The sequence below is a fragment of the Niallia sp. WK069_GA_01 genome, assembly GCF_983173855.1.
On record NZ_OZ470138.1, the window covers coordinates 173,015 to 230,685 of the forward strand.

44 protein-coding genes, 3 tRNA genes, 3 rRNA genes and 1 other annotated feature (1 of these 51 cut by a window edge) are annotated in these 57,671 nt (G+C 36.0%); of the genes, 27 read left to right on the forward strand and 23 right to left on the reverse strand.

Features of this window, described 5'->3' with window-relative positions:
- The 3 genes from AC5LWL_RS00955 to AC5LWL_RS00965 all read left to right on the forward strand — a co-directional run.
- Nucleotides 1-72 carry the 3' portion of a glycosyl hydrolase family 18 protein gene (locus tag AC5LWL_RS00955; RefSeq protein WP_493432607.1) on the forward strand. It extends 1,215 nt beyond the left edge of the window, so 72 of the gene's 1,287 nt are visible here — the last part of the coding sequence; its start codon lies off the left edge, out of view; its stop codon occupies nucleotides 70-72.
- A 364-nt stretch (nucleotides 73-436) separates the two neighbouring features.
- Nucleotides 437-1,072, forward strand: a complete 636-nt coding sequence (locus AC5LWL_RS00960) for a deoxynucleoside kinase (RefSeq protein ID WP_493432608.1) — start codon at nucleotides 437-439, stop codon at nucleotides 1,070-1,072.
- 1 nt (nucleotide 1,073) lies between these two features.
- A complete protein-coding gene (locus tag AC5LWL_RS00965; RefSeq protein ID WP_493432609.1) occupies nucleotides 1,074-1,745 on the forward strand; it encodes a deoxynucleoside kinase in 672 nt (223 codons plus the stop codon).
- Nucleotides 1,746-2,070: 325 nt separating this feature from the next.
- Here the strand turns inward: AC5LWL_RS00965 and AC5LWL_RS00970 are convergent.
- From AC5LWL_RS00970 to guaB, 7 genes are all read right to left on the reverse strand, one after another.
- Nucleotides 2,071-2,163 (reverse strand) — tRNA-Ser (locus AC5LWL_RS00970).
- A 115-nt stretch (nucleotides 2,164-2,278) separates the two neighbouring features.
- Nucleotides 2,279-3,559, reverse strand: a complete 1,281-nt coding sequence (gene serS / locus AC5LWL_RS00975; RefSeq protein WP_493432610.1) for a serine--tRNA ligase — start codon at nucleotides 3,557-3,559, stop codon at nucleotides 2,279-2,281.
- A gap of 99 nt (nucleotides 3,560-3,658) precedes the next feature.
- Nucleotides 3,659-3,884, reverse strand: a binding site (T-box leader).
- Between the two features lie 59 nt (nucleotides 3,885-3,943).
- The gene (gene pdxT, locus AC5LWL_RS00980; protein ID WP_493432611.1) at nucleotides 3,944-4,528 is read right to left on the reverse strand and encodes a pyridoxal 5'-phosphate synthase glutaminase subunit PdxT; all 585 of its coding nucleotides are present in this window, start codon (nucleotides 4,526-4,528) and stop codon (nucleotides 3,944-3,946) included.
- Between the two features lie 6 nt (nucleotides 4,529-4,534).
- Nucleotides 4,535-5,416 (reverse strand): pyridoxal 5'-phosphate synthase lyase subunit PdxS, encoded by an 882-nt coding sequence (gene pdxS / locus AC5LWL_RS00985; protein WP_493432612.1) that lies wholly within the window; start codon nucleotides 5,414-5,416, stop codon nucleotides 4,535-4,537.
- Between the two features lie 340 nt (nucleotides 5,417-5,756).
- Nucleotides 5,757-7,097: a transposase family protein gene (locus AC5LWL_RS00990; protein ID WP_493432582.1), complete on the reverse strand. Its 1,341-nt coding sequence runs from the start codon at nucleotides 7,095-7,097 to the stop codon at nucleotides 5,757-5,759.
- 127 nt (nucleotides 7,098-7,224) lie between these two features.
- A complete protein-coding gene (locus AC5LWL_RS00995; RefSeq protein ID WP_493436505.1) occupies nucleotides 7,225-8,547 on the reverse strand; it encodes a D-alanyl-D-alanine carboxypeptidase family protein in 1,323 nt (440 codons plus the stop codon).
- Nucleotides 8,548-8,727: 180 nt separating this feature from the next.
- Nucleotides 8,728-10,194 carry an IMP dehydrogenase gene (gene guaB, locus AC5LWL_RS01000; protein WP_493432613.1) on the reverse strand — a complete coding sequence of 489 codons (1,467 nt, stop codon included), beginning with the start codon at nucleotides 10,192-10,194 and terminating at the stop codon, nucleotides 8,728-8,730.
- Nucleotides 10,195-10,308: 114 nt separating this feature from the next.
- Between guaB and AC5LWL_RS01005 the strand changes: the two genes are divergently transcribed.
- A complete protein-coding gene (locus AC5LWL_RS01005) occupies nucleotides 10,309-11,265 on the forward strand; it encodes a YaaC family protein (RefSeq protein ID WP_493432614.1) in 957 nt (318 codons plus the stop codon).
- A 249-nt stretch (nucleotides 11,266-11,514) separates the two neighbouring features.
- Here the strand turns inward: AC5LWL_RS01005 and rrf are convergent.
- The 13 genes from rrf to dnaA form a co-directional block, all read right to left on the reverse strand.
- Nucleotides 11,515-11,631, reverse strand: a 5S ribosomal RNA gene (gene rrf, locus AC5LWL_RS01010).
- Nucleotides 11,632-11,752: 121 nt separating this feature from the next.
- Nucleotides 11,753-14,689, reverse strand: a 23S ribosomal RNA gene (locus tag AC5LWL_RS01015).
- A gap of 395 nt (nucleotides 14,690-15,084) precedes the next feature.
- Nucleotides 15,085-15,160 (reverse strand) — tRNA-Ala (locus tag AC5LWL_RS01020).
- A gap of 24 nt (nucleotides 15,161-15,184) precedes the next feature.
- A tRNA-Ile gene (locus tag AC5LWL_RS01025) sits at nucleotides 15,185-15,261 on the reverse strand.
- Between the two features lie 127 nt (nucleotides 15,262-15,388).
- Nucleotides 15,389-16,939: ribosomal RNA gene (locus AC5LWL_RS01030) — 16S ribosomal RNA — on the reverse strand.
- The 16S, 23S and 5S rRNA genes sit together here with 2 tRNA genes alongside, the layout of an rRNA operon.
- A gap of 320 nt (nucleotides 16,940-17,259) precedes the next feature.
- Entirely contained in the window at nucleotides 17,260-18,348 is a 1,089-nt protein-coding gene (locus AC5LWL_RS01035) for an HD-GYP domain-containing protein (RefSeq protein WP_493432615.1), read from the reverse strand.
- Between the two features lie 243 nt (nucleotides 18,349-18,591).
- Nucleotides 18,592-21,108, reverse strand: a complete 2,517-nt coding sequence (gene gyrA / locus AC5LWL_RS01040) for a DNA gyrase subunit A (RefSeq protein ID WP_493432616.1) — start codon at nucleotides 21,106-21,108, stop codon at nucleotides 18,592-18,594.
- Between the two features lie 143 nt (nucleotides 21,109-21,251).
- Nucleotides 21,252-23,183, reverse strand: coding sequence for a DNA topoisomerase (ATP-hydrolyzing) subunit B (gene gyrB, locus AC5LWL_RS01045; protein WP_493432617.1), 1,932 nt, complete (start codon nucleotides 23,181-23,183; stop codon nucleotides 21,252-21,254).
- Nucleotides 23,184-23,241: 58 nt separating this feature from the next.
- Nucleotides 23,242-23,490, reverse strand: coding sequence for an extracellular matrix regulator RemB (remB, locus tag AC5LWL_RS01050; RefSeq protein WP_493432618.1), 249 nt, complete (start codon nucleotides 23,488-23,490; stop codon nucleotides 23,242-23,244).
- 17 nt (nucleotides 23,491-23,507) lie between these two features.
- On the reverse strand, nucleotides 23,508-24,626 hold the full coding sequence (recF, locus tag AC5LWL_RS01055; protein ID WP_493432619.1) for a DNA replication/repair protein RecF: 1,119 nt from the start codon (nucleotides 24,624-24,626) through the stop codon (nucleotides 23,508-23,510).
- Nucleotides 24,627-24,641: 15 nt separating this feature from the next.
- Complete coding sequence (gene yaaA / locus AC5LWL_RS01060; protein WP_493432620.1) at nucleotides 24,642-24,854, reverse strand: S4 domain-containing protein YaaA; 213 nt, start codon at nucleotides 24,852-24,854, stop codon at nucleotides 24,642-24,644.
- 331 nt (nucleotides 24,855-25,185) lie between these two features.
- Complete coding sequence (dnaN, locus tag AC5LWL_RS01065) at nucleotides 25,186-26,319, reverse strand: DNA polymerase III subunit beta (protein ID WP_493432621.1); 1,134 nt, start codon at nucleotides 26,317-26,319, stop codon at nucleotides 25,186-25,188.
- A gap of 186 nt (nucleotides 26,320-26,505) precedes the next feature.
- Nucleotides 26,506-27,852, reverse strand: coding sequence for a chromosomal replication initiator protein DnaA (dnaA, locus tag AC5LWL_RS01070; protein ID WP_493432622.1), 1,347 nt, complete (start codon nucleotides 27,850-27,852; stop codon nucleotides 26,506-26,508).
- Between the two features lie 801 nt (nucleotides 27,853-28,653).
- Here dnaA and rpmH point away from each other — a divergent pair.
- The 4 genes from rpmH (at nucleotide 28,654) to jag (ending at nucleotide 30,984) form a co-directional block, all read left to right on the forward strand.
- A complete protein-coding gene (rpmH, locus tag AC5LWL_RS01075) occupies nucleotides 28,654-28,788 on the forward strand; it encodes a 50S ribosomal protein L34 (protein ID WP_152116169.1) in 135 nt (44 codons plus the stop codon).
- A gap of 320 nt (nucleotides 28,789-29,108) precedes the next feature.
- Entirely contained in the window at nucleotides 29,109-29,459 is a 351-nt protein-coding gene (gene rnpA / locus AC5LWL_RS01080) for a ribonuclease P protein component (protein ID WP_493432623.1), read from the forward strand.
- Between the two features lie 119 nt (nucleotides 29,460-29,578).
- Nucleotides 29,579-30,340, forward strand: coding sequence for a YidC family membrane integrase SpoIIIJ (gene spoIIIJ, locus AC5LWL_RS01085; protein ID WP_493436506.1), 762 nt, complete (start codon nucleotides 29,579-29,581; stop codon nucleotides 30,338-30,340).
- Entirely contained in the window at nucleotides 30,337-30,984 is a 648-nt protein-coding gene (gene jag, locus AC5LWL_RS01090; RefSeq protein ID WP_493432624.1) for an RNA-binding cell elongation regulator Jag/EloR, read from the forward strand. The genes spoIIIJ and jag overlap by 4 nt, the downstream gene beginning before the upstream one ends.
- 405 nt (nucleotides 30,985-31,389) lie before the next feature.
- Here jag and AC5LWL_RS01095 read toward each other — a convergent pair whose 3' ends face one another.
- Entirely contained in the window at nucleotides 31,390-32,532 is a 1,143-nt protein-coding gene (locus tag AC5LWL_RS01095) for an IS110 family RNA-guided transposase (protein WP_493432573.1), read from the reverse strand.
- 618 nt (nucleotides 32,533-33,150) lie between these two features.
- On the opposite strand from AC5LWL_RS01095, the gene mnmE reads away from it, so the two are divergent.
- The 6 genes from mnmE to AC5LWL_RS01125 all read left to right on the forward strand — a co-directional run bounded on the left by mnmE (nucleotide 33,151) and on the right by AC5LWL_RS01125 (nucleotide 40,584).
- Complete coding sequence (mnmE, locus tag AC5LWL_RS01100; RefSeq protein WP_493432625.1) at nucleotides 33,151-34,536, forward strand: tRNA uridine-5-carboxymethylaminomethyl(34) synthesis GTPase MnmE; 1,386 nt, start codon at nucleotides 33,151-33,153, stop codon at nucleotides 34,534-34,536.
- Nucleotides 34,537-34,600: 64 nt separating this feature from the next.
- Nucleotides 34,601-36,481 (forward strand): tRNA uridine-5-carboxymethylaminomethyl(34) synthesis enzyme MnmG, encoded by a 1,881-nt coding sequence (gene mnmG, locus AC5LWL_RS01105; protein ID WP_493436507.1) that lies wholly within the window; start codon nucleotides 34,601-34,603, stop codon nucleotides 36,479-36,481.
- Nucleotides 36,482-36,513: 32 nt separating this feature from the next.
- The gene (gene rsmG, locus AC5LWL_RS01110; protein WP_493432626.1) at nucleotides 36,514-37,233 is read left to right on the forward strand and encodes a 16S rRNA (guanine(527)-N(7))-methyltransferase RsmG; all 720 of its coding nucleotides are present in this window, start codon (nucleotides 36,514-36,516) and stop codon (nucleotides 37,231-37,233) included.
- A gap of 317 nt (nucleotides 37,234-37,550) precedes the next feature.
- Entirely contained in the window at nucleotides 37,551-38,438 is an 888-nt protein-coding gene (noc, locus tag AC5LWL_RS01115) for a nucleoid occlusion protein (RefSeq protein ID WP_493436508.1), read from the forward strand.
- 537 nt (nucleotides 38,439-38,975) lie between these two features.
- Nucleotides 38,976-39,737 carry a ParA family protein gene (locus AC5LWL_RS01120; protein ID WP_493432627.1) on the forward strand — a complete coding sequence of 254 codons (762 nt, stop codon included), beginning with the start codon at nucleotides 38,976-38,978 and terminating at the stop codon, nucleotides 39,735-39,737.
- Nucleotides 39,730-40,584: a ParB/RepB/Spo0J family partition protein gene (locus AC5LWL_RS01125; RefSeq protein WP_493432628.1), complete on the forward strand. Its 855-nt coding sequence runs from the start codon at nucleotides 39,730-39,732 to the stop codon at nucleotides 40,582-40,584. Before AC5LWL_RS01120 ends, AC5LWL_RS01125 begins: the two co-directional genes overlap by 8 nt.
- A 622-nt stretch (nucleotides 40,585-41,206) precedes the next feature.
- Here the strand turns inward: AC5LWL_RS01125 and yyaC are convergent.
- Nucleotides 41,207-41,824 carry a spore protease YyaC gene (yyaC, locus tag AC5LWL_RS01130; protein ID WP_493432629.1) on the reverse strand — a complete coding sequence of 206 codons (618 nt, stop codon included), beginning with the start codon at nucleotides 41,822-41,824 and terminating at the stop codon, nucleotides 41,207-41,209.
- A gap of 383 nt (nucleotides 41,825-42,207) precedes the next feature.
- Between yyaC and AC5LWL_RS01135 the strand changes: the two genes are divergently transcribed.
- The 3 genes from AC5LWL_RS01135 (at nucleotide 42,208) to ychF (ending at nucleotide 45,005) form a co-directional block, all read left to right on the forward strand.
- Nucleotides 42,208-43,077: a mechanosensitive ion channel family protein gene (locus tag AC5LWL_RS01135; protein WP_493432630.1), complete on the forward strand. Its 870-nt coding sequence runs from the start codon at nucleotides 42,208-42,210 to the stop codon at nucleotides 43,075-43,077.
- An 8-nt stretch (nucleotides 43,078-43,085) separates the two neighbouring features.
- Nucleotides 43,086-43,283, forward strand: coding sequence for a DUF951 domain-containing protein (locus tag AC5LWL_RS01140; protein ID WP_493432631.1), 198 nt, complete (start codon nucleotides 43,086-43,088; stop codon nucleotides 43,281-43,283).
- 621 nt (nucleotides 43,284-43,904) lie between these two features.
- Nucleotides 43,905-45,005, forward strand: coding sequence for a redox-regulated ATPase YchF (ychF, locus tag AC5LWL_RS01145; RefSeq protein WP_493432632.1), 1,101 nt, complete (start codon nucleotides 43,905-43,907; stop codon nucleotides 45,003-45,005).
- A 165-nt stretch (nucleotides 45,006-45,170) separates the two neighbouring features.
- Here the strand turns inward: ychF and AC5LWL_RS01150 are convergent, their stop codons facing one another.
- Nucleotides 45,171-45,557 (reverse strand): hypothetical protein, encoded by a 387-nt coding sequence (locus AC5LWL_RS01150; RefSeq protein ID WP_493432633.1) that lies wholly within the window; start codon nucleotides 45,555-45,557, stop codon nucleotides 45,171-45,173.
- Between the two features lie 277 nt (nucleotides 45,558-45,834).
- On the opposite strand from AC5LWL_RS01150, the gene rpsF reads away from it, so the two are divergent.
- The 10 genes from rpsF to AC5LWL_RS01200 all read left to right on the forward strand — a co-directional run bounded on the left by rpsF (nucleotide 45,835) and on the right by AC5LWL_RS01200 (nucleotide 57,483).
- Nucleotides 45,835-46,125: a 30S ribosomal protein S6 gene (rpsF, locus tag AC5LWL_RS01155; protein WP_493432634.1), complete on the forward strand. Its 291-nt coding sequence runs from the start codon at nucleotides 45,835-45,837 to the stop codon at nucleotides 46,123-46,125.
- A 64-nt stretch (nucleotides 46,126-46,189) separates the two neighbouring features.
- On the forward strand, nucleotides 46,190-46,714 hold the full coding sequence (gene ssb, locus AC5LWL_RS01160) for a single-stranded DNA-binding protein (RefSeq protein ID WP_493432635.1): 525 nt from the start codon (nucleotides 46,190-46,192) through the stop codon (nucleotides 46,712-46,714).
- 324 nt (nucleotides 46,715-47,038) lie between these two features.
- Nucleotides 47,039-47,275 (forward strand): 30S ribosomal protein S18, encoded by a 237-nt coding sequence (gene rpsR / locus AC5LWL_RS01165; RefSeq protein WP_150442543.1) that lies wholly within the window; start codon nucleotides 47,039-47,041, stop codon nucleotides 47,273-47,275.
- A 271-nt stretch (nucleotides 47,276-47,546) separates the two neighbouring features.
- Entirely contained in the window at nucleotides 47,547-48,698 is a 1,152-nt protein-coding gene (locus AC5LWL_RS01170) for a tyrosine-type recombinase/integrase (RefSeq protein WP_493432636.1), read from the forward strand.
- Nucleotides 48,699-48,761: 63 nt separating this feature from the next.
- The gene (locus AC5LWL_RS01175) at nucleotides 48,762-50,117 is read left to right on the forward strand and encodes a tyrosine-type recombinase/integrase (RefSeq protein ID WP_493432637.1); all 1,356 of its coding nucleotides are present in this window, start codon (nucleotides 48,762-48,764) and stop codon (nucleotides 50,115-50,117) included.
- The gene (locus AC5LWL_RS01180) at nucleotides 50,117-51,727 is read left to right on the forward strand and encodes a tyrosine-type recombinase/integrase (RefSeq protein WP_493432638.1); all 1,611 of its coding nucleotides are present in this window, start codon (nucleotides 50,117-50,119) and stop codon (nucleotides 51,725-51,727) included. The genes AC5LWL_RS01175 and AC5LWL_RS01180 overlap by 1 nt, the downstream gene beginning before the upstream one ends.
- Nucleotides 51,720-52,187, forward strand: a complete 468-nt coding sequence (locus AC5LWL_RS01185) for a DUF6262 family protein (protein WP_493432639.1) — start codon at nucleotides 51,720-51,722, stop codon at nucleotides 52,185-52,187. Before AC5LWL_RS01180 ends, AC5LWL_RS01185 begins: the two co-directional genes overlap by 8 nt.
- Before the next feature lie 646 nt (nucleotides 52,188-52,833).
- Nucleotides 52,834-54,228 carry a radical SAM protein gene (locus AC5LWL_RS01190; RefSeq protein WP_493432640.1) on the forward strand — a complete coding sequence of 465 codons (1,395 nt, stop codon included), beginning with the start codon at nucleotides 52,834-52,836 and terminating at the stop codon, nucleotides 54,226-54,228.
- A gap of 208 nt (nucleotides 54,229-54,436) precedes the next feature.
- Nucleotides 54,437-55,714: an IS110 family RNA-guided transposase gene (locus tag AC5LWL_RS01195; protein WP_493432641.1), complete on the forward strand. Its 1,278-nt coding sequence runs from the start codon at nucleotides 54,437-54,439 to the stop codon at nucleotides 55,712-55,714.
- A gap of 584 nt (nucleotides 55,715-56,298) precedes the next feature.
- Nucleotides 56,299-57,483 (forward strand): MFS transporter, encoded by a 1,185-nt coding sequence (locus AC5LWL_RS01200; RefSeq protein WP_493432642.1) that lies wholly within the window; start codon nucleotides 56,299-56,301, stop codon nucleotides 57,481-57,483.
- Nucleotides 57,484-57,671: the final 188 nt, after the last annotated feature.

Consider the following 57,671-nt stretch of genomic DNA (forward strand, 5'->3'; position numbering starts at 1 on the left):
AAATTAGGATTATCATTCCCACAAAACTGGCTATTAATTGTTGATAACTTCCAAGTAACAAAAAGGCCCTAAAGTCACACGATTTCACACCAATCCCCTATTCAAAGAAACACTCATTCCAACAACTATCTTACATATAAATTTAAAGTAAACAAAAGAAGCAGCTTTCTAAGTTTATAAGCAGAAAGCAGCCGGAACACACGAAGACTCCCGCGGGAATGCGAGAAAGACGAGACCCCGCAGCGTATGCGAGGAGGCTCGTCGCTCGCCCGCAGGAAAGCGAAGTGTATTCCGGCTGCGAACTTTTTGAGAGAACCACAACCTCAGGGTAGCCTTCACTTATTACCAATCAAAAAAAAACAGATTATATCCTAAAAAACATCCATATGGTAAAATGTCTCTTGTGCATTTTTTTAAAAAGAAGGAGGGACAAGCAATGAAAACTATCCCTTTTATTACAGTAGAAGGACCTATCGGTGTGGGCAAAACATCTTTAGCAAAATTACTTTCCGAACACTTCCACTACTATTTACTAAAAGAAATAGTCGAAGAGAATCCATTTTTAGGGAAGTTTTATGAGAACATTGATGAGTGGAGCTTCCAAACAGAAATGTTTTTTTTATGCAATCGCTATAAACAATTAAATGATATAAATACAAACTACCTCAGTGCACAAAAACCAGTTGTGGCAGATTATCATATTTTCAAAAATTTAATATTCGCGAAACGATCTCTACAAGAAAGAGAGCTTACAAAGTATATACGCATTTATGAAATTTTAACAGAAGATCTCCCAAAACCAAATATTATTATTTACTTACACGCCAGCCTGGATACAATAATGGAACGCATAAAAAGAAGGGATCGAGATATGGAAAAAAATATCAGCCCACTATATTTAGAACAACTTTCCTCCGATTATGATCTTGTTATAGAGAATTTCCGAAAACAAAACCCAAACATTCCAGTGCTAACATTCAACGGAGATACCCTTGATTTTGTTCAAAACAAACAAGATTTCAAAATAATCATTCAAACTATCTTACAAACTTTACATTTAGGAGCATATTAACATGAATCTACTCAGTAAATATAATATTCCAAGCAACGCTGTCATCACCATTGCCGGAACTGTAGGTGTTGGTAAATCTACCTTAACAAATGCACTCTCTGAAGCCCTTCAATTTCGTACATCTTTTGAAAAAGTTGATACAAATCCATATTTAGATAAATTTTATCATGATTTTAGCAGATGGAGCTTTCATCTTCAAATATATTTTCTCGCTGAACGTTTTAAAGAACAAAAAAGGATTTTTGAGTATGGAGGGGGATTTATTCAAGATCGTTCCATTTATGAAGATACAGGGATATTCGCAAAAATGCATTATGAAAAGGGCACCATGTCAGCAATCGATTATGAAACCTATACAAGCCTATTTGATGCTATGGTAATGACCCCTTACTTCCCTCATCCTGACTTATTAATTTATTTAGAAGGCTCTTTAGAGGACATACTGCAGCGTATTGAGAAACGTGGAAGAACAATGGAAAAAGATACGCCAATTGAGTATTGGCAAGAAATGCATACCCGTTATGAAAAATGGATTAATTCCTTTTCCTCCTGCCCGGTCCTCCGCCTTAATATAAACGATTATGACGCGATGGCGGGCAGCAATGCTATTGAACCAATTCTGAAAAAGGTCGGACATATTATCAATCAAAAAAATTATATAAAGAAGGCATAAACATCAACTAACTAAGAAAACTTATACTTTCTTACCTTATAAAAAGGAAGGCGGACAACCACCTTCCTTTTTTAGTGAATCTTTTTCCTATACGAACACAAGCGTAAGATCTTCTAGGCACTGGCCGATTAAAGGCAGCGCCCTTACCTTATTTATGCCTTCAACAGCACTAGTACGTCCTCCGATGAAGCCTGGATGCAGACAAACCCCCAAGTTCCCCACCAGTCTATTTCGTTTATCATTCTGTAAACAACAAAAAAGCTTACTGCAAATGCAGCAAGCTTATATCTCCAATATTTATGCGCGATATTAATTTTAAAAATTATGGAGGAGGAAGGGGGATTCGAACCCCCGCGCGGTTTGACCCGCCTGTCGGTTTTCAAGACCGATCCCTTCAGCCGGACTTGGGTATTCCTCCATCAGACAAGATATAATATATCATTTTCAAAAATAGAAGTCAATATTTTATTTTATTTTTTTCACGATAAAAAGGGAAAGAAAATCCCTTTTTATCGGAAAATATGCTACTTTGCTTATTTGGAAGAAATAACCTCTTTATTGCCCATATATGGACGGAGAACTTCTGGGATAATAACACTACCATCTTCTTGCTGATAATTTTCTAAAATTGCTGCAACTGTACGACCAATCGCAAGACCAGATCCGTTTAATGTATGAACATGTTCTGGTTTCCCTTTTGGATCTCTACGAAAGCGAATATTAGCACGTCTCGCTTGGAATGCCTCAAAGTTACTGCAAGAAGAAATCTCCCGGTACATATTATAGCTAGGGATCCAAACCTCTACATCATATTTTTTTGCAGCTGTAAAACCTAGATCTCCTGTACACATACTTAATACACGATATGGCAATTTTAACAGCTGCAACACCTTTTCAGCATTTCCAGTCAATGTTTCCAGCTCTGCATAGGAGTCTTCCGGTTTTACAAATTTAACTAATTCAACTTTATTAAATTGATGCTGTCTTATTAATCCCCTTGTATCTCTCCCTGCCGAACCTGCTTCAGAACGGAAATTGGCACTGAATGCCGCATATTTAAGCGGAAGCTGCTCTCCATCTAAAATTTCATCACGATATAAGTTTGTAACAGGCACCTCAGATGTAGGGATTAAAAAGTAATCTTCTTTTTCAATTAAAAAGGCATCTTCTTCAAATTTAGGAAGCTGTCCTGTCCCAGTCAAACTTGCTCTATTCACCAAAAATGGAGGAATAATTTCTTGGTATCCATGTTCCTCTGTATGAAGATCGAGCATAAAATTGAAAAGAGCTCTTTCCAATCTTGCTCCCAAGCCTTTATAGAACACAAATCTACTGCCAGTAACTTTAGCAGCACGCTCGAAATCGAGCAAATCTAAAGTTGTAGCAACATCCCAGTGTGGTTTAGGTTCAAATGCAAAAGAACGGATTTCTCCCCATTTTCTAATTTCAACATTATCATCTTCTGTATCTCCAACAGGCACACTTTCATGCGGAAGATTTGGAATTCCTAACATAATCGCTTGCAATTTCTCTTCTACCACACGCAGTTCATCATCAAAACCCTTAATTTTTTCGCCTACTTCTCTCATCTCTACAATAAGAGCCTCTGCATCTTTCTTTTCTCTTTTTAAAACTGCAACTTGTTGAGAAACTTCATTTCTTCTACTTTTCAGTTGTTCCGTTTCAACAATTAATTCTCTTCTTCTCTTATCTAATTCTTCAAAGTTATCCAACTCAGATAAATCTTCGCCCCTGTGTTGTAATTGTTGCTTTACCATTTCAAAATTTGCTCGGACAAATTTAATATCTAACATCTTTTAGCCTCCTATTTACCTTTAATCTAATAAACATTCAAATTTTATCTACATCGGAAATAGTATTTTTAGAAAAAAATGCAAAAAGCTCCCATCCCTAAAAGGGACGAGAGCTACCCGCGTTGCCACCCTAGTTAAAAGTATTATTATACTTTTCACCTTAAAGAAAATAACGGTTTTTAGCCGAAAGCAATTACTAACCAACAAATGGTATTCCTTGCTTTTACTCTAGGATGGATTCACAGGCATTACCCACCGATTCACACCAATCATCGGCTCTCTTTAGAATAATGGATCTATTACTATTTCCTATCAATGTAGATATATTATATATTTTTTTCATCGTACTATAATTATTAACATACATCAACCATAATATGCAAGTTAACTTTTTGCTTCCTTCGCCATGTTAATAAAATAACCAGTTAATCGATGATCATCGGTTAACTCTGGGTGGAAGGAGCATCCAAGAAACTGTCCTTCTCTTGCTGCTACGATTCTTTCCTCATGCTTTGCAAGAATCTCGACATTCTCTCCAGCGGAAATAATATGGGGAGCTCGAATAAATACTGCTGTAAAATCCTCTGCTACACCAGCTATGTCTAAATCAGCTTCAAAGCTATCTTTTTGTCTTCCAAATGAATTACGCGCCACTTTTACATCCATAACTCCTATATGCGGTTCATCCGACCCATCAATAGACTTCGCTAATAATATAAGACCAGCACAAGTTCCAAACATTGGTTTTCCAGATTTCGCAAATCCCTTTAATGAATCCATAAAATCATATTTATCAATTAAGCGACGCATTGTCGTGCTCTCTCCACCAGGAATAATTAAACCATCCAAGTCCGCTAATTGTTCCTTATGTTTCACTACTACTGCGTTTACGCCATTTGCTTCAATTGCTTGAACATGCTCTCTTACGGCTCCCTGCAATCCTAGAACACCTATTGTCACTTCTGACATATTAACTTACCATCCACGTTCTTGCATACGAGATTCAGGGGCAAGACTTGCTATTTCAATACCTTTCATAGCAGTTCCTAAGTTTTTCGAAATCTCTGCAATTAATTTATAGTCTTGGTAATGAGTTGTTGCTTCTACAATTGCTTTTGCAAATTTTGCTGGGTTGTCCGATTTAAAAATACCAGAGCCTACAAATACACCATCTGCTCCTAATTGCATCATAAGCGCTGCATCAGCAGGAGTTGCTACTCCACCAGCTGCAAAGTTTACCACAGGAAGACGACCTAATTTTTTAATTTCTAGCAATAATTCATACGGCGCACCAAGAAGTTTTGCTTCTGTCATTAATTCATCTTCATTCATATAAGCAACTTTACGCACTTGTGCGTTTACTTTACGAATATGACGAACCGCTTCCACGATATTTCCAGTTCCAGGTTCACCTTTCGTGCGAAGCATAGATGCTCCTTCACCAATACGTCTTGCAGCTTCTCCCAAGTCACGGCATCCACATACAAAAGGAACAGTATAATCATTTTTGTTCAAATGATATTCTTCATCAGCAGGAGTTAATACTTCACTTTCATCAATATAATCAACACCCATTGCTTCTAAAACTTTCGCTTCTACAATGTGGCCAATACGCGCTTTTGCCATAACAGGAATCGTAACAGCATTCATTACTTCTTCAACGATAGTAGGATCTGCCATTCTAGCAACTCCACCAGCTGCACGAATATCTGATGGTACTCTTTCTAGAGCCATAACAGCAACTGCTCCTGCTTCTTCTGCAATCTTGGCTTGCTCTGCATTGATAACGTCCATAATGACGCCGCCTTTTTGCATTTCAGCCATTCCACGTTTTACTCGGTCAGTACCTGTTTTCAACTTATTTGCCCCCTATAATAGCCTACATTGTTGTAGATCTTAGTATGTTCCAAACTTAAGGAATTTTTCATGGTATGAATATTAATATCCCTAATGAAAATAAACAATAAAAAAAGGTTCCTGTCAAGACAGGAAACCTTCTTTTCAGCTCCGAGGAGTAAACTTTGATAAAAAAATGTGAAAGATGTTAAAGTAACTTATTCACATGTAAAAATTTACCATTGTCATTTTCGTCCTTTTTACCAAAAAAGACAAGCCAATTTCGTCATTTCCATTGTGAAATTGTGGATAACTACTTTTCTCTTTCCCAACACCACATCCTTTTGTTATAATTATGGCACTAGGTAAATCTAATTTGCATTGGTTTTCCCAGTTGTACTATATCCTCGTTTGTTAGTGTTTGCCCGCGCAAGGCTTCTAACAGTCGCGAGGATATTTCTTTTACCGTTTTTTTGACGCGCTTCAATGCTTTCGACCCTTGCTCATGAAGCACCATTATGATTTCTGTAATCTGGGCCAATAAATAATGATTTTTCATGGCATTGTAATTTTTACTGCTTGCGTGTTGAATGTGATAGCGTAGGTTTTTTTGTCTGTTAAATCCCTCGTTTTCTATTTTCCAACGGCTTCGTCCAGTGTTAACGAGCCTTTTGGCATTCTTTTTTGTGATTTTTATGTTGGTAAGGAAAAGAAACTTTTGTTTTCCCTTTTTCGTCTCCATTTCGTATTCCAGCACACTTTGTTGATGTTCCCTATAAACAATTCCGTTCACCCAAGTAATTCTTCCTTGTTGGCTATCTTCATTTATATTCAAGACATTGTCTTCCATATTTTTTAATACCTGAAACTCACTGGCAATACTTTTGATGCGATCTTCCTTGAATCGAAATAAATAGTTCCACTTATATTTCTTGCATTGGTTAAAGACCTTTTCACACGCATAAAGACTATCGGCAATGATACAGATGGGCAGCCGTTTGAATGTGTCTTTAAGTCTTGTAGCCAATCGATAAAAAGCATTTAGTTCACAATCTTGTTTCTCCACGTCTTCCGATTCATTTTCAATAAATTCTGAGTCAACACTCAGCACCATATCTCCAACAACCAATTTAGCTTCTAGGACGTGATGCATATAGATGGTCTTTGTTTTTTCTTCACCCGTTTCCTTATCCTTTTCCTTGTAATTTCGTCTCAAGCAGTGGTCACAATGCTTTTCATTAAACGTGAAAATGCCTGTACCATCAATGATAACGCCCCAATATTTCCCCTCAATCCGATAAGAATCAAAGCACCTCTTTTTCAATAATTCTTTGATCATGTACGTTCGGATATGTTCAAGTTCTGCTGGTTTCAACCGAGAAAGAAAATTATTGATTGTGTCATAGTGGGGTAATTCTTCCAAATGTTCAATCCCTAAAATTTTTCCTATATTTTCAATGCACTCGTCCTTGTTGAATTCATTCGTCATTTCACGCATGCTTTTTAGATTACAGGTGTTTTTTAAAATAACCATCATCAAAAGGACTTCTGGGTCATAAATGGTATAGCCCTGGTGTCTTGGATCCTTTACTTTTTTAAGCAACTTATTAAAATCTTTAAAAAAGTGTTTCTGCGTTTTCAGAAACTCGAATAAAAAGTTTATCCCTTTTTCTTTATCACGTTTGTCTTTTCTAGTTATCATAAAAAAAATCCTCCCAAATATCAATATAATAGGGTTTTGTATATCCTAATTATCCTATATTTGGCGAGTGTTAGGTGGAATTATCTCGAAAAACTTTTACTCTTCAGAGCTGACCTTCTTTTTATTTTCAAAACCAACCTTTTACCGTGCTTGATACACTTTTCCAAACATCAGAAAAAAATCCTCCAACTCCACGCATAGCGAGTACAAACCAATTTGCCTTTTCCACATTTTCAGTAGCAATAACATCAACAGATACTGATTTTTCTCCATCGCTAGTTAAGAACGGGACATTTTTCCCATCTTTCGTTTGTAAAGTGATAGAACCTACTTTTTCTCCCTTTTTAACCGGTGCAGTAAGTTCTCCTTTACTATTTAATTTTTTTTCATCAATTATTAGTTTTGTTTTATAATTTTCTTTTTCACCATTTTTTATAACAAGGTTAATCGCTTTATTTGTGCTGATTTTCACCTTATCTTCTTTCCCTTTAACTACTTTAAGTGTTTCTTTATTTTTCACTGTGTAGTTACTTGGAAGAATTTCCTCTTTTGCAAAATTGCCAAATGCATAATCTAAAATTTTTATCGTTTCAGAAAAACGGGAATTTTTCGTTTTGCCCTTCATAACAACCGTGATAAAACGTTGATTTCCTTTTTTGGCAGTTGATGTAACATTATAGCCAGCATAATCAGTTGAACCAGTTTTCAGCCCATCAACACCATCGTATCCAAAAATCAAGGATGGCAATAACCAGTTGAAGTTTTTATACTCTCTTCCATCTCTGAATTTCAGACTTGGCATACTAGAAGTTTCCAACACTTCTGGATAATCATTCACTAAGTGTGAGGCTAGTTTAGCAACAGCTCTTGCTGACATTTCATTTTCACTTGTTTCGTTGCCTGCAGGATATTTCCCTAATAAATCAACATTATTTAAACCAGATGAATTAACAAATTTATAATCTTTTAAATCTAACTCTTTTGCTTTTTTATTCATTACATTAATATAATTTTTTTCCGTTCCAGCAATTAATTCAGCTAAAGCAGCAGTTGCTGCATTTCCAGAATGGATAGCCATCGCCTGGTATAATTCCTTTACTGTATACTCTTCTCCCTCAGTTAATCCAACATTTGAAAGTTCAGGAGCACCAGATAATCGATGAATATAATTGTTTATCTTCACTTTTTGTTCCCAAGTGATTTTACCATTTTTTATCGATTCAAGAACTATGTATTCCGTCATCATTTTAGACATAGAAGCAACGCCTAATAACTCATCGGCATTTTTTTCATATAATATTTCACCTGTATCTGCATCCACTAATATTGCCGCTTCTGACTCAAGACCTAATTCATCTTTTTCTGCTGCTTTTGCTTGTTGTGGTAGACCTGTCGATAATGTAGCTAACATAAGTAGCATGATCGCAACATACAGCATCCACTTTCTAATATAATTCAATGATATAACCTCCAAAACTATTCTATTATCTATTAAACTTGTCTAATTTTTTATGTTAAAGTTTCCCTTGTTCAGTTTAACATAAAAATATCAAAAAAAATAGACAGTGATAGCGTTCACTGTCTATTGAAAATTAAGGGAATAAAGATATATATTTTATTAAAATGATCATTAAGAAATAGAATAATTTGGTGCTTCTTTCGTAATTTGTACATCATGTGGATGACTTTCTCTTAAACCTGCTCCCGTCATTCGAACAAATTGAGCATTTTCTCTTAACTCAGACAAGTCTTTTGTACCACAGTATCCCATACCAGAACGAATACCACCTATAAGTTGGTAAATCGTGTCAGAAAGCGGTCCTTTATATGGCAGTCTTCCTTCAATACCTTCTGGAACAAACTTTTTATTATCTTCTTGGAAGTAGCGATCCTTTGAACCTTTTTCCATTGCTGAAACAGAACCCATTCCTCTGTAGACTTTAAATCTACGACCTTGGAATATTTCTGTTTCTCCTGGGCTTTCAGAAACACCTGCAAGCAAGCTTCCAAGCATAACCGCATGTCCTCCTGCTGCTAGCGCCTTAACTATGTCTCCAGAGTATTTAATACCCCCATCAGCTATAATTGATTTACCATGCTTTCTGGCCTCTGTAGCGCAGTCATATACTGCAGTTATTTGTGGGACACCTACGCCAGCTACTACCCTTGTTGTACAAATGGATCCAGGCCCAATACCAACTTTAACAACATCAGCTCCGGCATCAATCAAAGCTTTCGTTGCTTCAGGAGTAGCTACATTTCCTGCAATAATAGTTAACTCAGGGAAAGCATTGCGTATTTCTCTTACACCATCTAGTACACCTTGAGAATGGCCATGAGCAGTATCTAGCACTACTACATCTACATTTGATTTCACTAATACTTCTACCCTTTTAATTGCATCGTTCGTAACCCCCACTGCAGCACCTACAAGAAGTCTTCCATGCGCATCTTTCGCTGAATGAGGAAATTCAATAACCTTTTCGATATCTTTAATCGTTATTAATCCCTTTAATACTCCATCTTTATCAATTAAAGGTAATTTTTCAATTTTATATTTCTGTAAAATACTTTCTGCTTCTTCAAGTGTCGTTCCTACTGGAGCCGTTACTAAATTATCTTTTGTCATTACATCTGAAATTTTAATGGAAAAGTCTTCAATAAAACGAAGGTCGCGATTTGTTAAAATACCTACTAATTTTTGTTCATCCTTGTTATTAACAATTGGGACACCAGAAATACGATATTTCCCCATTAAATGTTCTGCATCAAACACTTGATGATCTGGGCTAAGGAAAAATGGATCTGTAATTACTCCACTTTCAGAGCGTTTAACTTTATCAACTTGTTCAGCCTGTTGTTCAATGGACATATTTTTATGAATAATTCCTAGTCCACCTTGTCTTGCAATTGCAATAGCCATGTCAGCCTCTGTAACAGTATCCATTCCCGCACTGATCAGCGGAATATTCAAGTTAAGATTTGAAGCTAATTGAACCTTTAAACTAACATCACGTGGTAATACTTCCGATTTAGCCGGTATTAATAAAACATCATCAAATGTTAATCCTTCTTTAACAAATTTACTTTCCCACATTTTAACGCCTCCATAAAGTAAAAAAATATTATTAGTAGGTTATCAATTGGACAAAATACTGTCAAGGTCAGTTTAATAAGTTTCATTTTTCTAAAAATTCGGGAGGTACATAAAATGGTAAATCACTATAAAGGATGGGAGTCATATAGCTGCTTTTTTTCCGCAGAATACACTCAAACCTTTCTAAAAAAATGTTATAAATTACTAAAAGTAGACGATGTAGAAAAAAAGAGCTATCAAAATTGTTATCCATTTATTTATTTTTTAGAACAAGGAAAATTATACTATCAACAAGGGCTAAATTCACCTTTATCCATTCAGCCGCTTTTAATTTTTTATGGTTTTGTTCATTTGATTAAAGCCTGCCTATTGACGTTAGATCCATCCTATCCTAGTTCTACATCTGTTCTAGCACATGGTGTTTCCACAAGAAAAAGGAAGAAACAACAGTATCGTTTTTTTCAAGATGAAGTAAAAATTCAAAAAAATGGGTTATTTACTCATATGGCTGAAAAGATGTTTTCAATAAAATCTTTAGAAGGGGAAAAAGTTAAAATGGAAAACCTTTTGAAACAAATTCCTGAATTGACGGAGCTTTTTCATATTATGAATGGACAAGATTTATTTTTACCTATTGTTCTAAATAATACTACAATTTCTATTCCTGTCCAAATTTTAGATACTTATTTTATGAATATAAATCGTTTCAAAAATTACTTAGAGAATAAGAATCATACGCCTATTAAAAACGTTGATCAAGATAAACACTTTATCACGATTGAATTTTTGGAATCTCTCCAAACTTTTGAACCTTTAAAGTATAACTTAAATGATCGGCATTACTATATTTCCATAGCAAAAGAAGATCAATCTCATCTTCCAGAAGTACTCAATCATTATTTAATTTTATACAATTTAAGTATGATATCTCGCTATGAAACAGAATGGTGGAGTGAACTATTAAAAACTACTCCAAATCAGGATTATCCTTTCATCGAGAATTTTTTATCTGTTTCTATTCAGAAGGGGCCTTATTTGATTTATAAATTTTTAGAAAATCGTATGTCGTAATATATCAAGAACAATGGAAATTTATTTTAAAAGAGTTTGTTTTTCCATAAATAAACAACTTATACCATTCATTTCTCATGCTCTTAAATAGTCATAATTTATTATATGAGTCGTAATAGCTAGTAATAAATTAACAGAGATTAGGCGCTGGAGCTGAATACAGACTGCCGTAAAACATTTAAGTCTTCTAGTTGTTTACAATTTTCTAAACAACAAAAAAGGCACTCAACAAATGAGTACCTTTTTAGTGCCTGGCGACGTCCTACTCTCACAGGGGGAGAGCCCCCAACTACCATCGGCGCTGAGAAGCTTAACTTCCGTGTTCGGTATGGGAACGGGTGTGACCTTCTCGCTATCGCCACCAGACTATTCTATTTTTAAGAGTTTTGTTCTCTCAAAACTAAATCATTTATGAAGAAATAAGAAATCGAATAATCATGTATGTCCAGTTACAACGCTGATATACAGACGTTTTCACTTTTCATTTTTAGTTAAGTCCTCGATCTATTAGTATTTGTCAGCTCCACATGTCGCCATGCTTCCACCTCAAACCTATCAACCTGATCATCTTTCAGGGATCTTACTAGCTTACGCTATGGGAAATCTCATCTCGAGGGGGGCTTCATGCTTAGATGCTTTCAGCACTTATCCCTTCCGCACATAGCTACCCAGCTATGCCTTTGGCAAGACAACTGGTACACCAGCGGTGCGTCCATCCCGGTCCTCTCGTACTAAGGACAGCTCCTCTCAAATTTCCTACGCCCACGACGGATAGGGACCGAACTGTCTCACGACGTTCTGAACCCAGCTCGCGTACCGCTTTAATGGGCGAACAGCCCAACCCTTGGGACCGACTACAGCCCCAGGATGCGATGAGCCGACATCGAGGTGCCAAACCTCCCCGTCGATGTGGACTCTTGGGGGAGATAAGCCTGTTATCCCCGGGGTAGCTTTTATCCGTTGAGCGATGGCCCTTCCATGCGGAACCACCGGATCACTAAGCCCGACTTTCGTCCCTGCTCGACTTGTAGGTCTCGCAGTCAAGCTCCCTTGTGCCTTTACACTCTACGAATGATTTCCAACCATTCTGAGGGAACCTTTGGGCGCCTCCGTTACTTTTTAGGAGGCGACCGCCCCAGTCAAACTGCCCACCTGACACTGTCTCCCACCCCGATAAGGGGTGCGGGTTAGAATGTCAATACAGCCAGGGTAGTATCCCACCAATGCCTCCACCGAAGCTAGCGCTCCGGCTTCCAAGGCTCCTACCTATCCTGTACAAGCTGTACCAAAATTCAATATCAGGCTACAGTAAAGCTCCACGGGGTCTTTCCGTCCTGTCGCGGGTAACCTGCATCTTCACAGGTACTATAATTTCACCGAGTCTCTCGTTGAGACAGTGCCCAGATCGTTACACCTTTCGTGCGGGTCGGAACTTACCCGACAAGGAATTTCGCTACCTTAGGACCGTTATAGTTACGGCCGCCGTTTACTGGGGCTTCAATTCAGAGCTTCGCATTGCTGCTAACCCCTCCTCTTAACCTTCCAGCACCGGGCAGGTGTCAGCCCCTATACTTCGCCTTACGGCTTCGCAGAGACCTGTGTTTTTGCTAAACAGTCGCCTGGGCCTATTCACTGCGGCTCTCTCGGGCTTTAACACCCAAAAGAGCACCCCTTCTCCCGAAGTTACGGGGTCATTTTGCCGAGTTCCTTAACGAGAGTTCTCTCGCTCACCTTAGGATTCTCTCCTCGCCTACCTGTGTCGGTTTGCGGTACGGGCACCTTGAACCTCGCTAGAGGCTTTTCTTGGCAGTGTGGAATCAGGAACTTCGGTACTATATTTCCCTCGCCGTCACAGCTCAGCCTTTATGGTAACGGGATTTTCCTCATTACCAGCCTAACTGCTTGGACGTGCTAATCCAACAGCACGCTTACCCTATCCTCCTGCGTCCCCCCATTACTCAAACGGTTCATAAGGTGGTACAGGAATATCAACCTGTTGTCCATCGCCTACGCTCTTCAGCCTCGGCTTAGGTCCCGACTAACCCTGAGTGGACGAGCCTTCCTCAGGAAACCTTAGGCATTCGGTGGATGAGATTCTCACTCATCTTTCGCTACTCATACCGGCATTCTCACTTCTAAGCGCTCCACCAGTCCTTACGGTCTAGCTTCAACGCCCTTAGAACGCTCTCCTACCACTGACATCTATTGATGTCAATCCACAGCTTCGGTGATACGTTTAGCCCCGGTACATTTTCGGCGCAGAGTCACTCGACCAGTGAGCTATTACGCACTCTTTAAATGGTGGCTGCTTCTAAGCCAACATCCTGGTTGTCTAAGCAACTCCACATCCTTTTCCACTTAACGTATACTTTGGGACCTTAGCTGGTGGTCTGGGCTGTTTCCCTCTTGACTACGGATCTTATCACTCGCAGTCTGACTCCCAAGGATAAGTATTTGGCATTCGGAGTTTGTCTGAATTCGGTAACCCGATGGGGGCCCCTAGTCCAAACAGTGCTCTACCTCCAATACTCTTACCTTGAGGCTAGCCCTAAAGCTATTTCGGAGAGAACCAGCTATCTCCAAGTTCGATTGGAATTTCTCCGCTACCCACACCTCATCCCCGCACTTTTCAACGTGCGTGGGTTCGGGCCTCCATCCAGTGTTACCTGGACTTCACCCTGGACATGGGTAGATCACCTGGTTTCGGGTCTACGACCACATACTTATTCGCCCTATTCAGACTCGCTTTCGCTGCGGCTCCGTCTTCTCAACTTAACCTCGCATGTAATCGTAACTCGCCGGTTCATTCTACAAAAGGCACGCTATCACCCATTAATGGGCTCTAACTACTTGTAGGCACACGGTTTCAGGATCTATTTCACTCCCCTTCCGGGGTGCTTTTCACCTTTCCCTCACGGTACTGGTTCACTATCGGTCACTAGGGAGTATTTAGCCTTGGGAGATGGTCCTCCCTGCTTCCGACGGGATTTCTCGTGTCCCGCCGTACTCAGGATCCACTCAGGAGGGAACGAAGTTTCAACTACAGGGTTTTTACCTTCTATGACTGGCCTTTCCAGACCTATTCATCTACCCCGTTCCTTTGTAACTCCATGTTGAGTGTCCTACAACCCCAAGAGGCAAGCCTCTTGGTTTGGGCTAATCCCGTTTCGCTCGCCGCTACTCAGGGAATCGCGTTTGCTTTCTCTTCCTCCGGGTACTTAGATGTTTCAGTTCCCCGGGTCTGCCTTCAGTACCCTATGTATTCAGGTAAAGATTCTATCCCATTACGGATAGAGGGTTTCCCCATTCGGAAATCTCCGGATCAAAGCTTACTTACAGCTCCCCGAAGCATATCGGTGTTAGTCCCGTCCTTCATCGGCTCCTAGTGCCAAGGCATTCACCGTGCGCCCTTTCTAACTTAACTTTGGTTTCGGCTAAAGATAAACTTCACATCTCTTCGTCAGCTTCTTCGCTCTGCTCCTCACGTACAAAGTACGTTCTGGTGCTCACTCTGGCGCTTCCTTGACCTGTTCGTTTCTCTTTACCCTCAAGTTTCGGCCAAAAATCAGCTTCGCATCTCTTCATCAGCTCTCTCACTCTGCTCCTCACGTACTGTTGTATGCTCCGGTGCTCGTTCGGTCGCTTCCTTGACCTGCTTGCTGCTTTTTGCCCTCATGTTTTCTGCTATTTGGTAGATGGTATTTGACTACTATCTACTATAAATAGAGAATCTAAGATGGCGATTACTCGGTTTTTCTTGGTTTCTTCATAAATATGATTTAGTTTTCAAAGAACAAAAAAATAAACGATAAATTCGTTTGGTGGAGCCTAGCGGGATCGAACCGCTGACCTCCTGCGTGCAAGGCAGGCGCTCTCCCAGCTGAGCTAAGGCCCCTCAAAAGAGTTGATTATTAAAGTATGGTGGGCCTAAATGGACTCGAACCATCGACCTCACGCTTATCAGGCGTGCGCTCTAACCAGCTGAGCTATAGGCCCATCAATTTCAGGTTACCCTATTATTTTAAACAAAGAGAAATCTTTGTTTTTGAGGAATTGCTCCCTCAAAACTGAACAACAAACTCGTCAACAATCTGTGATGGAATGTAAATTCCATTTTCCTTAGAAAGGAGGTGATCCAGCCGCACCTTCCGATACGGCTACCTTGTTACGACTTCACCCCAATCATCTATCCCACCTTAGGCGGCTGGCTCACATAAAGTGTTACCCCACCGACTTCGGGTGTTACAAACTCTCGTGGTGTGACGGGCGGTGTGTACAAGGCCCGGGAACGTATTCACCGCGGCATGCTGATCCGCGATTACTAGCGATTCCAGCTTCATGTAGGCGAGTTGCAGCCTACAATCCGAACTGAGAATGGTTTTATGGGATTGGCTTGACCTCGCGATTTTGCTGCCCTTTGTACCATCCATTGTAGCACGTGTGTAGCCCAGGTCATAAGGGGCATGATGATTTGACGTCATCCCCACCTTCCTCCGGTTTGTCACCGGCAGTCACCTTAGAGTGCCCAACCAAATGCTGGCAACTAAGATCAAGGGTTGCGCTCGTTGCGGGACTTAACCCAACATCTCACGACACGAGCTGACGACAACCATGCACCACCTGTCACTCTGTCCCCCGAAGGGGAACGTCCTATCTCTAGGAGTGTCAGAGGATGTCAAGACCTGGTAAGGTTCTTCGCGTTGCTTCGAATTAAACCACATGCTCCACCGCTTGTGCGGGCCCCCGTCAATTCCTTTGAGTTTCAGCCTTGCGGCCGTACTCCCCAGGCGGAGTGCTTAATGCGTTTGCTGCAGCACTAAAGGGCGGAAACCCTCTAACACTTAGCACTCATCGTTTACGGCGTGGACTACCAGGGTATCTAATCCTGTTTGCTCCCCACGCTTTCGCGCCTCAGCGTCAGTTACAGACCAAAGAGTCGCCTTCGCCACTGGTGTTCCTCCACATCTCTACGCATTTCACCGCTACACGTGGAATTCCACTCTTCTCTTCTGCACTCAAGTCCCCCAGTTTCCAATGACCCTCCACGGTTGAGCCGTGGGCTTTCACATCAGACTTAAAGGACCGCCTGCGCGCGCTTTACGCCCAATAATTCCGGACAACGCTTGCCACCTACGTATTACCGCGGCTGCTGGCACGTAGTTAGCCGTGGCTTTCTGGTTAGGTACCGTCAAGGTACGAGCAGTTACTCTCGTACTTGTTCTTCCCTAACAACAGAGTTTTACGATCCGAAAACCTTCATCACTCACGCGGCGTTGCTCCGTCAGACTTTCGTCCATTGCGGAAGATTCCCTACTGCTGCCTCCCGTAGGAGTCTGGGCCGTGTCTCAGTCCCAGTGTGGCCGATCACCCTCTCAGGTCGGCTACGCATCGTTGCCTTGGTGAGCCGTTACCTCACCAACTAGCTAATGCGCCGCGGGCCCATCTGTAAGTGACAGCGTAAACCGTCTTTCAGCTTTCCTACATGAGTAGAAAAGGATTATCCGGTATTAGCTCCGGTTTCCCGAAGTTATCCCAGTCTTACAGGCAGGTTGCCCACGTGTTACTCACCCGTCCGCCGCTAACTTAAAAAGCAAGCTTTTTAAGTCCGCTCGACTTGCATGTATTAGGCACGCCGCCAGCGTTCGTCCTGAGCCAGGATCAAACTCTCCATATAAGAGTAAGATTAGCTCCGAAGCTAAACTCTAGCTTTTTTGTTACTTGTTTTAGTTTATAACTTAGTTATAAACGTTTATTGTTGACGTTTTGTTTGTTCAGTTTTCAAAGAGCAATTTCATTACTTCTGTCAGAAGCAACTTTTATATAGTAACATTTATTCTTTAAAAAGTCAACAACTTTTTTATTTCTTATTTAGAAACATTTAGTTAACTTGCTGACTTGTATGATTATAGCAACATTTTTAAACTAACGCAACATTTTTTTTAAAAAAATATAAAAAATATTTTTTTATTTTTTAATCAAATAAAAATAATTTAATTAAGACCCACACGGCAAAATTTCTTCTATAAAGAGATGCCTGTTTTTCGTTAAATCTACAATTTCTTTTGTTTTTGCCATTATTAATAATGGGCGTGTCGGTGATTTCTCTTCAATAAATATAATTTCTCCTTTTTCTCCATTGGATAATCTGACTTTGCTGCCTACTGTATATTGTATTATGCCAGCACTTAATGCATTTAGTATGGTTAAATCAAACTTACCAAAGTAATCTTGTTGTAATTGTTCTAATACTTTAAAAGGAGATCTTTTTGTTCTGTATAATCTTTCAGAAGTCATTGCATGGAAAGTATCTGCAACAGCAATTATTTTAGCAAATGGATGTATTTTTTTAGCATCATTACCTAATGGATAACCACTTCCATCTAATCGCTCATGATGCTGATAAATAGATAATCTTGCTTCATTTCTTAATAGTGCATGTTCAGGAATCATTTTAAAGCTATATCTTGTATGCTCTTTTACTTCCTTAAATTCTTCTTCCGTTAACGGTTCTGTTTTTTTTAATAATAAAGGATTTACTTTGGCCATCCCCGCATCACTTAAACAACCCGCAAGCGCAATTTGAATTCTTTCTTTTTTTGGGTAATGTAGTTTTTCAGCAAGATAAGCACTTATTACAGCTACTGCTACTGAATGCTGATACACATACTCTTCCTTATTAGATAGGTGATATAACGAAAATATCTCTCTGCTTGATCCGTCAAGTTCATTAAGTAAAGGTAATAACAGCAAACGTATATTGGCTATATTAACTGGCAATCCCGATTGCCACGATTGAAATTCCTTTTTATATTGTTGAACAGTATGAAGAAATTTGGTAAAAAAGGTAGTTTGTTCATTCGTCTTATCTTGAATGAATTCAGTTGATTCACGTGATTCTATAAAATCATTACCATCAATTTTTGTGTTTTCAATTATAACTTCATTAATTAAAAATGCTTTTAAAAGATTTATATGAGTATTATTTAATACGGTTTTTGCACTAATGATTGGTTTATTCGTTAGATGATAAACATCCTCTACTAAAATACAGCCTACCTTTAAATCTTCTATTTTTACATTCATAATTGCTTACCACCTTTAAAATACCGACTTTTATACTATTTTACTGTATTTACCTCTTTATGTTAATATCTTTATTCCTAGTTCTAATGATTCATTCCTTCCTTAAATTAGAAAAGCAACAACGATTTGTAAAAACTCATCTAAATGAAGAGGATATAAATTCTGTTATAACAACGGTAAAAAAAGCTGCCAGACATTCTGACAGCTTTTCCATTTTATTATAAATTATCATTGAATAGAATATTATTCTTCTGTATCTGTTTGCTCATTAGCTGGTGTTTCAGATGCCTCTTCTACTGCATCCTCTGTTTCAATTTCCTCTTCTTCTTCTTTTTCAACTTTTGCAACCGTAGCAACAAACTCATCTTCTTTTTCATTAAGTTTAATCAACTTAACTCCTTGTGTATTTCTACCCATAGATGAGATATCATTAACTGCCATACGAATCAAAACACCACCAGTGGTAATAATCATAAGATCCTCATCACCAGTAACAGCTTTCATAGATACCAGTGTACCATTCTTATCCGTCACATTGCATGTTTTAATTCCTTTCCCGCCTCTACCTTGTATTCGATATTCATCAGCAGGAGTTCTTTTTCCAAATCCATATTTTGTGACAATCAGAATTTCTGTACTTTCTTCTAATACTTCCATTCCCACTACTTCATCGCTGGCAGAAAGTGATATTCCTTTCACGCCTGTAGCTGTTCTCCCCATTGAACGGACATCCGTTTCCGGGAATCTAATTAGCAAACCATTTTTCGTACCAATAATGATATCCTTTGAACCATCTGTTAGACGAACAGAAATTAACTCATCACCATCTCTTAAGTTCACCGCTATTAATCCATTATTTCGGATATTAGCAAAAGAAGATAATGGGGAACGTTTTGAAATCCCTTCTTTTGTTGTAAAGAATAAGAACCAATCATCTACAAATTCAGATACTGGAATAATAGCATTTACCCATTCATCTTTTTCTACGCCAAGCAGATTGATAATTGGTATTCCTTTCGCAGTTCTGCTGAATTCAGGAATTTCATATCCTTTTAATCGGTACACTTTTCCTTTATTTGTGAAGAATAGAATAGTATCATGGGTTGATGTTGTACTTAATTGTTCTACAAAGTCATCATCATTTGTTCCCATTCCCTGTATTCCTCTTCCTCCACGTTTTTGTGCTCGATAAGTGGAAGCTGGAAGGCGTTTAATATATCCATTGTGAGTTAGCGTAATAATAATATTCTCTTCTGGTATTAAATCTTCATCCTCAATATTTTCAATACCGCCAACTACAATTTCCGTCCGACGTTTATCATTAAAACGTTCTTTTACTTCTAATAATTCCTCGCGAATAATTTCAAGCACTTTTTCCTCGTCCGCTAAGATTGCTTTTAATTCTCCGATTAATTCGATTAAAGCTTTATATTCTTCTTCAATCTTTTCTCTCTCTAATCCTGTTAATCTTTGCAAACGCATATCCAAAATAGCCTGCGCTTGTTTTTCAGAAAGATTAAAGTTAGTAATTAATCCCTCACGGGCAATATCGGCTGTTTGAGAACGGCGAATTAAACTGATTACTTCATCTAAATGATCTAATGCTATTCGCAATCCTTCTAATATATGTGCACGTGCTTCTGCTTTTCTTAATTCAAACTCTGTTCTTCTTCTTATAATTACTTTCTGATGATCCAAATAATAAGCTAGACACTGTTTTAAATTAAGCACTTTTGGCTGCCCATCTACTAATGCTAGTAAATTAATTCCAAAGCTTGTCTGCATAGCAGTTTGTTTATATAAATTATTTAGAAGTACATTAGCATTTGCATCTTTACGAACTTCAATAACAATCCGCATTCCATTACGGTCAGATTCATCCCTTAGGTCAGTGATTCCGTCTATCTTTTTATCACGGACTAATTCAGCAATTCTTTCTATTAGCTTTGCTTTGTTCACTTGATATGGAATTTCATTCACGATAATAACTTCTTTACCGCTTGCTTTCACTTCAATATCTACTTTAGCTCTGATGATAATCGAACCGCGTCCTGTTTCATAGGCTTTTCGTATTCCGCTTCTGCCAAGTATCATTCCATATGTAGGGAAATCTGGTCCTGGGATAATTTCCATCAGTTCTGCAATTGAAATATCTGGATTTTCACTTACAGCAAGAACACCGTCAATTACTTCCCCTAGTTGATGGGGCGGAATATTTGTTGCCATTCCTACAGCAATTCCACTCGTTCCATTAACTAACAGGTTTGGAAAACGAGATGGTAATACAACAGGTTCTTTTTCTTCACCATCAAAATTCTCAACATAATCAATGGTATCTTTATTAATATCACGCAATAGTTCCATTGAAATTTTCGACATTCTGGCTTCGGTATAACGCATTGCTGCAGCAGAGTCACCATCAACAGAACCAAAATTACCATGACCATCTACTAACATGTAACGGTAGTTAAAGTCCTGTGCCATACGAACCATTGTTTCATATACAGCACTATCACCATGAGGGTGATATTTCCCGATTACTTCTCCAACAATACGTGCTGATTTTTTGTACGGTTTATCAGAATGCATTCCTAAATCATGCATAGCGTATAAAATCCGGCGATGAACTGGTTTTAGTCCATCTCTTACATCAGGAAGAGCACGAGACACAATAACACTCATTGCATAATCTAAAAAAGAAGTACGCATTTCCTTACTAATATTAATTTCTTTTATTTGAGAATTTGGCGTATCAGCCATGTAAAGGAACCTCCTTAAGAAAAGCGCAAGGAGCTCGATAATAATTATCAAGCATCCAAAGTTATTCTTTTTCCATTAAGTTTCTGTTTCAAAAGAACACATAAATACTCCCTTTATTACTTTTGGTAGCAATTTGGGCAGTTTTATATATCTAGATTTTTAACGTAAACAGCATTTTCTTCAATAAAGTTTCTGCGTGGCTCCACTTTATCCCCCATTAGCATTTCAAATGTTTCATCTGCCTCTATAGCATCATCTAAACTAACTTGAAGCAGTACTCTTACAGACGGATCCATTGTTGTATCCCAAAGCTGAGTTGCATTCATTTCTCCTAATCCTTTATACCGCTGAATATTCGGTTTAGGTGTTGCTGGTAACGTAGCTAGGACTTCTTTTAATTGAGTATCTGTATAAGCGTATTCAATCTTTTTACCCTGTCTTATACTATAAAGAGGAGGCTGCGCAATATAAATATAGCCTGCTTCTACAATTTTTCTCATATAGCGATAGAAAAATGTTAGTAATAGTGTTCGTATATGCGCACCATCAACATCTGCATCTGTCATAATGACTACTTTATGATATCGAGCTTTCGAAATATCATAATCATCCCCGATACCTGTTCCAATCGCTGTTATCATCGATCTTACCTCGTTATTAGAAAGAATTCTATCTAAACGAGCCTTTTCTACATTTAATATTTTACCTCTTAATGGCAAGATAGCTTGGAAATGACGATCTCTTCCGGATTTAGCAGATCCTCCAGCAGAATCTCCCTCTACGATAAATAGTTCACTAATCGCTGGGTCTTTTGACGAACAATCTGCCAGTTTACCTGGTAAGCTGGATACTTCTAAAGCACTTTTACGACGAGTTAATTCCCGTGCCTTTTTCGCTGCTATTCTCGCTCTTAGTGCCATTTGGCCTTTATCGACGATTTTCCGGGCTATAGAAGGGTTCTCTAATAAAAATTTCTCAAAATGCTCTGAGAAGGTAGTATCCGTGATAGCTCGTACTTCAGAATTACCTAATTTTGTTTTTGTTTGTCCCTCAAACTGTGGATCTGGATGTTTAACCGATACAATCGCTACTAACCCTTCTCGTACATCTTCACCAGAAAGATTGGCTTCTGCATCTTTTAAAAGGCCATTTTTTCTTGAGTAATCATTCACTACTCTTGTCAAAGCCGTTTTAAAACCAGCTTCATGTGTACCGCCTTCATGTGTATTAATATTATTTGCGAAAGAGAAAATGTTCCCTGTAAATCCGTCATTGTATTGAAGGGCTACTTCAACAGTGATTCCATCTTTTTCTCCCTCTATATAAATTGGTTCTTCAAATACAACCTCTTTATTACGATTCAAGTGAGCAACATAAGATTTTATACCGCCTTCATAGTGGTATTCTTTTCTTTTTTCATTGCCTTCTCTTTTATCCTCGATGGTAATTCGTATATTACGATTTAAAAAAGCCAGCTCTCTGGTTCTATTAGCAAGTGTTTCATAATCATATTCTAATGTTTCCTTAAATATCTCACCATCTGGTTTGAAACGGGTAATAGTACCAGTTGTTTCACTTTCACCAATAATTTTCAAATCAGCACTAGGTACACCTTTTTCATACTTTTGGTAATAAACATTGCCATCTCGATGAACAAAAACTTCTAATTCTGTAGAAAGCGCATTAACAACCGAAGCACCTACACCATGTAAGCCACCTGAAACTTTATAACCGCCCCCGCCAAATTTACCTCCAGCATGGAGAACAGTCATGATTACTTCCACAGCAGGCCTACCCATTTTTTCTTGAATTCCTACCGGTATGCCACGACCGTTATCTTTAACAGTAATGCTATTATCATTTTCAATAATTACATTAATTTCACTACAATAGCCTGCTAACGCCTCATCAATACTATTATCGACAATTTCCCATACTAAATGATGCAGACCTTTTCCGCTAGTAGATCCAATATACATACCAGGTCTTTTACGGACTGCTTCTAGTCCCTCTAAAACTTGTATCTGGCTTTCGTCATACGATTGTTGTTCAACAGGATTTTGTTCCATTGACATATCGATCACCTAACTTTCCATTAACATCCAATTTTACTTTTATTACAATAAATACAAGTTAATATTCCTGTACCGTTAATTTATACGATCTTTTTTTTAATGTATTTGAAGCTATAGGCGAAAAATAGATAGCATCTCTTGTGATGACAATTGATTTACATGAACTATTTTCTGCATGTACAATTCTTTTTTTCTGTTTTTCCAAAAATTCTACCGTCACTTCAGAAGAAGCCATTGTCTGTTTATTTAATATAGTAACAATATCTAAAGCTCTAACTAGTATATTTTCTCCAATATGAACGTACATGTTTTTCCACCTCAACCTTATTGAATCTTTTGAATATTGCCTGATTCTACACTAAAAGTTGATGCTTCTTTTAATGTTTGATGATCGATTCCATCTACATTCGTTGTTGTTACAAAGGTTTGTACTTTTCCCTGAATTGTATTTAATAAGTGGGATTGACGATAGTCATCTAATTCAGAAAGTACGTCATCTAACAAAAGAATAGGATACTCTCGAATTTCAGAATGTATCAATTCAATTTCAGCCATTTTAATCGACAATGCGGTTGTTCGTTGTTGTCCTTGAGAACCGAAAGTTTGTACATCTCTTTCGTTCACAAAAAAGAGCAAATCATCACGATGAGGTCCGAATAACGTCATCCCTCTATCAATTTCTCTTTTTTTTAAATTGGAGAACTTTTCTTCGTATACTTCCATCATTTTCGACAAATCTTGCTCTTCTGATACATCTGCAGAGGGTTTGTACTGAATTTTTAATGTTTCTAAGCCTCTTGAGATTCCTTTATGGATAGGAACTGCCCAATTTTCTAATAGGTGGAGGAATTCGTAACGTTTCATTACGATTTTAGCTGCTATTTGAATAAATTGCTCAGTTAATATATCAAGCATTGTATGGTCAGTTTGTTTATTGGATTGCAATTGTTTTAAATACGTATTCCGCTGCTGTAATATTTTTTGATATTGTCCCATATCGTGTAAGTATACAGGGGAAATCTGTCCAATCTCCATATCAATGAATCTCCGTCTGACTTGTGGACTTCCTTTTACTAAATTAAGGTCTTCTGGAGCAAACATAACAACATTCATGTTCCCAATATACTGACTTAGTTTACGTTGTTCAATATGATTGTACTTTGCCTTTTTGCCCTTTTTAGACACAATTAATTGCATGGGTAAATGCCCATGTGTTTTTTGTAACCTACCTTCTATTTTAGCATATTCTGAGTCCCAGCGAATAAGATCTTTATCGTTTGATGTACGGTGGGACTTAGCCATTGCTAATACATAAATAGACTCCATCACATTGGTTTTTCCTTGCGCGTTCTGTCCTAAAATAACATTTACTTTATTCTCGAAATCGACTTCTAAATGCTCATAGTTCCGGTAATTTCTTAAAAGTAACTGTTCAATAAACATATGGTTTCATCCTTTTTATAAAACAGTAAATTGGCCGAATGAAGGAATGTCAATAGTATCGCCAGAACGAAGTTTTCTTCCTCTCCGCTGATCTTGTTCACCATTGATAAACACTTCGTACTCACTCAGAAACCATTTCGCCATTCCGCCTGATTGTATTATTTCTGCTACTTTTAAAAATTGACCTAAGGTAATATATTCCGTATCTATTTTAATTTGATTAGTCATTATTCCACTCTTTCAAGTTTAATCGTATCTTTCTATTTTACTAAATATTTGTTGGATACACAAAGGAAACTGTAAGATTTCTTCTTTTTAGCGGTTAAATGGGGTATTTAGCAGGCTTTTATCAATAAATTTTCTAAGATGATAGCATATTTATTGTTTTGCGCAGAGGTGGATTTTTGTTAGCCAAGCGATTAAGTGTGTTTTTATCCGTAAACCTCCGAAGAAGTTCACAAATTATAACGCCACATCCATTATGTCTTTGGTGGTGTCAACTTATCGAAAACACCCTTTATGCTTAAATTTTATACATAAACATAAAGGGTGTCTATTTTTAATACGTCCTAACAGGCAGAATTAGCTGTAATATCGATTCATCATTCATTGGATGAATCACAAACGGGCGCATCGCTCCAGTAAAACTAACTTTAACCTCTGTACCTTCTAAAGCTTTTAAGGCGTCCATCATATATTTAGCGCTAAAAGAAATCTTCAATTCTTCACCATTGATTGATTCACTCGCTAATTCTTCTACTACTTTCCCGATTTCCGGCGTAAAAGAAGATATTTCGATAAAATCCCCTTTTAAAGTTGAAAACTTCACGACATTATTTCTTCCTTCACGGGCCAGCAAAGAAGCACGATCAATCGCTTGTAGAAATTCTTTTGAATTTACAACAATATCCGTTTTGCTTTCTGTTGGTATTAATCGATTTGTATCTGGGTAATTTCCTTCTAATAATCGTGAAAAGAACAGAATATGTTTTGTTTTAAATAAAACTTGATTATCTGTCACGACAATTTCCACTTGCTCGTTATCATCATCCAAAATACGGTTCAGTTCATTCAAACTCTTTCCTGGTATAACAATATTATAAGATTGATCTGCAATAGAATCTATTTTTGCTTTTCTTAAGGCAAGACGATGACTATCTGTTGCAATACAGATTAGATCGCTGTTTTCCACCTTCCAGTTTACACCTGTCAATATCGGACGTGTTTCTGAGGTGGACACTGCAAATACCGTTTGTTTAATAATATTTTTAAGAAGATCAGTAGGTATCTTAAAAATATTCTGCTCTGAGATTTGCGGTAGATGAGGATATTCTTCAGAATCTAGACCGTTTAAATTAAATTCAGATTTTCCTGATCGAATAACCGTTTGTAAATTATCCACTTCAATTTCTACTTGACTTGTAGGAAGTTTTTTTACGATTTCACTGAAAAACTTTGCTTGTAAAACAATAGATCCAGCTTTTTCTATCTGCACTATCTCTGTATCATTTTCCTCTTTCGGAATAAATGACTCAATCGAAATGTCAGAATCACTTCCTGTTAATGTTACACCCTCTGTTGTTGCAACTATTTTTATTCCCGTCAAAATTGGAATAGTTGTTCTGCTAGTGATTGCTTTCATAACATCCTGTACGCTTTGTACAAGATAATCCTTTTGGATGATAAATTTCATGAATTGATCCTCCGATTTCTTTAATTTCTAATCGCATTATTTAATAATATTTTATTTAAAAATATAGTAGTAATAATAGTAGGCCCTGTTAATTTGTGGATAAGTCGGTTTTTTAAAGGAAACACAGTCTATCCACATGTGGATAGACTGTGTCTAAGTACCAATAAGTTATGCACACTATTCTATCTATATTTTTAAGATCTCATTGATTTCTTTTAATTGTTTTTGCAACAGGGAATCTGCTACTAGTAATTTAGAAATTTTTTCATGGGCATGAATAACGGTTGTATGATCTCTTCCGCCGAATTCTTCTCCAATTTTCGGAAGAGAGAAATCGGTTAATTCTCTAGATAAATACATGGCAATTTGCCTTGGGAAAGCGATGGATTTTGTTCTCTTTTTTGCTTTGAAATCTTCTAATTTAATACTAAAATGTTCTCCAACCACTTTTTGAATATCATGAATCGTGATAACTCTTGGTTTAGAACTAGGAACAATATCTTTTAAAGCCTCCGCTGCTAAATCGGCATTAATATCTTTGTTAATTAAAGAAGAATAAGCAACAACTCGAATAAGTGCACCCTCTAATTCACGAATATTGGTATCAATTTGATTGGCAATATAAAGCATGACCTCGTTAGGTATATCAAGGCCATCTGCTTTTGCTTTTTTTCTTAAAATGGCAATCCTTGTTTCTAAATCGGGAGGAGTAATATCTGTAATAAGTCCCCATTCAAATCGTGAGCGTAATCGATCCTCTAATGTTGGAATTTCTTTTGGAGGGCGATCACTAGAGATAATAATTTGTTTACTTTCCTCATGCAAAGTATTAAAAGTATGAAAAAATTCTTCCTGTGTTGATTCTTTTCCAGCTAAAAACTGAATATCATCTATTAAAAGAACATCTACATTTCGATATTTATTCCGAAATTCGGCACCTTTATTGTCTCGAATGCTATTAATAAATTCATTAGTAAATTTTTCAGATGATAAATAAACAACTTTAGCAGAAGGGTTATGATCTAATACATAATGCCCTATCGCATGCATTAAATGAGTTTTTCCAAGACCAACGCCTCCATAAATAAAGAGAGGGTTATATGCTTTCGCTGGCGCCTCTGCTACTGCTAAGGATGCAGCATGTGCAAATCTATTACCTGAACCAATGACAAAAGTATCGAAGACATATTTAGGATTCAGTATTGTTTTCGGGAATTCTGAAGATTCTTCCGTTTTTTTCTTTTGTTTAGCGGAAATTTGCAGATCGAATTCTTCTTCTTTTTGATTTTGAGGAATAATAAATTTTATGCCAAGTTCTTCGCCAGTTATTTCATAAAGTATTCCTGAGATAAGTTGGGAATAACGTTCTTCTAACCAATCACGTGCAAATTCATTTGGAGCGGTAATTACTAAACTATCTCCTTGTAATGAGTGCGCCTTTGTTGCTTTTAACCAAGTATCAAAACTAGGTTTACTTATCTTTTTTTCTATTTTAGCGAGGGCACTGTTCCATAAATCCGCAATATTTTCCAATAAGTTTCCCTCCTTTTCTAGTTATTTGCGTGCTGAAAAGAACAGATTTTTCTTCAAAAGGAATCTGCTATTATAAAATATGATTTTTTAACTGTGGAAAAATATATAATAAGGAAATAAAGAGCATTTTCGACAGTATCCACCATTTGTGGACAACTTTCTCCAAGTATAGTGAATAACCTGTCCACAGATTATCCACAATCTGTGGATAATGTAGTTATGCACAGAAATTATTCAAATGTGAAAACAAAACTATAATATCAAAAAATCATAATAACTGCAATGGTTTTTCATATCTTATCCACAAGCATAACATTCTGTTGATAAAAAATGTCCACAGATTATGGTTTTGTTAAAAACCTGTAAATAACTGTTGTGGACAGAGTAGAAGCTTGTCGAAATTTATCCACAGATAAAAAAAGTGGGCTGATTACATTAAAATTAAGCAATAAAAAAAATTTTTTTGGTGACAATAGAATTAGAAAAGAAGATAATATTTCTATAAGAATAAGTTAGAAAAAAGAGGAGAAGTAATTCTTAGTAGCCTAAAGATACACAGATCTCCTGAAAAGCGAAGTGTGGTTTAATCTGGCAGTTCAAAAGTAGATATTTATTAGGAAAACAGAAAAAATGATTATGATCTTTTGAAAGCTAAAAGGATAAAAATAGTGTGGCCAAGTAAAAAGAAAACATGCAGGGAAAGAAAAGAAATTAAATGAATAGTTGACAATTAAACGTATAAGTTTATATAATTGTAAGGACTGTCTGTAACAGCTATTCCTCAGGGAGGTGTCATATAAAATGAAAAGAACTTTTCAACCAAATAAACGCAAAAGAAGTAAAGTTCATGGATTCCGCAGCCGTATGAGCAGCGCGAACGGACGTAATGTTTTAGCTCGTCGTCGACGTAAAGGAAGAAAAGTATTATCAGCTTAGGCCACTGAAACGTCAGTGGTCTTTTTTCTAATATCAGTATTATGTAAAGAATAAAGAATTATTCAGAATGTAGACAAAGTACAATTTGCAGACATTCCAGGCTGATCGAAATTATTTGTCGAGCAGCCTGGATTATTTTCATCTTAAACTTATGACATATACTATTTTCTTAGAGGGGTAATTGTATTTTTCTTAATCCGAATAAACTTTTTATAGAGATTAATTGAATCTGCTATCTTAATGATTTGCTTACAAATAAGAAAGTGTAATATAAATACAATAGATTCAGAAGGATGGAAGAAATAGAAGGAGTATATAAGTTGAGGAAAGAATTTAGAATAAAGAAAAATAAGGAATTTCAACTAATATTTAAAAAAGGTCAATCATTTGCGAATCGACAATTTGTTGTATACAAGCTACCGAAAATGGGACAAGAGCATTTTCGCATTGGCTTATCGGTTAGTAAGAAGATTGGCAATGCGGTCATGAGAAATAAAATTAAACGATATATAAGACAGGTATTTTTAGAGCTGGAGAATCTGCTCGATCAGGAAGCGGATTATGTTATTATTGCAAGAAAGCCTGTTTCTGATATGAATTATGAAGAAATCTTGAAAAGTTTAAATCATGTGTTAAAGATTGCAAAAGTAATGAAACGAAAGAAAGCATAAAAATGGATATAAAGCGTTTCCTATAATGGGATATTAAGATACAATTAGTGCATAAATCTATTTTATCTGAAAAAATTATAAACTATAGGGGGATTTGGCGGTTGAAAAAGAAATTGTTTATGCTAGTAGGTCTTCTATTTTTAGTGACCATTTTAACAGGGTGTTCGGAGTTTAATAAGCCGATTACATCTGAAAGTGAAGGATTTTGGAATGAATACATTGTTTATCCATTATCACAGTTAATTATAAAAACAGCAGAATTTGCTGGTGGAAGTTATGGTCTTTCGATTATTATTGTGACCATTTTAGTACGTTTAGTTATTTTACCCTTAATGATTAAACAAACCAAAAATAGTAAAGCAATGCAGGCAATTCAGCCAGAAATGGAAAACTTGAAAAAGAAATACAGCTCAAAGGACCAGAAAACACAGCAAAAGCTTCAAGAGGAAACGATGAAGTTGTTTCAGGAAAATAAAGTGAATCCTCTTGCTGGATGTTTCCCATTACTTGTACAGATGCCAATACTGATTGGTTTTTATCACGCTATTTCCCGGACAAGAGAAATTGCTTCACATGAATTTTTATGGTTTAACTTAGGGCAGGCAGATCCTATCTATCTTTTACCAATTCTTGCGGGTATAACTACTTTTATTCAAACAAAAATGACGATGACTGGTATGGCTGGTCAAAATCCACAAATGATGATGATGCAATATATTATGCCAGTTATGATATTAGTATTTGCTTTTAACTTTCCTGCTGCACTTTCTTTATACTGGGTAATTGGGAATATTTTCACTATTATTCAAACTTTTTTCATAAAAGGTCCAGAACTAAAGAAAATACCAGAAACCGGTAAAGTAGGAGGAGCGAAAAAGTGAGAGAAGTAACTGCTACAGGACAAACTGTCGAAGCAGCAGTGGAATCAGCTTTAGCTCAACTTAAAACAACAAAGAATCAAGCCGAAATCATTGTTGTTGATAAAGGAAAAAAAGGATTTTTTGGATTTGGAGCTCGCTCTGCTGTAGTAAAAGTAAAGCAGCTGATGAATCCAATCGATCATGCGAAAGATTTTTTATTAGACGTTTGCAGTAAAATGGGAGTAACGGTTGATATTGCTTTGAAGCAAGAAGGAAAGAATATATTATTTCAATTATCTGGTGAAAAAATTGCACTATTGATTGGAAAAAGAGGACAAACACTTAATTCTCTACAATATTTAACTCAATTGGTAATTAATAGGGAGTCTACTAAATATTATAATGTGAAATTGGATGCAGAAGGATATCGTTTGCGTCGAAAAGAATCCTTAATTCACCTTGCTGAGCGGATGGCTAACAAGGCTAAAAGAATAAATAAGGAACTTTCACTAGAACCTATGCCATCAGAGGAGAGAAAAATTATTCATAGTGCATTAGTGCATGTTAAAGGTATCAAGACCTTTTCTTCTGGCGAACATGAGAATCGGCATATTATTATTTCACCGGTGAAAGCAGAAAAAAAACTACGTCCATATAAAAAATAAAGAAGCAGTCAAAATACTCAAAAGGAGATTAATTCTCTTTTTGAGTATTTTTTTTAGGTTAGAAAGTATAAGATTTCTGAAGTCTGGCAAGTGTCTAGCTCTTGTGAGTATTGCCCCATGCCTTTAAAAGTAAAAAGCACTTTTTGAGTCATGTGAATATTTTTCTTCAGAGCTGTTTTCAAGGTTCTTGCGCTTTTTCTGTGAAAATAAAACGGGCGAGTGGCTATTCTGGGTATCTGTATAATACAGTAACGTGTTCTATTTGATAGGGCGGGTACAGGATTTTGGTGTAAAGAAAATCTTGAAGCGTGGACTTCTAGAAAAAAGACAATAGTAAAGAAAGGGTGTGACCTCAATTTTTTAAAAAAATCACAACCTTAATAGAGTATTGTAATGGAAGGTCGTCTAACCAGCTAGACGTGGTTCAGAGAAGTGTTGCTTATTAATAAATAGGGTATATATAATTCTTAAAACTTTATGTGCAATAGCCTGTAAAGCTTTTTTCTTTCCTCTTCTTGCAGATAGAGACCAAAAAACATTTGACATTGAGGTATTTTTCGACCTTGATATAGCCCAAGCAACCTCACAAAGAGCAGCTTTTATATGTGGGTTTCCTTGAACGCTTTTGGAACTTTTCTTTTTACCAGCACTTTCATTATTGCCAGGTGATACACCAGCCCAAGAAGCTAAATGTCTTGATGAAGGGAATTGGCTCATATCTGTTCCGATTTCCGCAATAATAACAGCAGCTGTGTGTTCCTTTATACCTGGGATAGATAAAAGTATTTCTTTTTCTTCTTGATAGGAATGAAGCAGGGTATCTATCCTATTTTCAAGTTCTTGAATGGAAGTTTCCAAATACATGATATGATTCCAAGAGCTTTTAATCATAAACATTTGATGTTCATTTAATGTTCCGAAAAGAGAATCGGAAATGGTATCAGCCTTCTTGCGGAGAGAATGATGGATATTGGCATCAACATCAGCCTTATCAAGGTATCCATTATCGACTAACTGTTTCAAAAGTTTACGTCCAGAAACCCCAAAGATATCAGAAATAACTGAACCAAGCTTTATGTTTGAACATTCGAGGACCTTTGAAATTCTATTTTTTTCAGCTGTTAAGTTACCAACCCATTTCTTGCGTAAACGGTTCAAATCTCTTAATTCCCGAAGATCTTGGGAAGGGACAAAGCTTTTTTCAATCAATCCATGACGAAGAAGCTTGGCAATCCATTCTGCATCTGAAACATCGGTCTTACGACCAGGAACGTTTTTAATACGTTGGGCATTGGCCACAGTAATATCGAAATATCCTTCAAGGATGTTGTATACCGGCTTCCAATAGATTCCGGTACTTTCCAGAGCAATGTGTGTAATTTGTTTTTCTTCTAACCACTTTAATAAATCAAATAAACTTTTGGTTAAAGTGGAAAAAGTCTTGGTTTCTTTTTGAATGGATTCATTATTAGTGCCAGTTAGGGCACAAACTACAATCTCTTTTTGATGAACATCCATTCCGGCACAATGGGTTAATAAAATGTCCAAATAAAACAACCTCCAAAGTAGTGTCTATGGAAAGTGGAATAAGCTTGGTCAAACAGCATTTTTCTGTACGTGATCATCCTCAAAAATTGAAGAGTCAACAAAGGGGTGTACACAAGGCAAATTCCAAACAGTTTCTTATACAGGGTCGAACCACCACAAAAGCGCACGTAAAGATTACTTCCCATAGCATTAATCAGTATGGAAAAATGGACAAAAAAGTAAAACCCCGGCTTAGAAAAAATTTTCATGCCGGGGTGTGAGTGTGAAATCATGTGTGTTTCTTATTAAAAAGAGGCAAGGAGTTCAAAAGCAGCTTTTGTTTTTAAAACCCCGCACGAAAAAATCAGTCCTCTATAACAGGAAAGCTCAGCTGTACGTACTTTTAAAATGATGATAAAAGATGTTTGTCTGTTTTATGTGTAGTTTTATTGTTATTCACATGTGGATAAGATAGAATGGTATAAGAATAAAATGTATTAATGTGGATAAGTGTGTAGATTTTTTTCTTTGTAAATAGTTGTGGATATGTTAATCTATAATCTTGTAATAAAGAAATTACTATTTGCGTCATGCTTAATATATAGATAAGAAAAAGTTCAAAGAATAGAGGTGAAGATAATGGATTTTGATACGATTGCTGCTATATCGACTCCAATGGGCGAGGGAGCGATAGCGATTGTTCGAGTTAGTGGACCGGATGCATTTATGATAGGAGATAAACTTTTTCAAAGCATCAGCAATAAGAAAATAAGTGAAGTGCCAAGTCATACAATTCATTACGGACATGTAATAGATCCAGAAACAAACGAGTTAGTGGAGGAAGTAATGGTCTCTGTTATGAAGGGGCCGAAGACCTTTACGAAAGAGGATGTCGTTGAAATAAATTGTCATGGTGGCATTGCCTCTGTAAATCGTCTCCTTCAGCTGTTGGTAGTTCATGGAGCACGGTTGGCAGAACCAGGTGAATTTACAAAAAGGGCATTTTTAAATGGTCGTATTGATTTATCACAAGCAGAAGCTGTAATGGATTTAATTAGAGCAAAAACAGACAGAGCAATGAATGTAGCACTCGGACAAATGGAAGGAAGACTTTCTAAATTAATCAAGACATTAAGACAAGAAATTCTTGAAACATTAGCTCAAGTAGAAGTGAACATTGATTATCCAGAATACGATGATGTAGAAGAAATGACTCATCAAATGATGTTAACGAAATCAAGATTCGTCCAATCAGAAATAGATAAATTATTACAAACATCTCAGCAAGGGAAAATCCTTAGAGAGGGATTATCTACTGTTATCGTAGGAAGACCGAATGTAGGAAAATCCTCTTTATTGAATACGTTAGTTCAAGAAAATAAGGCAATTGTTACAGATATTCCTGGAACAACTAGAGATGTTATCGAAGAATACGTCAATATTAAAGGAGTCCCGCTAAGACTGGTTGATACCGCAGGAATTCGGGAAACAGAAGATATTGTCGAAAGAATTGGCGTAGAAAAATCACGTCAAGTCTTAAAAGAAGCAGATCTCATTCTATTAGTTCTAAATTATGCAGATGATTTAACAGATGAAGATATAAATTTATTTAAAGCAGTAGAAGGTATGGATTATATTGTTATAGTCAACAAAACGGATTTACCTAAAAAAATAGACATGGATAAGATTCGCGAACTTGCAGATAATCAAAAAATGGTAACTACTTCCCTTTTAGAAGATAATGGAGTAAACCAACTGGAAGAAGCGATTTCCACTCTATTTTTTGAAGGGGCAATTGAGGCAAATGATATAACCTATGTTTCTAATACAAGACATATATCCTTGCTAAATCAAGCGAAGCAATCTATAAATGAAGCAATTACAGGAGTAGAAATGGGTACTCCAATTGATATCGTTCAAATAGATTTAACGAGAACATGGGAAATACTTGGCGAGATAATCGGTGACAGTGTTCATGAAAGTTTAATTGATCAATTATTTTCACAATTTTGTCTTGGAAAATAGTAAGCGTACTGTAATTGATTCAAATTCTTCTTAAAGAAGAAATAGAAATAAAGGAGGCAGCATGATGCAATACGAAGCAGGTAGTTTTGATGTCATTGTTATTGGAGCAGGACATGCAGGCTGTGAAGCAGGACTAGCATCCGCAAGAACTGGCGCAAAAACATTGATGTTAACTATTAACCTTGATATGGTTGCTTTTATGCCATGTAACCCATCAGTTGGTGGACCCGCTAAAGGAATTGTAGTAAGAGAAATTGATGCCCTAGGCGGTGAAATGGGGAAAAACATCGATAAAACATATATCCAAATGAGAATGTTGAATACAGGAAAAGGGCCAGCAGTCAGAGCATTAAGAGCACAGGCAGATAAATATATGTATCAGCATGAGATGAAAAAAACATTAGAAGACGAACCTAATTTAACGCTTATTCAAGGAATGGTTGAAGAGCTGATTGTTGAAGATAATGTAGTAAAAGGAGTAGTAACAAAAACAGGTGCTGTGTTTACGGCAAAAACGGTGGTTGTTACAACAGGAACTTATCTTCGTGGCGAGATTATTCTTGGCGAATTAAAATATTCAAGTGGTCCCAATAATCAACAGCCTTCTATCCGTTTATCTGAACATTTACAACAGTTGGGTTTTGATTTAGTGCGTTTTAAAACAGGTACCCCTCCTCGAGTAAATAGTCATTCCATTGACTACAGCAAAACAGAAATTCAGCCTGGCGATGATGTACCAAGAGCATTTTCGTATGAAACAACCAAATATATTACAGATCAACTTCCATGTTGGTTAACTTATACAAATGAAACAACTCACCAGATTATTGATGAGAACTTACACCGTTCCCCAATGTATTCAGGAATGATTAAAGGAACTGGACCGCGTTATTGTCCATCTATTGAAGATAAAGTGGTGCGCTTTAATGATAAACCGAGACATCAAATTTTCTTAGAACCAGAGGGGAAAAATACCCAAGAGGTTTATGTTCAAGGATTATCTACTAGTTTACCGGAAGATGTGCAACAGCAAATATTAAGAACAATTCCTGGTTTGGAAAAGGTACAAATGATGCGTGCTGGTTATGCGATCGAGTATGATGCCATTGTGCCTACTCAACTGTGGCCAACATTGGAAACGAAAAAAATCCAAAACCTTTATACTGCTGGGCAAATTAATGGAACATCTGGATATGAAGAAGCAGCTGGCCAGGGGCTAATGGCAGGAATAAATGCCGGTTTAAGAGCTTTGGGCAAAGAAGAAGTGATTCTAAGTCGCTCGGATGCTTATATAGGGGTATTAATTGATGACTTGGTAACAAAAGGAACCAATGAGCCTTATCGACTTTTGACATCTAGAGCAGAATACCGTTTATTGCTTCGTCATGATAATGCAGATTTACGTTTAACAGACATCGGAGAAAAAATCGGATTAATTTCAAAACAGCGCTATGAGAAATTCACAGCGAAAAAACAGTTAATAGAACAGGAAAAACAGCGTTTAAAAGAGATTATATTAAAACCAAATGAGCGAGTTCAACAAGTTATTAAAGATCAAGGTGGAAGTGAATTAAAAGACGGTATTCGTGCAGCCGATTTATTAAGAAGACCTGAAATGAACTACAGCCATATTCACCTGTTAGCACCAAGTGAGCTGCCACTAACAGATGATGTAATGGAGCAAGTGGAAATCCAAATTAAATATGAAGGATATATCGAAAAATCTCTACAGCAGGTAGATAGATTGAAAAAAATGGAGAACAAAAAAATACCGGAAAATATTGATTATGATGCTATTTCAAGTCTAGCGACCGAAGCAAAACAGAAACTCAAAACTGTTCGCCCATTGTCTATAGCACAAGCATCAAGAATTTCAGGTGTGAATCCAGCAGATATTTCGATTCTTTTAGTTTATTTGGAACAAGGCCGCATTGCACGAGTTTAATACACCATTAATTAGATGGAAAGGGTTCAATTATGAATACAGAAAAATTTATTCAAATGCTTGCAGAAAAAGGAATTATCCTTTCAGAGAAGCAGCTAGAGCAATTTGAAACGTATTTTCAAACATTGGTAGAATGGAACGAAAAAATGAATCTTACTGCTATTACAGAGAAAGAAGATGTGTACTTAAAACATTTCTTTGACTCTATCACTGCGGCGTTTTATTTTGATGGACTAAAGATGCCTGCAACGGTCTGTGATGTTGGAGCAGGAGCGGGATTCCCAAGTATTCCATTAAAAATTGTGTTTCCAGATTTAAAAGTAACAATAGTAGATTCTTTAATGAAGAGAATTCATTTTTTAGAGCATTTGGCTAAAATGCTTCAATTAGAAGAAGTAGAATTTATTCACGACCGTGCTGAAACCTTTGGAAAAAACAAAGAATATCGAGAAAGCTTTGATATTGTAACTGCTAGAGCAGTAGCCAGGCTATCTGTATTAAGTGAATTATGTTTACCACTTGTAAAAGTGGGAGGCACCTTTATTGCAATGAAAGCTGCAAGTGCGAAGGAAGAGTTACAAGCAGGTCAAAAGGCAATTTCTACTTTAGGCGGGAAACTAGTGACGACACATTCTTTTGTTTTACCAAAAGAAGAAAGTGAACGAAACATATTAATAATCGTTAAAGAAAAACAAACGCCAAAGAAATATCCAAGGAAACCAGGTACGCCTAATAAAGAACCAATTGAATAAATAGCTGCTTCACCTGTCCCTTGCTATTCTAGACAGGTGAAGCAAAATGAATCTTTCTTATTAGGACTATATCATTTTTCTTAACTACTATATAATATAACTATTAATGGCAAATTCTATGAAAATTCGAGAAGTTTCTTATTATAAGTGCGTCTTCAAAAAGAAGGATAAAAAGGACCAAGAAGCCAACGAAGAAATTCGACGTGTCATTTTACCGGACTTTTTGAACAACCTCTATAAATTAATATAATTTGCAGGACATGCTATTCATTTTAGAGAATATGTAATAGGGAGTTTCGTAAAGGTGGTGCAGGGTGATGAAGCCTTCTTTCTCACGCTTTTTTGGCCTAGGCGAAAAGGAAGATCAAACGGAAGCAATTCAAATTGGAGCAGAAGATGCTAATGAGGAGTTGGAGAAGTTGGGGAGCAATGAGGAGATTAATAAAATTCCTATAAATCAAATTGTTCCAAACCGTTTTCAGCCAAGAACGGTATTTGATGATGAAAAAATTGAAGAATTATCAAGAACTATCCATACACATGGCATTATTCAACCGATTGTAGTAAGAGAATTTGAAACCGATAAATATGAAATCATAGCTGGTGAGAGAAGATGGCGAGCTATGAAAAAATTAGGGTGGGAAGAAGTTCCTGCCATTATTAAAAATATGAGCGATACAGAAACAGCATCTGTTGCGTTAATTGAAAATCTCCAACGCGAGGAGCTTTCTCCTATAGAAGAAGCAATTGCTTATGGTAAATTATTAGAATTACATAATTTAACTCAAGAAGCACTTGCACAAAGGCTCGGAAAAGGACAATCAACAGTAGCTAATAAATTAAGACTATTAAAACTTCCAGAAGAAATTAAGGAAGCTTTATTAAATAAACAAATTTCTGAGCGACATGCAAGATCTATGATTCCATTAAAGGAAAAAGAAAAACAAGTACATTTACTTCAAGAAATAATAGAAAAGAATCTAAATGTAAAGCAAACAGAAGAACGAGTGCTAAAGATGCTTGAACAATCTGAAAAAAAGCCAAAACCTAAGCGCAGAGCTTTTAGTAAAGATATGCGTATAGCAGTTAACACGATTCGACAATCATTAACAATGGTTTCTGATAGTGGCATTAATCTTAATGCAGAAGAAGAAGAATTTGATGATTTTTATCAATTTACAATAAAGATACCGAAGAAGAAATAATAAAATAGTCTATTTTATATCATTTATTAGTGAGGATATGAACCATTTTGGTTTAATTTCTCACTTTTTTTCTGTTTAAAAGAGCTTTTATCTAATTAATCATAATTTGTAGAATATAATGGAACTCCTATTGAGTTTTTGTTCGTTCATTCGAATCGTTTTTAAGAGAAACCTTTTTATTTTCCTTTTTATTACTATTATTTAATTAAAAATATAGGAGAATTTATCCTTTATAAGTGGATAGGAAGCACTATCCATACTGTAAGAAAAAAACATTGCTTGAAAAAAAGACGATATTTAGTAATTTTCATGATAAAATAATATACATGGTTACATATATAGTTATATTATGCTAATGAGAGCGGAATTTGGCTATATAAATCATAACAAATAGTAAATATCAATCTATGTTCTATAAATGTATAACTTTTTTGCTTAAAGCGCCGTATGGAAGTGGACGATTGAACGTTTCGGAGCTACTATTATAGACGCCTTGCATGTTTATTTTATTTTATGGTAATAAAGGTAGGTGACATCATGGGAAAAATAATTACGGTTGCTAATCAAAAAGGGGGAGTTGGCAAAACAACTACCTCAGTCAATCTTGGCTCTTGTTTAGCATATATCGGGAAAAAAGTATTATTAGTAGATATTGATCCACAAGGGAATGCAACTAGTGGAGTAGGAATAGAAAAAGCAGATGTAGACTATTGTATTTATGATGTATTAGTAGATGATTTGGAAGCACAACAAGTAATTAAAACAACAAATGTCGAAAACCTTCAAGTTATTCCAGCAACCATTCAGCTAGCTGGTGCAGAAATTGAACTTGTTTCTACCATATCAAGAGAAGTTCGCTTAAAAAGAGCCCTTGAAGAAGTAAAAGATAATTATGATTATATATTGATTGATTGTCCGCCATCTTTAGGGTTACTGACGATTAATGCCTTAACTGCGTCTGATGCAGTTTTAATTCCAGTTCAATGTGAGTATTATGCATTGGAAGGATTAAGTCAATTATTGAATACTGTGAGACTTGTGCAAAAACATTTAAATCATGAATTAGCCATTGAAGGCGTTCTTTTAACCATGTTGGATGCTAGAACAAATTTAGGTTTACAGGTTATTGAAGAAGTAAAAAAATATTTTCAAGATAAAGTATATAAAACCATTATTCCAAGAAATATTCGATTAAGTGAAGCTCCAAGTCATGGGGAACCTATCATTATTTATGATCCAAAATCTCGGGGGGCAGAAGTTTATTTAGAATTGGCAAAGGAAGTGGTAACTAGTGGCTAAGGGATTAGGTAAAGGTCTTGATGCTTTTTTTCCAAGTATGAAGGTAGAACAGGAAGAAGTTATTAAAGAAATAAGTATAAAAGAACTTCGACCAAACCCTTATCAGCCAAGAAAAGTCTTTGAGAAGGAAGCAATTGAAGAACTAAAAGCATCAATATTAGAGCATGGAATATTACAGCCGATAATTGTTCGGAAAAGTATTAGAGGGTTTGAAATCGTTGTTGGTGAACGTCGATATCGTGCAGCAAAAGAAGCAAAACTTGAGGTAATTCCTGCAGTTGTTCGTGATTTATCAGAAAAACAAATGATGGAATTAGCTGTATTAGAAAATCTTCAGAGAGAAGATTTATCTCCGATAGAAGAAGCTCTTGCTTATCAATTGCTTATGAAGAAACAAAAAATAACACAAGAAGAACTTTCAAAGCGTCTTGGAAAAAGCAGACCACATATAGCGAATCATGTTCGATTATTATCACTGCCTAAATCGATTCAAGATTTTATTTCAAATGGAACCTTGTCTATGGGGCACGGAAGAGCTTTGTTAAGTTTAAAAAACAAAGAAAAACTTTCATTAGTCGTAGAAAAGGTAATAAAAGAAGCATTGAATGTTCGACAGCTAGAGCATTTAATTCAACAAATGAATGAAAATGTTCCACGTGAAACAAATGAGGAAAAAAAAGAATCAAAAAGTGTTTTTATTAAAGAGCAAGAATCCTATTTACGTGAAAAATTTGGTACTACTGTCCATATTAAAAAGGCAAAAAATAAAGGAAAAATAGAGATTGAGTTTTTTTCAGAAGAAGACTTGGAAAGATTATTACAATTGTTTACAATAGAAAACAATTAATAATGGATTTTCCGCTTAGTTTATACATGTATTCTGCTCTAATAGAAGCACTTCTCTCCTGAATATCCAAGTGATTCTCTTGAAAAGGTGATAATCACTTTTCTGAGAAGTTTGTCTTATTTTTATCAGGAATAGGTGCTTCCGTTTTTTTTTGGTAAAGGAAGAGAGTATAAGTTTCTGAAGTCTGGCAAGTGTCTAGCTCTGACGTTCAGGATGTATAAGGGGAGGACGTGATGCATGTATAACCCCAGTGAGTATTGCCTCCTGCCTCTAAAAATAAAAAACACTTTTTGAGTCAGGAGAATGTTTTTCTTCGAAGTTAAACAAGGCGCCACGCACTTTTCCCATTAACTTACGGAAACCACGGATATGCTGGAAATTTGTTATTAAACAAGTAAGCTTAGTCTATGATGTTCTTACTTTATACTTCAAGCAGCCTATTTTGCCAACATTTTTAATTTACAAACGCTGGTTAAAAACAACAATCGCTTAGAAAAGACCTGCTAAAAGAACATTTTAGATAGAAATATTGAAAAAAGTATTATTACAATATTTACCATTTTAATAATACTAGACAAGATACTCAAGAAAACAGCATTATTACAATAATATAAGTGATTGATTATACTGGTCGCTCCTTTAGTGGAAACTCTTTTAGTTCTGCTGTATTCATATAGCGTAAACTGGAGTGATATATTCCTTTTGAAATCGTTTTAGCCATATTTAGGACTAAGCTTAATCTGGTATTTTGTAACACTAAAAATTCCATAAATCCACTAATGTTTACAATGCCAGTTATATGAATATCACCAACATGCGGAAGTTCTTTTTTTACACCACTCCCAGGTTTTACTGGACCATCTCCTAGTTGAATGATTCCCACACTCTTCATTCTTCCTAAACAAGCATCGATGCCAATGATGAAAGGGTTTTCGTGGAGTTTATAAATTTCTTTTAAACGTTCTTCAAGATTAAGTGCATGGATAGGATCATCTAATGTGCCATAAACGTTAAAAGGAGTTATATTTTTTTCACTTAATAAAGTACCAATAAGTGGACCTAATGAATCTCCAGTTGATCGATCTGTTCCAATACACACAAATACAATAGGTTGATTGGATGTAGTAGGGGGTAAATAATTAGATAAAGAGTCTGCAAGTTTATAAGATGCTAATTGTTCATTATAAGCAATCCTAACTGGAAGCTCGTTTTTCTCAAAAAGATTAGAATATATGGTCATTAGATCAACTCCTTTATCACATAAGACTAAAAATAGGGCATTTCAATCTAATTAATTCTTTTATTTAGGGTGAAAATTTATGATATGAAAATGTTCTATTGGAAAATAAAAAAACCTAGAATTTTTATAGTAGTAACAGTATACGGAAATATATTGTATTCTATACATACCCAGTAGTAATTCCTTTGAAAAGGGGAAAAAGAAGGTGTAATGATTAATAAGTAAGTCAATAGTCATTCCCTATATTATTACTACAAAGTCTGGTGAAAACCTGTTAAAATAAATTTATTTTATAAGAAGAATAAGTTAGTTGAAATATAAGAATCCATTTTACATAAAAGAATAATTGGGATGCATCAATCTTAGAAGAAGAGGTGGAAATAGTGAATAAATTAGAAGAGGGGCTTTCTAATGGATTGAAGCTTTTTACTAATGAAAATTTATGGATAAATATAGGTAGAGGCGCACTAAGAATTGTTATAATCCTTATTGTAAGCACTATCTTAATAAGGTTAGGAAAATTAGCAATAAAAAATATTTTTAAAATACGTACTCATTCTGCTATTCGAATAACAGAAAGACGTGAGGCAACTCTGGCGAAGCTGCTTGAAAATACTATTAGATATGTAGTTTATTTTATTTCAGCTATGGCGATATTATCTGTTTTTGATATAAATGTACAGGGGTTATTAGCTGGTGCTGGAATAGTTGGTTTGGCTGTAGGTTTTGGTGCTCAAAGTTTAGTTAAGGATGTTATTACAGGATTTTTTATTATATTTGAAGATCAGTTTTCTGTGGGAGACTATGTTCGAATTGGTACTTTTGAAGGCACTGTTGAAGAAATTGGACTTCGAACTACAAAAATAAAAAGCTATACTGGTGAGGTGAATATTTTACCAAATGGTAGTATAGTGGAAGTAACAAATTTCTCTGTTAATAATAGCAAGGCAGTAGTAGATATTAGTATTGCCTACCAAGGAGATATAAATAGAGCTGAAAGTGTAATTCAAGAGCATATAAAAACGTTAGAAGGTAAATATGAACAAATTGTTGGCGCGCCTGAATTTTTAGGTATTCAAAGTATTCAAGGATCTGAAATTGTTCTTCGGATTGTAGCAGAAACATTACCGACACAACAAGTTGCGGTTTCAAGAATATTAAGAAAAGAAATAAAAAATGTGTTGGATGAAAATGGTATTGAAAGTCCTTATCCAAAATTAGTTATGTATTCTAAACCTGATAATAGTAATTAGGAGGAAATATGGAGCCGAAAGAGTATGGAATAAATGATATTGTGGAAATGAAAAAGGCCCATCCTTGTGGGACAAATCGATGGAAGCTTATTCGGATGGGTATGGATATTCGAATTAAATGTGAGGGCTGCGGTCATAGTGTTTTAATTCCTAGGAAAGAATTTTCAAGAAAGATGAAGAAGGTTTTGGTGAAGCACGAAGAATAATTTATGAGCGCTCCTGAAAAGAGGGTTAAACGCTGCAGAGTAATTGGGTGTGTAAGCCTATTTTCAGGATAGCCCACCATGCAACAAATTTGCACCATGGACGATGAAAATAGGCAGCAGTTTGATTAAGTTCGTTGATATGTTGAAGCAGGGAGCAGCCGGAATACACGAAGACTCCTATGGGATTTGCGGGACAGGCGAGACCCCGCAGGAGTTTACTCCGAGGAGGCTCGGCGCCCGCCCCATGGAAAGCGAAGTGTATTCCGGCTGCGAACCCATTGAGAGAGAGAATATACGTCGATTGAGTACATTCTGTTTGCTTCGATAATTAAAGGTCTTTAAGAGCCAGATATTTTACAATTTTATTTTTTTTTTGGACATTTTGAGCATGAAAATTGATTCATGCTTTTTTTGTTTTTTATTAGAATAGTTGCATTCTGGTGTGGGGGAATGGTGCTTCAGCTTGTTTTATAAATGACCCAAGAGAAATAACCTGTAGCTTAAGGACGGCTACTTGTCTTTTTTTAGTGTTGAATCTATAATTGTTAGAGGTTTATAAGTAAATTAAAATTGCCTTCTATTGTCCGTTAATTAGAAGGTTTATATAGGGGAGTGACAATATTGGCATTAACAGCTGGAATAGTAGGATTGCCTAACGTTGGGAAATCAACATTGTTTAATGCAATTACACAAGCAGGAGCAGAATCGGCTAATTATCCGTTTTGTACAATAGATCCGAATGTTGGAATTGTAGAAGTACCAGATCAGCGTTTAACAAAATTAACAGAATTAGTGCAACCGAAAAAGACGGTGCCGACAACTTTTGAATTTACAGATATTGCTGGAATTGTAAAAGGTGCAAGCAAAGGTGAAGGTCTTGGAAATAAATTTTTATCTCATATTCGTGAAGTAGACGCGATTTGCCAAGTTGTTCGTTGTTTTGCTGATGATAATATTACCCATGTATCCGGAAAAGTAGACCCAATTTCTGATATTGAAACCATTAATTTAGAGTTAATTCTTGCAGATTTAGAATCTGTGGAAAAAAGAATTGGCCGTGTCGGAAAAATGGCGAAACAAAAAGATAAGGATGCTTTGGCTGAGTTAGAAGTGCTAGAACAACTGAAAATAGCTTTTGAAGAGGAAAAGCCGGCTAGAACAGTAGAATTTACAGAAGAGCAGGCTAAAATTGCAAAAGGTTTGCATTTGCTAACTATTAAGCCCGTTTTATATGTAGCAAATGTAGGAGAAGATGAAATTTCAGACGCTGCAAACAATGAATATGTTAAGCGAGTAAAAGAATTTGCGGCAAATGAACAGGCAGAAGTAATTGTTATTTGTGCAAAAATAGAAGAAGAAATTGCAGAGCTTGAAGGGGAAGAAAAAGAAATGTTCCTTGAAGAGCTGGGAATTGAGGAATCTGGTTTAGATCAGCTCATTCGTGCGGCTTATCATTTATTAGGTTTAGCTACTTACTTTACTGCAGGTGTACAAGAAGTGCGTGCATGGACATTTATTCAAGGCATGAAAGCTCCTCAATGTGCAGGCGTTATTCATTCTGACTTTGAAAGAGGATTTATCCGCGCTGAAACGGTTTCTTACGATGATTTATTGGCAAGCGGCAATATGGTTGCGGCAAAAGAAGCAGGAAAAGTACGCTTAGAAGGAAAAGAATATCTTGTAAAAGATGGAGATATCATTCATTTCCGCTTTAATGTTTAAAAATATAATTATCTGATGGATGCAGCTTCGGGTTTATTCGGAAACGCAGAAATCGATCCTTTTTAAGAGCGTCTATCTCATGTATAGACGCTCTTAATGTATTAAAAAATAAGATTATAAAATTCTATATACTAATTCAGTCGAATGTATAATCTTAAATACCTGTCAACGCGTTGATTTTTTCTCTTTTAAGAATGCTAAATCTAAAAAGGAAAAGCCTAAAGACAGCCCTAATGCGGTGAATAAAAATCCATAAGAAGTATTTTTAACTGGTTGAAAAAAATAATTTAATATGTAATTGATAACACTAAATAATATAAACAAAGCAATACATTTTAATGTCCTTTTTCTTCTTTCATTCCCAGGCATTCTTACAATAGCAATAACACCTAGATATAAAGCAAATAGTAGTACAAAAATTACGTAGCTTATTACAAATATTGTAGAAAATAGATTATCAATATTTTTATAGATAATAAATACGATACTAGTTGTACTTATTAGAAAGAGGACAAATAAAATGAAGTTTAATAAGGCATATTTTTTGTTCATATTTCACCTCCATCATTGTTTTAACATTTTTATTATCTCAAAAAGGAAAAGCTTTTTCATTCTTCCTTTTCCCTTAACCTGAAAATCTTGATAGTTTAAAACTAATATAAAAGTTAATACGTATGGTAGAATCCAGCATGATATTGTGTTATTTATAAGAAATTCAAAGTGCTTCATTGCTAATATTTTTTTTATATGATATAATTCTACCTTGTGAGTAATGTTTAATTGCTCCTTGCCCAAAATGGGCCGTTTAGACCAAAAGGAGGTGAAAGTGATGAAAAAGTACGAAATTATGTACATCATCCGCCCGAATATTGAAGATGAAGCTAAAAAAGCTCTAGTTGAGCGTTTTAACAGCATTCTTACTGATAATGGAGCGGAAGTAGCTGAAGCGAAAGAGTGGGGTAAACGTCGTCTTGCATACGAAATCAATGATTTCCGTGACGGATATTACCAACTTGTGAAAATGAACGCTACACCAGTAGCGGTTGAAGAATTTTCTCGTTTAGCGAAAATTAACGAAGATATCATTCGTCATATCGTAATTAAAGATGAAGCTAAATAATAATTAAAATAAATTACTGTTACGTTTCACGTGAAACATACATGGAAGAAGGGAGTTGAGACTGATGATGAATCGTGTAGTTCTTGTTGGCCGTTTAACAAAGGATCCTGATTTACGATATACACCTAATGGAATAGCTGTGGCATCTTTTACACTTGCAGTGAACCGTACTTTTACGAATCAGCAAGGCGAAAGAGAAGCAGATTTCATTAACTGTGTTATTTGGAGAAAACCGGCTGAAAATATTGCTAATTTCTTGAAAAAAGGAAGTTTAGCAGGAGTAGATGGTCGAATTCAAACTCGTAGTTATGAAGGACAAGACGGTAAACGGGTCTATGTTACAGAAGTTCAAGCGGAAAGCGTACAATTCCTTGAACCTAGAAATAGCTCTGGAAATAATAGAAATGACAACATGAATTATGGTGCACCAAGAGAGCAAGATAATCCTTTTGGGTCCAATAATTATCAGAATCAGCGACCTCAAAATAATCGCAACAACAACAACAACCAAGATTATACAAGAGTAGATGAAGATCCATTTGCAAATAGCGGTCAAATCGATATTTCAGATGATGATTTACCATTCTGACCGCCTTATAATTGTCTAATTCTAAATATACAACCTAATACCTTGATTTATAAAGAGGATATACCAATTTAGGGTGTCTAATTCTTATTGGGTATTAGGAGGATATTTGAATAGATTTATTAAGAGGTCTGTTGAATGTCTAAATCTAATAAGTGAGATCTTGATATAACAGGTTTATAAAGGATTTGAGATGTCTAAATCTTAGATACGTCTAATCTCTAATAAATCATTAAGGGGGAATATTCTTTCTTGGATTATTCATCCCCTTTTAACCCAGAACAGAAAACCATAAATGGAAAAATAAGGAGGGAAATCATAATGGCAATGGGAGGACGCAGAGGCGGACGTGCAAAACGTCGTAAAGTATGTTATTTTACAGCTAACGGTATCACTCACATCGATTACAAAGATGTAGATTTACTAAAGAAATTTATCTCTGAACGTGGTAAAATCTTACCTCGTCGTGTAACTGGTACAAGTGCTAAATACCAACGTAAATTAACAACTGCAATCAAACGTTCACGTACTATGGCTCTATTACCGTATGTATCAGGTGAATAATAAATAAAAAAGGACATCCATCTCTTCTTGAGTTGGATGTCCTTTTTTATTTATTATAGGTCTTTTAGCTATCTAAGTCTAAGAAGTGTTTATCATGTATTAATTTTCTTTGAACTATATAAATCATTAAGGGGAATATTCTATAATGGACTGTGCTATCCCCTTGTAAAAAAATGTAGACTATGTTAAAGAATAGTGTCGATATTGATAGATTCCTAAGTTCCTAGTATAATCAGAATAGGAACAAGTGTTCGTAGAGGTGGATAGTCTAATGTATCAGGTTAAAGAAACTTCTAACTCTTTTGTATTGGTGGATAAAGATATGAGGATTGTCCCAGAGGTTTTGGATTTTACGAGATATTTAGAGAGAAAAGAACATTCTCCCAATACTGTTAAAACGTATTTAGAGAAACTTAAACTATTCTATGAGTGGATGGATAAGGAGGGTTTTAGACCCTTTGATGTAGAACCAAGACACATACCTTACTTTCAAGATTATATAGATAACGCTTATGTGAATTCAGAAAGGAATAAGGAACACAAGAGTAGAGTAGCCGCCTCAACAATGAACGGTTATATTTCAGCTATACAAAGCTTTTATAAATATGGCGAAGTAATGGGATTTATTGAACCTGCAGACTATAAGGTTGCAGATAAAAGAAAAGTGAGAGATTTTAGCTATCTCCGTCATATCAACAAGAATCGTTGGAGTTCAAGTATCTGGAATGAATTTAGGCGCAAAACCAAACGAAGGGTTGATAAAAAGAGAATCTACCCTGATGAAGCTGAACATTTCTATGCAAAGATTGGAGAAGTGTTTGCCAATGATGAAGGTTTAGTAAAACGTAATCAATTAGCTTTCAAAATTTTATATGAAACTGGTATGCGGGTTGGGGAACTACTCCATCTTAGGATTAAGGACTATGATTTACCTGACCCATTCAAAAAGGTAGGTAACATATACTTAGTTGAACGAGGCGAGCAAGACGATAAGGACAGGAGACTTAAAACAGGAGAACGAACGATACCTGTGAGCCAGTCCTTATTACAAGAGATTGATGACTATGTAATGTACTATAGACCAATGAATCAAGATGAGGATTGTGAATATATCTTTGTGAACCATAATTATCCCGTAGGAAAACCACCTAATAGGAGTTATTTTGAGGAATGGTTCCGTGATGTATTTAAGAGCGTTGAGCTTGATTCACTAAAACGGAAAATAGTTACACCACATTCCCTACGTCATACGCACGCTTCAAACTTGCATGATATGGGAATGGACATTTCTGTTATTCAAGCACGAGTTGGACATAGCTCTCTTAATACAACTGCAAAGTATGTTCACGTATCAGTAGAAACACTTACGAAGTCCTATACGAATTATTTAGAGTACAAACTTCAAAAGGGAGGTGCATTCTAAATTAGTATTATACCTCTTATAAACCAGAAGGCTGATATCTGGCACATACCTGACGAAGGAAACTTGCCAGATCATTACTTTGATTTCACTGTTTTTCCCAATGAATGGTTCAAATACACAATCAAGGAAATAACCCTTCAATCTATTAGAATGGGTAAACTTTCTCTTGGTACGATAACACGTTACCATCAGGGGATTAGAAGTTTTTTTGACTTTATTGATGAATCACAAATACTATTGGAAAAATTTGCAGACATTACTCCAGAGATAGCTGAAGAATACTTATTTTGGCTTTTATTTAATTTCAAAGCACCCTCAACTAGAGCTGCAAAAGTAGCGTCTCTCAAGCATCATCTGAGGTTCGGTGTGATTATGGGGATGGATGGATTCCCTGACACTCGTGTATTTGATGGTACAGAGAATAGGATGCTTCAAACTGAAGATGTGCTTAAATCAAAGGTTATTGACGATAGAGTTATGGACTTAATCAACAGTGCTTTGGGAAAAATGGCATCTAAACCAATGTCCTTAGATGAAACCATTTGTTGGGGACTTATTAGCCTTATAAAAGAAACTGGTATGCGAATTCATGAAGCTTTAGCAACTAAAACAGAGCATATTAGCAAGGACTTAACGGGCAAACCAATTTTAGAAGTTATTAGCAAGAAAACGAAAACGGATCGTTATATACCGATTAGTGAAGAAGTGGTTAATGTGATACATCGTGTTGACAAGGCTACTATAGAAATCCAAGAAAAGTTAGGAACCAATCTCATTTTCGTTAGAAAGTTAAAGAGACCATCGAAACAGAACCTATCGGGTATTGAAAAATACAGTCAAAATACAGCTAGAGTTCATTTGGATAAATTCCTTAACCGTTTCAATATCAAAGAAGTAACATTTCACCAATTTCGTCACACAATTGGAACTGATCTAATCAATAATGGTATGACTCTGCCAGAGGTAATGGAGTATTTAGGACACGATTCAGCCCATTCTACAAGGCTGTATGCACAGATTCGTAACGATAGATTTAATAAAGAATATCGGGATCTTGGTTTTATTGGTGTTATTCAAGATGATGTTGGTAACATCATTGATAGTGAAGATAAGATTATCAGTTATGATCAACGTTTAATGGCTCAACTGCCTGACGGTGTTTGTGCTAGACCGATTAAAGAAAACGTAATTGACTGTAAAAAACCTAATGCTTGCTTATTCTGTCCAAAGTTCATTACAACTCCTGAGTTTCTAAACTTTCACAAAGATCATCTATCAAGAATCAGGGCTGATAAGGAACGATATATGCAAGAAACTTTGATTGGAACTGATTATCTTCTCTACGAAACTGAGAAAGCACTTGAGGAAATCATTTCACAACTCGAAGATATTCTAGTGTCAAAGGAGGTGTGTAATTAATGGCTAGTGATGTAACAAAGTTTATTGATTACAAACCTTCCTACTTCGAAGAGGGAAAAAGGGATTTCAAGGTTGGTAACTCGATATTTTTAGATGATATTTGGGATTTTAAAGGTCTGGCTTCCGGAGCAGAGATCCACCACGATGCTAAATATCAAGTGAAATTTAATCTCCTTAACCACCCTTCCATCAAAGAAACTGTTAAATGGTTTGCCGTTAACGATTTAATGGCAAATAATCTACAGACAGTACGAAGGAAAATAGCAGCCCTAACAGTATTCAGAAGGTTTTTAGAAGGAAATCATGATATTACGTCATTTACTGATATAACTAAGTATCGATTAGAAGAATTCTTTCAATATGTTTTGTCGGCTAAAACTGATAAAGGTCAACCGATGAGTGCGGTAGCCAGAAAGAAAGCCGCACAGGTTATACAGGAAATTTTAGTGCGTGGAGCTGTCAGAGGCTGGGATGTTCCAAAAAAGAATACTCACGTTAAACTACTGTATGATGAAATCATCATTAATAACAAATCAATAAAAAAAGGCACGAAATTAGGTAAAACTAATAAAGTTCTGCCAGACAAACAAATTGTCAGCGACATCATTAAAACGGCTCAGAATGAGCTAGAAGAACCAAATGGGGATGTTTTAACAGCAGCAAGTGTAATTCTCTCCACTCAGCTAGGAAGTCGTATTGAAGAGGTTCTAACACTTAAAACTAGATGTCTATCTTTAATTGATGGTGAAGCGTATATTACTTTCTCAACCACCAAGATAAATAAGGAACCAGTTGAGGTGAATAAGCCAGCAAACGAACAGGTCGTTAGAGCTGTTAAAAGACTTGAGGAACATACTCGTCCCTTACGTGAAAAGTCAGGTCTCCCCTACTTATTTCTCACTAGAAACAGGACATTAAAGGGATATCCAGTGACAGTTTGTAGTCACGCTAACTGGAATAAGAATAGGCTAAGACCGTGGATGATGAAACACGATTTTCGTGACGAAAAAGGCAAATTTGTCGACCTAACAAGCCACTACTTTCGGCATATTTGTGCTACCTCTGCTCTTGAAGGCGGTATGAAAACAATGGCTGTAGCTAAACTGTTAGGTCATAAATCGATTTTAATGACATCAACTTACGATCATTCCGATAAGCAGCAAATCGTAAAAGATATACTTTCTGGAGATACACCAATAGCAAGTACCAATAAAATGGTCCTAGAACAGCTTGAGGGCGAAGATAATCCATTCAAGGGTAAAACCATTGACCAAATTGAAAAAATGCGAAGAGCCTTGAAAATTGAGCTTCTACCACACGGTATGTGTACTCACCACCCTATGCGTGGAGAACCGTGCGGGCAAGATAGTATTTGTTTAGGTTGTAAGCACTTCATAGCATCAGCTAGACACCTCCCTGTTTACGAGAGTCGTCTTAATCGGGTAAACGAGGAATTAAAGACTTGTGCCAAAGATAACAGCGTTTGGAGCAGTAAACTAAAGCACCAGCAAGTTAAACTATCTGAATATATACAGGCACTTCAAGAGAAGATGGCTAATGAAGACTATCAAACGGCGATGCAAGAAGTGGCGGTGAGTATGGATGCCTAATGAAAACCAGCAAGTTGAGAAGATGGCTGAGATGAAGCGTGGGGAAACCAAGAAAAAGGTAATTAAGGCCCTTAATAAGCTCAAAAAACAAGCAGAGATAACAAAAAAGGCTATCTCTGTTAACAAGTTGGCTAAAGAAGCAGGGGTAACCCGCCAAACGCTTTATAATCGCTCAGATTTGATGGCAAAGCTCGAAGAGGTTAATTCTCTTATAATTGACAATATGGAGCCTAAAATCCCTTATGGAGCCAAACAAAAGGCAGTTCAAGAGCAACGTATTGAACGTTTACAGAATGAATTAGCAGAAGTTAAAAGTGACTTTGCAAAGCTCTTAGATCAGAATGAGGCATTAACCGAACTAAACTTAAAACTCCAAAGACGTATCGCCGACCTTGAAGAGAGGTTATACGCACCTAAGATTGAATCAGACAAGGTGGTTGAGTTGAAGAGTAAACAGTAAAACTTGTGTAGTTTTGAAATAAAGTTAAATAAAAAAGCTCATAAATTTCGATTAAATGAAAATAATCCATTTTCAAAAGTCTTTTGATTAAAATGGATTATTTTTTTATAATTGGATATTTAGCAAATTGGATTGGTTATGGGCATGGTTTGCGTTTTCCCTTGTTGCGGGAGCTTTTTATAACTCATACGAAGTAAAAAAAGAAATTAAAAGTTGGATTTACTGTGACATTCTATATTCTCTTTGTTCATTTTTACACGAATCTCTATTTTATTCATAATGTTTAAGAAACTAATTTGTTGCTTTAAATTAGATGGAAAGTGATTTATATAACACTAAATCCTAATTGCTATCCCGGTAGCAAATAATAATAGTATATTGAAATAATAATAAATTGTTTTCGAAACAAAAAGCATCAGCTTGAAAATCTGATAAACAGGAATAAATAAAATGAAGTGTGGAAATACAGCAATTTAAATTAATGTATAAAGTAGTTTTTTAGAATAATTTTAAATGGTATTAATAGTATAAAAACATGAATTATTTATGAATAAAATAACATTCCACTTACCAATTACTAGAATTTGTTGTTAAATAATTATAAATTGGGAGCTATTAAAAGGGAAAGTGAAGTGTTTTTGAAACTATGCTAACAAAGTATTTTGTTGCTCAAAATTATTCAATTATTTCTAGACGTGGTGAAAATTCGATAATTCTATTTCCAGAAATACCTTACTGGATAGCAACAACTAAACAAGGTGAGGAATTTTTAGAAAAGCTTGATGGCAAGAAGAATATACTAGAAATTTCAAATGAAGTGTTGGGTGAAGGAAATGAGAGCATAGCAATAGAATTTCTGGAGCCATTAGTAGAAAGTGAAGCAGTTATTCCTTTAGGTAAAAAAACAATTACGAATGATGATATTTCAAAAGTCATTATTAAGCCTGATAAAGTTACCCTGTTACAAACGATGCGTTGTAATTTGAAATGTAAACATTGTTCTGTAGCTGATCAGACAGAGAGTGCAGATAGAATTGAATTAAATTTAGAAGACGTTAAAACAGCTCTTATAAATGTTTCAAAAATTATGGGGGAAAATAAACGGCTGGCATTTCTTGGCGGTGAGCCCTTATTAGGAAAAAATTTTTTAGCTGTTGCGGAATTTGCGTATGAACAGGGATTTCAACTAGGAATATCTACAAATGGATTATTGATTGATGAAACCTTTGCAAAAAAGGCTAAAGAATTAAATATGCAGGTGCAAATATCACTAGATGGCCCTACAAAAGAATCTCATGAATTTATTCGAGGAAGAAATACTTTTGACAAAACCATTAATGCTATTAAATTATTGAAGAAATATGATGTTAACCTACAAACTAACATGGTTTTTCATAAAGATAATGTAGATTTAATTCCTAAATATATTGAATTGGGAAAACAGTTTGATATTAAGAGTCTACGTCTAATACCATTATTAAATATGGGGCGAGCAAAGGAAAACTTAGGAATATTATCAATTGAGGAAATGGTAGATAAAATCATAAGCTTAATCAAGACCGATCCGGAGTTAATACCTTATTTGAGTGATACTAATTTTATGGGATTAGTTACTAATGCTCGATTAACAAATCGTATGATTGGTTGTGGCTCTGGAATTATTACTGTAATTTTAGACCCGAAAGGAGACATATATCCTTGTCTAAATACATATAGGGAACAGTATAAGATTATTAATGTTTTTGAAGATGATTTTGAGAAGAAGTTTTTCGAATCTGAAATTCATAAGAAATTTAGATCTCTTAGAATAGATCAACTGAACGATACGTGTGCAAGTTGTGATTTTCGTTATGTTTGTGGCGGTTTATGTAGAGGGGAAACAATGGAGGTAACTTCAGATTTAGAAGCTCCTTATCCTTATTGTGAATCATGGAAGAATGCAATGATTAAAATATACTGGCTTCTAACTGAATATCCTGAACTGGGTAAAGAAAAAGAAGAAAGAGTATTACAAAATGAAAGATTTTTTTCTGTATGTTAATAATTTAATTTTTTGGGGTTATAAAAAGCAATACTGTAAATCACATGTAGAGCTTTTTTATAATAAAAATATAAATAAGTATAAGGAGCATTCCTGTTAGAAGGATTTTCGGGGACTTGAACAAAAAAGAGCCCTCTTGGTATGATACGGGGTGTCAAATCGTGGACCGAAATGACCCCTAACTTAGTTAACCAAGGAGGACTCCAAAATGGATTTTAAACAAAATCAGAAAATAAATCAAGTCACCGAAAAAACACTCGTAGTCGGAATCGATATTGCCAAGCGGACCCATTACGCTTGCTTTGTGGATGACCGTGGACGTGTGCTCCAAAAATCGTTCTCTGTTTCTCAAGCTAGAGACGGGTTCGAGCTTTTCTATCAACGTATTCTGGTAGCCATGAAAGAAAATGAAAAAACGGAAGTCATTGTCGGGATTGAACCTACGGGACACTACTGGCTCAATTTGGCCTACTACCTTGAGGACCGGGGCATTCCCTTGGCCATGGTTAACCCTATGCATGTTAAGCGTTCAAAAGAGTTGGACGACAATCTGCCAACCAAGCATGACAGAAAAGATGCACTTGTGATCGCTCGACTTTTAAAAGACGGACGGTTCAGTTATCCCCGTATCCTAAAAGGTATGGAGGCCGAACTTCGCGTTGGGTCAACGTTTAGAAGTAAATTGACTGAGGAACTAGGGTCTGTCAAAAACATGATTATTCGTTGGTTAGATCGCTATTTTCCAGAGTTTACTCAGGTGTTTCCGTCATTCGGAAAAATGGCTTTGGCAGTACTTGAATGTACCCCATTTCCGAATGATCTTCACCAAAAACAACCCGATGAAGTTTTATCTCTTTATCGGAAGGTTGAGGGGCTCAAATCCCCCCAAAGACCCAAAGCATTGCGTCTTATTGAAGTCGCAGCTAACTCTATCGGAGTAACAGAAGGACGTGAGATGGCCCGTATTGAAATTACCACGCTCGTTCGCCGTTACCATCAGTTAGAACAAGATATCGAAAGCCTTACTCAACATCTAGTTGACCTTGTAAAAACGTCTGTAGAGTACGAATGGCTATCAACGGTTCCGGGACTCGGAGATACAACGATTGTCGATCTATTAGCTGAAATCGGAAGCTTTTCACACTACGAAGATCCACGCCAACTAATTAAACTCGCGGGATTAACGTTACGTGAAAATTCCTCTGGTCAGCACAAGGGGCAAAAACGCATCTCCAAACGGGGGAGAAGAAAGCTTCGCGCCCTTCTGTTCCGAGTAATGATGCCGATGATCCGTCACAATGAAGCCTTTCGAAAGCTACATGAGTATTACACAAATCGTATGGTTAATCCATTACGCAAGAAGCAATCCATCGTGGTTCTATGCGGTAAGCTATTAAAAGTATTACATGGAATTAGCACTAAGCACAAAGCGTTTGACGCACAGCGAATGATGAGGGATATTCCTAGTCTCGTAGAGGCTGCATAAGACCCTTCATCCCCTTAAATAGACCTAGACAACAGGATGACACGGAGAAGCTGGCACTATTTTTTCCATTCGACCTTGAGTCCCTAAAGGAGCTTCGCTAGCCTCTGCCTTATGACTAGACCGAACGAAGGAATGTAGGCACTTAGATGCCCAGAGACATGGGAGGGTACGTCATCATAAGTTACGCAGAGATCCATTGTGCATCGCATAATTTCCTATCACTACTTTCCACCATTATCCAGTAGTGACCGCGTAGCGTACCCATGTATTGGAATAGTTTCACATATTTTAAAAATATTGTTAGGGATTGTGTCGAAAAATATTTTTTTGATACCCCAACAACGGGTCAAACCGTTGATAGATCAACATTTATAGAGGGAGGGACAAGAAATGTTATTAGCTAAACCAAGAAAAGGTAAAAGGTTTAACTCTTTTACAGAACTATATGCATATGACCTTTACAAACAGTATTAATATTAAAAAATAGTAAAATTAAATAAATTGATTTTACTAAATAAGGTAAGAGAGTTGCTACTTATACATAGAAGGTTGCAACTCCCTTTTTATTAAGGAGTAACAGTATTTTGAAATCAAAAAATTTCTTGTTATTTTCTTTGGCAAATACCTCATCATCTCTTGGGGATTATATATATGATATTGCAATAGTCGTACATTTATATAAGGTGACTGGTTCACCTATAATTATGGGGAGTTTTTTTATTTTACAGTTTCTTCCGTCTTTGATTTTTACAGTAATTGCAGGTGGAATAATTGATCGAATAAATAAAAAAAATATATTGATTTTCAGTAATTTAATTAGAGCAATTGTTCTACTTTTTTTATTAATTAATGTTTCAACAACTTTAATTCTTATTAGTGCCATAATTTTAGGCATATGTGACGAACTTTCCAGATCTACAAGTAATGCTGTTATCCCAAGTTTATTGAATAAAGATGAAATGGTACGTGGTAATTCCGTATTAAGTGCTTTAGATTCACTAACTATGATCGTAGGACCGCTTATTGCAGGATTATTAATTTCCTCTATAGGAATAAAAGGTAGTATAATTGCTAATTTTACAACTTTTATAATTTCAACTATTCTATTGTCAATGATTAAAATTGAGTTTAAAGAAAATAAAAATATTAAAAGTCAAGAAAATTTCATGGGTGAAATTAAAGAAGGAATAGGGTTTATTTTTTCAAGTACTTTTCTTAGGAAAATTATATTAATATGGGGTCTTTTATTAATAGGAGTAGGCATTTCTGGATCCCTTATAATAGTTCTTATTAAGGATTATATGCATTTACCTTCAAATACATATGGATGGATTTCTACTGCTGAAGGAATAGGTATTTTATTAGGTTCTTATTTATTAATTAGGAAGAAAAATAATATTGGTCATATAAACCTTATAAAAAATGGTTTATTCCTAATAGGTTTTGCACTTTTGGTTATTTCGTTTAATAATAATTTACCATTGTTATTAGTACTATACCTCGCTATTGGGATGGGGGCAGCATCAGCTCCAGTAGGTATTCGTTCTTTAATACAAGTAAATGTCCCTGATGTTATTTTGGGTAGAGTCTTTTTAACAGTAAGGTTTATTGTTAGTACTTTAAGAACTCTAGCAATAGCAATTGGCAGCATCTTTGCAGACTTTTTTGATTTAAGAATTATATTCTTCGTTGCTGCAATTTTTATTTTATTTGCAAGTTTTATATCTCGATCAATCTTTAAAGGAAAGACAAAATCATTGTCATTTTAGCATTATATTAAGATTCAGTTACGAGAAACTTCCGTTAATATAAGTTTTACTTTTTAAATAGAGAAGGTGAAGTAAAGTAATCTTTCTCTCTTTTATAATGATGTATAAAGATATATTACTTATTTTTAAAGCCTAGTATCTTTTTTAAAGAGTATTCAAATACCAACTCTAGTGTCGCTATTTAGCGA

Bases quoted from the DNA above. Each gene is read 5' to 3' on its own strand.
- mnmE (WP_493432625.1), top strand. From the start codon at position 33,151: ATGGATTTTGATACGATTGCTGCTATATCGACTCCAATGGGCGAGGGA.
- remB (WP_493432618.1), bottom strand. From the start codon at position 23,490: ATGTACGTTCATATTGGAGAAAATATACTAGTTAGAGCTTTAGATATT.
- AC5LWL_RS01185 (WP_493432639.1), top strand. From the start codon at position 51,720: ATGCCTAATGAAAACCAGCAAGTTGAGAAGATGGCTGAGATGAAGCGT.
- gyrB (WP_493432617.1), bottom strand. From the start codon at position 23,183: ATGTCAATGGAACAAAATCCTGTTGAACAACAATCGTATGACGAAAGC.
- AC5LWL_RS01195 (WP_493432641.1), top strand. From the start codon at position 54,437: ATGGATTTTAAACAAAATCAGAAAATAAATCAAGTCACCGAAAAAACA.
- yaaA (WP_493432620.1), bottom strand. From the start codon at position 24,854: ATGACTAATCAAATTAAAATAGATACGGAATATATTACCTTAGGTCAA.
- rsmG (WP_493432626.1), top strand. From the start codon at position 36,514: ATGAATACAGAAAAATTTATTCAAATGCTTGCAGAAAAAGGAATTATC.
- AC5LWL_RS01150 (WP_493432633.1), bottom strand. From the start codon at position 45,557: ATGAACAAAAAATATGCCTTATTAAACTTCATTTTATTTGTCCTCTTT.
- rpsF (WP_493432634.1), top strand. From the start codon at position 45,835: ATGAAAAAGTACGAAATTATGTACATCATCCGCCCGAATATTGAAGAT.
- rpsR (WP_150442543.1), top strand. From the start codon at position 47,039: ATGGGAGGACGCAGAGGCGGACGTGCAAAACGTCGTAAAGTATGTTAT.
- recF (WP_493432619.1), bottom strand. From the start codon at position 24,626: ATGTTTATTGAACAGTTACTTTTAAGAAATTACCGGAACTATGAGCAT.
- rpmH (WP_152116169.1), top strand. From the start codon at position 28,654: ATGAAAAGAACTTTTCAACCAAATAAACGCAAAAGAAGTAAAGTTCAT.
- dnaN (WP_493432621.1), bottom strand. From the start codon at position 26,319: ATGAAATTTATCATCCAAAAGGATTATCTTGTACAAAGCGTACAGGAT.
- AC5LWL_RS00990 (WP_493432582.1), bottom strand. From the start codon at position 7,097: ATGATAACTAGAAAAGACAAACGTGATAAAGAAAAAGGGATAAACTTT.
- pdxT (WP_493432611.1), bottom strand. From the start codon at position 4,528: ATGTCAGAAGTGACAATAGGTGTTCTAGGATTGCAGGGAGCCGTAAGA.
- AC5LWL_RS01190 (WP_493432640.1), top strand. From the start codon at position 52,834: ATGCTAACAAAGTATTTTGTTGCTCAAAATTATTCAATTATTTCTAGA.
- ssb (WP_493432635.1), top strand. From the start codon at position 46,190: ATGATGAATCGTGTAGTTCTTGTTGGCCGTTTAACAAAGGATCCTGAT.
- AC5LWL_RS01005 (WP_493432614.1), top strand. From the start codon at position 10,309: ATGGTAAATCACTATAAAGGATGGGAGTCATATAGCTGCTTTTTTTCC.
- AC5LWL_RS01035 (WP_493432615.1), bottom strand. From the start codon at position 18,348: ATGAATGTAAAAATAGAAGATTTAAAGGTAGGCTGTATTTTAGTAGAG.
- AC5LWL_RS01140 (WP_493432631.1), top strand. From the start codon at position 43,086: ATGGAGCCGAAAGAGTATGGAATAAATGATATTGTGGAAATGAAAAAG.
- spoIIIJ (WP_493436506.1), top strand. From the start codon at position 29,579: ATGCTAGTAGGTCTTCTATTTTTAGTGACCATTTTAACAGGGTGTTCG.
- yyaC (WP_493432629.1), bottom strand. From the start codon at position 41,824: ATGACCATATATTCTAATCTTTTTGAGAAAAACGAGCTTCCAGTTAGG.
- AC5LWL_RS00960 (WP_493432608.1), top strand. From the start codon at position 437: ATGAAAACTATCCCTTTTATTACAGTAGAAGGACCTATCGGTGTGGGC.
- AC5LWL_RS01170 (WP_493432636.1), top strand. From the start codon at position 47,547: ATGTATCAGGTTAAAGAAACTTCTAACTCTTTTGTATTGGTGGATAAA.
- mnmG (WP_493436507.1), top strand. From the start codon at position 34,601: ATGCAATACGAAGCAGGTAGTTTTGATGTCATTGTTATTGGAGCAGGA.
- AC5LWL_RS00965 (WP_493432609.1), top strand. From the start codon at position 1,074: ATGAATCTACTCAGTAAATATAATATTCCAAGCAACGCTGTCATCACC.
- noc (WP_493436508.1), top strand. From the start codon at position 37,551: ATGAAGCCTTCTTTCTCACGCTTTTTTGGCCTAGGCGAAAAGGAAGAT.
- serS (WP_493432610.1), bottom strand. From the start codon at position 3,559: ATGTTAGATATTAAATTTGTCCGAGCAAATTTTGAAATGGTAAAGCAA.
- guaB (WP_493432613.1), bottom strand. From the start codon at position 10,194: ATGTGGGAAAGTAAATTTGTTAAAGAAGGATTAACATTTGATGATGTT.
- AC5LWL_RS01180 (WP_493432638.1), top strand. From the start codon at position 50,117: ATGGCTAGTGATGTAACAAAGTTTATTGATTACAAACCTTCCTACTTC.
- AC5LWL_RS01120 (WP_493432627.1), top strand. From the start codon at position 38,976: ATGGGAAAAATAATTACGGTTGCTAATCAAAAAGGGGGAGTTGGCAAA.
- gyrA (WP_493432616.1), bottom strand. From the start codon at position 21,108: ATGGCTGATACGCCAAATTCTCAAATAAAAGAAATTAATATTAGTAAG.